The organism is Paractinoplanes rishiriensis, assembly GCF_016862375.1.
GTDB lineage: Bacteria > Actinomycetota > Actinomycetes > Mycobacteriales > Micromonosporaceae > Actinoplanes > Actinoplanes rishiriensis.
The window spans coordinates 55,530-111,303 of the sequence record NZ_BOMV01000048.1; the positions used below are offsets into that span (position 1 = coordinate 55,530).

The following is a 55,774-nucleotide window of genomic DNA, read 5'->3' on the forward strand; positions in this document are numbered from 1 at the left end:
CGAGCGGCACGGTCCACGCGGCCGGCTGCGCGATGAAGTCGGCCATCCACCCGTCCAGCGGCGCCCCCAACACGGTGACCAGGACCGCCACCATCGAGGCCCCGCCGCCGATCAGGATGCCGGCCGCCGCGCCCCAGTCGGTCAGCCCGCGCCACCAGATGCCGAGCACCAGCAGGGGACAGAAACTTGAGGCCGCGACCGCAAACGCCAAGCCGACGACCCGAGAAACGTCCATATTAGAGACATAAAGCGACAAGAGTACGGGTACGCCTGCCGCCAGCACCGTGGCCAGCCGGAAGTCCCGCACCGAGCCGCTCCGGTGGTCGGCGTGCAGCACGTCGGTGAACACCACCCCGGCCACGCTGGTGAGCAGCCCCGACGACGTGGACAGGAAGGCCGCCAGCGCACCCGCCGTGACCAGGGCGCCGAGCAGCCGGCCGAGATGTCCGCCGCCGAGCGCCGCCTCGGGCAGCATGAGAACCACGGCGTCGGTGCGCCCGGTCATCAGCAACTGCGGCGTATAGATTCGCCCCAGCACACCGTACAAAGTAGGAAATAAATAGAAAAGTCCAACGAGAGCCAACACGACCAGCGTGGTGCGCCGAGCCGATGCCCCGTCGGGATTGGTGTAAAAGCGCACCAGCACATGCGGCAACCCCATGGTGCCCAGGAACGTCGCCAGGATCAGTGAATAGGTGGCGAACAGGCTGAAGTCTCCCCCGGGCAGCAGCCAGTCGGCCCCGAACTGGGCGTCAACCGTGCTCACCACCGGCACCGGATCGCCGGCCTCGAACCGCAACTCCTGCCCCGGCTGCACGGTGACCCCGCCGACCACCGCCTCCTTCTCGATCACCACCGTGGTGGCGGCCGGGAACACCGCACCCGCCGGCGGGTTCACGGCCGGCCGACCGTCGTGCTGCCACTGCAGGGCCAGGAAGATCACCGGAACGGCCAGCGCGGTCAGCTTCAGCCAGTACTGGAAGGCCTGCACGAATGTGATCGCGCGCATCCCGCCGAGCGCCACGTTCGCGGTCACCACCACGCCGACCAGCAACGCGCCCCAGACGTACGAGCCACCACTGACCGTGGTGAAGGTGAGCCCGGCGCCCTGGAGTTGCGGCAGGAGGTAGAGCCAGCCGATGAAGACGACGAAGATGCTGGCCAGCTGCCGCAGCCGGCGCGAACGCAGGCGCAGCTGGCAGAAGTCGGGCAGGGTGAACGCGCCCGATCGCCGCAGCGGTGCCGCCACGAACAGCAACAGCGCCAGGTAGCCGGCCGCGAACCCGACTGGATACCAGAGCACGTCCACGCCGTACCGCAAAATGAGGCCGGCCACCCCCAGAAAGGAGGCGGCCGACAGGTATTCGCCGCTGATCGCGGCGGCGTTCCAGGACGGGCTCACCGAGCGTGAGGCAACCAGAAAATCCGAGGTGGTACGCGCGAAGCGCAGGCCGTAGGCGCCGATGCCGACGGTCACCAGGATGACCAGGATCAGGCCCGGGACGAGGTACGGGTTCACTGCTCGGGCCTGCGGATCACGGCGATGAAGTCCTGCTCGTTGCGTTCGGCCCAGCGCACGTACGCCCAACCCACGCCGACCAGGAACGGAAACGACAGCACGCCGAGCAGTACCCAGGGCAGGTTCATCCCGAGCACCTTGACCGACCCGACCGCGGGTGCCGCCGCGAACAGCAGCGGCAACGCGCCCAGACTGGTCACCACCACCAGGGCGAGGCGCAGGGCGAGCGCGAGCTGGGCGCGGACCAGACCTTTGACCAGCGCCTCACCCAGCGGGGTCTGTTCCGCGAGGTCCGCGCGGGTGCTGTCGGTGGGACGGCGCCGGGCCGCGACCTCACCGAGCACCACCCGGGTACGCGGGGGCGGTTCCTCGCCGGTCAACCCCGGTTCCTCACCGGTCAACCCCGGAGTCTCGCCGCTCATCACCGGAGTCTCGCCGCCGCGCGCCGGATGTCAAGAGCACCGCCAGTTCGGCGTGTAAAGATCGTTGGCGATGATCGTGCGGGCCCGGTCCCGGCCGAGGTTCCAGCCGCGCCAGTCGTCCGGATATTCGTCGAGCCGCAGGCCGACCCGGGTGTAGAGGCAGTCGCGCCGCTCCGGGTCCAGCGCGTCGAAGGCCGGCACCGCGTCCGGCGACAGGTTGCCGAGGTAGATCAGGTCGACCGCGCGGTCCTGCCGGATGTTGTGCTCGGCAATCATCCGGTCCGGGTTGGCGGCGGACAATCCGAGCAGGGCCAGCACGCCGGCCGCGATAGCCACCCGCGGCAGCCAGGGCGCCCGCAGCTGGATGCCCGCACCGAGCACGAGCAGCAATACCAGGCCGAACCAGCCCTCGCACAGCGCCACCAGGAGACGCAGCCGGGTCAGCCCGTACGTGTCGGCGTACAGATCCATTCTTTGCAGTGCCGAGCCGACGATCACCAGGGTCAGTGCGGCCAGCGCGCCGAGCAGCACCCGGATCAGCACCCGGTCGGCCGGCCGGTCGCGCGGCGCCCATCGAGCCGCACCGGCCAGCACCACGAGCGTGAGCCCGGTCGCGAAGGAGAGCTGCCAGAACCCGCCGCGCGCATAGTCCGCGTAGGTGAGCCCGTCGGTCTCCAGCACATGCCGGTTCCCGCCGAACAAAACGGTCAACTGCACAGTCACAAAAGCCGCGAAGAGCAAAACCAAAAGGCTCAGCGGTACGGCCCATTCGTAGCGGTTGACCCGGCGCCCCGCCGCAGCGTCCAAACCCGACAGGTCGGGCGGAGCGGCCCGGAGGAACGCGGCCCCACCCAGCGCCAGGACTGTCACCGTGCCGACGAACACCCACCGAACCGCGGTCCCGACGTTGACGTCCGGCACAATCCGCGACAGCGCATCCGCAAACGCCGCATCCGCCGAGGCGAACAGCCCGCCGAACACCGTGAGCAACGCCACCGACGTCGCGATGGTGGCCACCACCCGAACATTCGCCACCGACCCGGCCCGCCCTCGAACCCGCTGTGCCCCGCGCGACAGCCAGGGCATGGCCCGGAATGCAGCAAGTGGCGGCATCGTGTACCCGGCCGCGATGCCGCGCAGCGACCGCCCACCCGCCAGCGCGAGCGAGGCGGTGAGGGTAGCGGTGAGCAGGCAGAGCACAAACAGCCATTCCGCCGCCCGAACGGTCCCCACCCCGAGCAGCACCACAGTGGCAGCGGCCCACCCGAACCGGTCCGCGCTGCCCCCGGCAGCTCCCCGAACCACGAGTGGTGCCGGAACGCCGGCCGCGGTCCCGGTGTCGAGGGCCTTGGCAACGACCAGCGCAACGGTCCCCGCAACGGCGGTGACCAGCCACCCCACACCGGCCCGGTCCAACGGCAGGCTGACCGCCGCTACGGCCGCGGCCACTCCGATCGCCACCAGGGTGACCCGGCCGGGCACGCGCGTGGCACCGGGCCAGCGTTTCCCCCACAGCGCGGTAGACGGCCAGGGCCCATGCAGCGGCGGCAGAGGCGAGGCCTGCGCCCCCACCGCCCCGACCGGCCGCACTGGCGACGTCACCACCGCCGTACCCACCCCACCGACCCGATCCGCAGCCGTCACGTTGGTGGCCGAGGCGGCCGATTTCGCCGCAGCACCGTCCCCCCAGCCCGCCACTCCCGCCGACGCGGCGGACATCCGCGGTCCCGGAACCCCCACCGCTCCACCCGCAGTGCCCGCGCTGGCCATATCCGACTTATCCGGCGCTGGCTGGGCCGAGGGCGGGGGAGAGGGTTGGTGTGACTGCGGGTCATTCGGCACTTCGGACACTTCGGCCTCCGTTTGTGGGCAGGTCTGAGCGGCCCGGGTGGGGGGAACCGGGCGGAAACGGGAAATAGGGTCAGGTGGTCTGGAGCGGTAGGGCTACCTGGATGTGGCAGCCGCCGCGGTCGCGGTCCGGGTCGACCACCGCGATGGTGCCTCGGTGCAGCTGGACCACCCAGCGCGCGATGGCCAGCCCCAAGCCGGTGCCGCCGCTGTCGGGGCGTTCGCCGCGGTTGAAGCGTTCGAAGACCCGGTCGCGTTCGGCCGCCGGAATGCCCTCGCCCTCGTCGGCGACCGCGACCACCAGGTGGTCGTCGCGGCGTTCGGCGCGGACCAGGACCGTGCCGCCCGGCGGGCTGTGCCGGGCCGCGTTGTCGAGCAGGTTGGCGAAGACCTGGTGCAGCCGCTCGCGGTCGCCGCGCAGCACCACGGCCGCCGCGGAGATCTCGAACTGCACGTCCCGTCCCGACCCGGCCGCATTGACCTGCGCTTCCCGGACCACCCCGTCCAGGAAATCAGGGACATTGATGGGCGTACGGGTGAGCGGCACCACCCCGGCATCCAGGCGGGACAGGTCGAGCAGCTCGGTGACCAGGCGGCCGAGCCGTTCGGTCTGGGTCAGCGCCGTCTGCATCGTTTCGGGTTCGGCGTGGGCCACCCCGTCGACGATGTTCTCCAGCAGACCCTGGAGCGCCGTGATCGGCGTACGCAACTCATGCGAGACATTGGCAATCAGCTCGCGCCGCTGCCGATCCGCGGCCGCGAGGTCGGCGGCCATCTGGTTGAACGCCTCGGCGAGCTGGCCCACCTCGTCGCGGGAGGTGGCGCGCACCCGGCGGGTGTAGTCGCCCTGCGCCATGGACCGGGCCGCGGTGGTCATCTCGCGCAGCGGGGAGGTCAGGCCGTGCGCCAGGAACTGGAGCGTGACGAGCGCGACGACGATGGCGGTGACCGAGGTCCAGAACGGGAACCAGCCCAGCCACAGCGAGAACCAGGTCATGCCGGCCGCACCGGCCCCGATCAGGATCATGCCGATCTTGATCTTGATGGACCGGACCGGGTCGAGGGGCCGGGGCAGGCGGATCACTTCTCCACCTCCAGTGCGTAGCCGACGCCATGCACCGTACGAATCAGATCGGAACCCAGCTTGCGCCGGAGTCCCTTGATGTGGCTATCCACCGTGCGGGTACCCGACGCGTCGGCCCATCCCCACACGTCGGCCAGCAGCCTCTCGCGCGGCAGCACCGTGCGCGGATGCGCCGCCAGATGCACCAGCAGGTCGAACTCGGTCGGTGTCAGGTGCGCCTCCACGCCGGCGCGCAGTACCCGGCGTTCGGCCTGATTGATCTCCAGGTCCCCGAACCGCAAGGTGGGCGGCCCCGCCGGCACCGGCGTGCTCTTGGCCGCGCGGCGCAGCAGCGCGTGCACCCGGGCCGCCAGTTCCCGCATCGAGAACGGCTTGACCATGTAGTCGTCCGCACCCACCGCGAGCCCCACCAACAGATCTGTCTCGTCGTCGCGCGCGGTCAGCATGAGGATCGGCACCGGCCGCTCCGCCTGGATCCGCCGGCACACCTCGAGCCCGTCGAACCCCGGCAGCATCACGTCGAGCACCATGGCGTCCGGCGGGTTGCTCCGGGCCGCCGCCACCGCCGCCGGCCCGTCCGCCGCCACCTGCACGGCAAACCCTTCGGCCCGCAGCCGCGCCGCCACCGCATCCGCAATGGTCCGCTCGTCCTCAACCACGAGAACCCGCCGCTGCGCTGCCTCCACCCGACACCTCCCCGCCGCATCTAACCGAGCGCCCGCAAGTCGCCGATGCGCCCCCGTGGCCCACCGACCCGGGCAGCAGCCTATTGATCACCGGTGCAGGCACGGCGCGCAGTTTGTGAACAACCTGTGGAGGATGACCCACCAAATCTTGCCCCCGACACCCCCGGCGCGGCTCCCGGCATGCGGTGGCGGTGTCCGGCGGCAGGACAAGAGACGCGCCGCTCGTGGAGCGCGCCCGCGGCGATCACCGCGCATAACCCACGCGAACGGACAATGGCCGTCTTGCCGGGTAGTTGGCATCGCGACGCCACCGCACCATGGAGAAGACTCGCTCGAACCCGAGCTCTTGGCGAGGGCGGTGGGGTCGGGGCCGGGAAGGGTTGCCTGTGGATAAGTCTGTGGAGAAGCGGGTTTGGCTGTGGATGAGCGTGTGGATTAGCGGGTCCAGTCGTTCTTGGCGGCCCTGATCAGCTTGTCTTTCAGCTCTCGGGTGTGGCGGCGGCTCACCGGGAGTTCGACGCCGTCGACGCCTACCACGTAACCCGAGTTGGTCAGGCGCAGCTCGGCTATCAGGCGCAACTGGACCAGGTAGGAGCGGTGGATGCGGACGAAACCGGCATCGGCCCAGCGCTCCGCGAGCGTCGCCAGCGAGACCCGCACCAGGTGTGAGGCGTCCGAGGTGTGCAGGCGGGCGTAGTCGCCCTGGGCCTCCACCCAGCGGACGGCCGACCGGGGCAGCATCCGGGTGGTGCCGGCCAGCTCGACCGGGATCGTCGGCTCCTCGGCGGGCACGGCAGGAGTGGCCACGGGGGCCAGACGCACCCCGGCGACCCGGCGCAGCGACTCGCCCAGGCGTTCGGCGCGCACCGGCTTGCGGACGTAGTCGGTCACGCCCAGGTCGAAAGCGTCCACGGCGCCGTCGTCGTACGCGGTGACGAAAACGATCGCCGGCGGTCGCGCGAAGCGGCGCAGGATGCGGGCCAGCTCCATGCCGTCCAGGCCGGGCATGCGGATGTCCAGGAAGACCGCGTCGACCTCGGTGTCGCGCAGCACGCGCAGCGCCTCGGTGGCGTCGCCGGCGCGGTGCACGTGTGCGACCCGCCCGTCCGCGTTCAGCAGATAGGCCAACTCGTCCAGGGCGGGCGGCTCGTCGTCGACGGCCAGGACCACCAGGCTCATGCCCGTACCCCGGGATGGAATTTCGGCACCCGCATGCTCACCTTCGTACCCGCGCCGGGCGCCGTCTCCACGACGAGCCCGAAATGGTCGCCGAAGACCGAACGCAACCGCTCATCCACATTTGTCAGGCCGACATGCTGGCCGTCGTCGGTCTCCGGAAGCCCGGGGGCGAAGACCGCCGGATCCATCCCGACGCCGTCGTCCTCGACCGTGATGTGACACTCCGCGCCCGCGTCACGGGCTTCGATGCTCACCATACCGACGCCCGGCTTACGGGACAGTCCGTGCCGCACCGCGTTCTCGACCAGGGGTTGCAGGCACAGGAACGGCAGGCCGACCGGCAGCACCTCGGGCGCGATCTGCAGCCGGACCTGGAGCCGGTCGCCGAAGCGGGCCCGCTCGATGGTCAGGTACCGGTCGATCGAGCGCAGTTCCTCGGCCAGCGTGGTGAAGTCGCCGTGCGCCCGGAACGAGTAGCGGGTGAACTCGGCGAACTCCAGGATGAGCTCGCGCGCCCGCTCCGGGTCGGTACGCACGAACGACGCGATCGCGGTCAGCGCGTTGTAGATGAAGTGCGGGCTGATCTGTGCCCGCAGCGCCCGCACCTCGGCCCGGGCCAGCCGCTCCCGGGACGAGTCCAGCTCGGCCAGCGCGATCTGTGAGCCCGCCCAGCGCGCCGCCTCGGCGGTCGCCTGCACCAGGCCGGGCGCCGGCTGGTCGTCGGCCACCGCCACCAGCGCCGCCGCGGCCCGGCCGTCGGGGCCGGACATCGGCGCCACCACGGCACCCCGGACCGCGCAGTCCACCCGGTCGCAGGGCAGGTCGGCGGGGGTCAGCACGACCGTCCGGTGGGTGCTGAGCGCGCGCTGGCAGGCGGCCGTGAACTGGTCGCCGTGGTGGCTGCCCCGGCCGTCGAAGGCCAGGCAGGTGTCCTCGTCGACGATCGTGAGGCCGACCGCGCCGACCAGCGCCCGCAGATGGCGTACGGCCTTGCCCGCACTGGCCTGGGTGAGCCCGGAGCGCAGCGGTTCGGCGGCCAGCGCGGCCGTGTGCAGCACGTCGTACGTGGCCCGCTGCATCGCCGTGGCGATGCCCCGCCGAGCCCGCAGCCGGAGCACCGCAACCACCGCGGCGGCGACGCCGGCGAGGACGGCGATCACCGCCAACACGCTTCCGACCTGACTCGCCACGCAGCAGATATTGGCGCGTGAGGCGGGTCGCGTCCAGTCGTCCATACCTTGTTGGCAGGTAGCCAATTGGTATTACCGCGCAGTAACAAGGTCATCAATAATTCATGAAGTTCAATTTTGTCCGCGCGGGCCTCACCCACCGTTGCGGACTCCGGTTCACACACCCACACCCCTGGGGAGTGCCCATGTCCGTTTCCACCACATTCCGGAGAGCCTTCGTCTCCCTGCTCGCCGTCGCCGCCCTCACCCTCGGGTCGGTCGCGTCGGCACCGGCGGCCCTCGCCGCGGCCAACCCGTACGAGCGCGGCCCCGCGCCCACCACCGCCAGCATCGAAGCGTCCCGCGGATCCTTCGCCATCGCCCAGGTCACCGTCGCCCGGTCCAGCGTGAGCGGATTCGGCGGCGGCACGATCTACTACCCCACCAGCACCGCCTACGGCACCTGGGGCGCGGTCGCCATCTCGCCCGGGTTCACCTCGTCGCAGTCCGCCGTCTCGTGGCTGGGCCCGCGCCTCGCCTCACAGGGCTTCGTCGTCATCACGATCGACACGAACAGTGTCTACGACCAGCCGGACAGCCGCGGCACCCAGCTGCTGGCCGCGCTCGACTACCTCACCGGGCAGAGCTCGGTCCGCACCCGGATCGACGGCACCCGGCTCGGGGTGATGGGTCACTCAATGGGCGGCGGCGGCAGCCTGTCCGCGGCCCGCACCCGTACGTCACTGCAGGCGGCCATCCCGCTGACGCCGTGGCACGGCACCAAAAGCTGGACCGGCGTGCGCACCCCGACCCTGATCATCGGGGCCGAGAACGACACCGTGGCCTCGGTCACCTCGCACTCCGAGCCGTTCTACACGAGCCTGCCGAGCACGCTGGACAAGGCGTACCTGGAACTCAACAACGCCAGTCACTCCGCGCCGACCTCCACCAACGTGACCGTCGCGAAGTACAGCATCTCGTGGCTCAAGCGGTTCATCGACAACGACACCCGCTACGAGCAGTTCCTCTGCCCGGCACCGACCGGGACGGCCATCCAGGAGTGGCGGCAGACCTGCCCGCACTCCTGATCTGAAAGGAGAAGGGCGGCCCCGTCGCCAGGGCCGCCCTTTCTCATAGCCGTGGATAGGAGTTTCGGGACGGGTCGTCGGCCGGCGGCCGGCCGTTGCCGTGCCGCGGCCCGATCGGGACGAAGAACGAGCCACCCGGCGGAGCCGCCGGAGTCACCGGTTCGCCGTCCAGGATCTCGGTCATCCGGCGCACCGTGGGATCGCCCTCGTCCGCCACGTAGTCGTGCTCGCGAGTGTGATCCCGGCCGTCGCGCACCCCCATCAGCCGGAACAGCGGAGTCACCAGCACGACCACCAGCAGGTTGACCGCCAGCGCCACGATGCCGACGTAGATGCTGGCCTCGCTTTCGATGCCCAGGTTGCTGAGCGGCCAGGCCGACCCGCCGAAGTGCTCCCGCACGACCTCGCGGCCGTCCACCCCGCCGTACTTGGGCACCTGCCAGAGCATCACGAGACCGGTCACCAGGCCGGCGCCGATGCCGACCGCCAGCGCCGACCGGTGGAACCAGTTGGTGTAGAGGCCGAGGGCCACGGCCGGCAGCGTCTGCATGATCACCACGCCGCCGATCAGCTGGAGGTCGATCGCGAACTGCGTGTTCAGCAGCAGGATGACCAGCAACGCGCCGAACTTGACGGTCAGCGACACGGTCTTGCTGACGTACGTCTCCTCCTTGCTGGTGGCGTCCGGCCGGATGTATTCGCGATAGATGTTGCGGGTGAACAGGTTCGCCGCGGCGATCGACATGATCGCGGCCGGCACCATGGCACCCACGCCGATCGCGGCGAACGCCAGCCCGGCGCACCAGTCCGGGGCGTTGTCGTTGAACCACTGCGGCACGACCGTGTTGCTGTTGCCGCCGACCGGGGCGGTCTTGCTGAACAGCGCCGCGAACCCGAGCAGCATGAGGATGCCGAGGGTGAGCGTGTAGAGCGGCAGTGCGGCCAGGTTGCGGCGCAGCACGCCACGGTTCCGGGCGGCCAGCACGCCGGTGAGCGTGTGCGGATAGAGAAACAGCGCCACCGCCGAACCGAGTGCCAGCGTCACGTAGTTGAGCTGGCTCGCCGACGAGAGCAGCAGCCCGTCGTCGGTGCGCGGGGTGGCGGCGTACCGGTCGGCGGCCAGCCGGAACACCGGCTCCCAGCCGCCCGGGATCATCGCGACGATCAGCACCACGGCGAGCACCGCCCAGAGCACCAGCGCGTCCTTGATGATCGACACCAGTGCCGGGCCGCGCAGGCCCGAGTTGAACGTGTAGAGAGCCAGCACGATGAACGCCACGGTCAGCGGCCAGCCCTTGGGCAGGCCCATCACCTCGAAGACGGCCTCGATGCCGATCAGCTGGAGGGCGATGTAGGGCATGGTGGCGACGATGCCGAGCACCGCCACCAGGGTGCCGAGGCCGCGCGAGCCGAACCGGGAGCGGACGAACTCGGCCGGCGTCACGAAGCCGTGCACGTGGCACACCGACCAGAACCGGGCCAGCACCACGAACAGCATCGGATAGACGATGACCAGGAACGGCACCGGGAAGAACCCGGCGGCGCCGACGCCGTACACCAGGGTGGGCACGGCCACGAACGTGTAGGCCGTGTAGACGTCGCCGCTGAGCAGGAAGAACGTCACCCAGTTGCCGAACGCCCGGCCGCCCAGGCCCCACTCCTCGAGGCTGTGGATAGAGTCCGGCTTGCGCCACCGGGCCGCGGCGAACCCCATGATCGTGACGGTGCCGAAGACGAGGACGAAGACCGTCAGCTGCACCGACATGTCACTTCACCCGCCGGTGCACGAACGTCATGATCACGCTGGCCAGGAACGCGAAGCCCAGCTGTGCCCAGTAGAAGAACGGGATGCCGATGAACGTCGGCTCGATGCGGTTGTAGAGCGCCGGCACCAGCGGCAGCACGATCGGGATCCACAGCAGCCAGTGCCAGCGGCTGGCGTCCTCGCGTTTACGGGACCGCCGCAGCCCGTGTTCGGGTGGCGCGGGCGGTGGCGCCGGACGAGCGCCTGGAACGGTGCGCCACTCCCCGGTGGCGTGTCGTGGGCCCGGACGGTGGGTGCGGCCCACCTGCTCCTGGGTCGGTACTGAGAGCGGCCACTGGGGCGGCCCGGATCGCAAATTCGACATGCCGGCCTCCGGAGGGTGCTGTACTGCCCACCGCGCGACATGCTTTCAGTGACTTGGATCACTCGTCACCAGGTGCACCGATCATGTTGACCGAAGCGTTATCTTCCGTGACTCAGCGCGAACATATTTAGATGGATGTCTGCGCAAAGTGACCGTTCAGTAAGCACCCTTGCGCTTGAGAACGACCCAAATTGTCCGCCAGAGGATGCCCAGGTCGTACGTCAGCGACCAGTTGTCGACGTAGTACAGGTCGAGCCGGACCGCCTCGTCCCAGGACAGGTCGGAGCGCCCGGAGACCTGCCAGAGCCCGGTCATCCCGGGGCGCACCAGCAGCCGGCGCCGCACGTCGCCCAGGTAATCGCCGTCGTCGGCCGGCAGCGGCCGCGGACCGACCAGCGACATCTCACCCTTCAGCACGTTGATCAGCTGCGGCAGCTCGTCCATCGAGGTGGCCCGGAGCTTGGAGCCGAAGGAGAAGATCCGCGGATCCTCCTTCATCTTGAACATCATGCCGTCGGACTCGTTGAGCTCCTCCAGCGTGCGTTTGCGCTCCTCGGCGTCCACATACATGGTGCGGAACTTCCACACCCGGAAGGTGCGGCCCTCGTGGCCGACCCGGGGCTGCCGGAAGAACACCGGGCCCGGATCGGAGATCCGGATGCCGATCGCGATGGCCAGCAGGAACGGCGTGAGCACCAGCAGCCCGAGCCCGGCGGCCACCCGGTCCAGCAGGTTTTTCACCAGCCAGCCGGGGCCGGACAGGGTCGGCTCCTCGACGTGCAGCAGCGGCAGGCCCTCGATCGGCCGGATGTGCACCCGGGGGCCGGCGATGTCGGTGAGCTGCGGCGCCACCACCAGGTCCACGCCGGTGCCCTCGAGCTGCCAGGCGAGCCGCCGCAACTCTCCGGGTTCGGCGCTGGCGGAACCACACACAGCGATGGTGTCCGCGCCTACTTCCCGTACCAGCGCGAGCACGTCGCGTCCCGCGTAAACGGGCACCGGGGTCTCGATGCCGCGGGCCGCCGCATAGCCGTCGGTGAGGTGGATTGCCACCGGGATGAGGCCGGCCGCCGGGCTGCGGGTGACCGCGGTGTAGACCTCGAGCGCCTCGGGCAGCGTGCCGACCAGGACCATCCGGTGCGCGCCGTGGCCGGTGCGGCGGCGCGCGAGGTGCAGCACCTGGCGGGCGATCACGCGATCGAAGAGCAGGAAGATCAGGGCGCTGATCGAGACCAGGGCCACGGTGCCACGGGACAGCTGGGTCTTGGTGGCGAAGGCGAGCAGCGACACGCAGGCCACCACGGTGACCGAGGTGCGCACGATGCGCTTGAACTCCTCGCTGCCCAGGCCCAGGTAGCGGCGGTCGTACGTGCCGTTGGCCCAGAGCAGGGCCAGCCAACCCAGCGGCAGGACGATGTAGGCGAAGACGTAGAACAGTTCGGCGTCGTGCAGGAATAACAGGTCACGGTTCTGGAAGCCGGATTTTGCCTTCTCCAGGAAGGTCTCGGCGAGATAACTGGCCAGCAGGACCGAAACAAGATCAAGCAAAATCAGGATCGTCGTGTACGGGCGATGCCAGCGTGACAGACGCTTGTGCTGACGGTTCCACGCGGATCGGGGTACCCCGTTGCTCGGCGGCGGGTCCTGCTGCCACTCGAAGCTGTCGTACGGCACGGGTTTGCTCCGGCTGCTGTCGGTAACCGGGCGATGCAGGCTTGTCGTCACGTCGCCTACGTCCTCCCGCATCCGGAAAAGATTACGCACCGCCACGAGCTTTCGGGTCGGGCCCGGGTCGGCCGCCACCCTTCCGCGCCGCGCTGGTCGCCTGGGACCGAGCCACTATACCGATGGAACGCGCGTAAGGGAGCGTACGTCGGTCGCGCTATACCGCCCCGAGTGGGTCGTTTACGGACGGTTAGCGAATCAGCTTCGAGAGGCGGCGATCGGCCAGCGGCTTTCCGCCGGTCTGGCATTTAGCGCAATATTGCAGGCTCTTGTCGGCGAAGGAGACCTCACGCACCGTGTCGCCGCAGACCGGGCAGGGCAGGCCGGTGCGGGCGTGCACCCGCATGCCGGCCCGCTTCTCGCCCTTGAGCTCGGCGGCCTTCTGGCCCACCGACCGGGCGACCGCGTCGGTCTCGATCACGCGCATCGCCTCGTACAGCGTATGGAGTTGTTCGTCGGTCAGTTTGCCGGTGAGCGCGAAGGGCGACATCTTGGCCGCGTGCAGGATCTCGTCCGAGTACGCGTTACCGATGCCGGCGAGCACCTCCTGGTCGGTCAGCACGCCCTTGATCTGACCGTTCCGGGACCGGATCCGGGCGGCGAACTCGTCGGCCGTGACGGCCAGCGCGTCCGGGCCGAGCCGGGACACGCCGGGCACCTCGGCCGGGTCGCGCACCAGGTAGGCCGCCAGCGACTTCTGGGTGCCGGCCTCGGTGAGGTCGAACCCGGAGCCGTCGTCCAGCCGCATCCGGAGCGCGATGGGGCCGCTGCCCGGCTTGAGCGGGGCCGGCGACTTGAAGGTGTCGCGGTAGTGCAGCCAGCCGGCCCGGGCCAGGTGCACGATGAGGTGCAGGTCGTCCGCTGGACCCTCCCGCGGCGGAAAACCCGATGCAACCCCAGTCGAAAACCCGATGTCGAGGAACTTGCCATGTCGGCCGGCCGCGGTCAGCGGCCGGCCGGCCACGGCCGAGGCGGGCGGATCGTACGTCTTGAGCGCGCTGAACGAGGACACCTCGAGGCGCTCCACGGTGTGGCCGACCGCCCGCTCGCGCAGATAGGCCGCGAGCGCCTCGACCTCGGGAAGTTCCGGCACGCGGTCAACGGTAGCGTTCCTCGCGTGAACCGGCTGAAGGTCGTCGTTGCGCACAACCGGTACCGGGAGGCGATCCCGTCCGGCGAGAACGTCATCGTGGACACCGAGATCGCCCAGTTGCGGGCGGCCGGCGTCGAGGTGCTGCCGTTCCAGCGCAGTTCGGATTCGATCGGCGACCTGCCGGCGGCCCAGAAGGCGCTGCTGCCGCTCGCCCCGATCTACGGCCGCGAGGCGCAACGCGACCTGGCCCGGCTGCTCACCACGGAGCGGCCGGACGTGCTGCACCTGCACAACCCGTACCCGCTCCTGTCGCCCTGGGTCATTCGCACTGCCCACGCTCATCAGGTGCCGGTGGTGCAGACCGTGCACAACTATCGCCAGGTGTGCGCCTCGGGGCTGTACTTCCGGGACGGGCACAACTGCCAGGACTGCAAGGGCCGGCTGGTGGGCTGGCCGGCCGTCAAGCACCGCTGCTACCGCGGCTCGGCGGCGCAGAGCGCGCTGATGGCCACCACGCTCGCGGTGCACCGGCCGACCTGGCGCTCGGTGGACCGCTTCATCGCGCTGACCGACCGGATCGCGGCGCACCTGCGCGACTACGGCATCCCGGACGAGCGCATCGTGATCAAACCCAACGGCCTGCCCGATCCCGGCGAACCGGATCCGCTGGGCGAGGGTTTCCTGTACGCCGCCCGCCTGTCCCCGGAGAAGGGCCTCGACCTGCTGCTGGACGCCTGGCGCCGGCACCCGGACGGCGCGCTGGGCCCGCTCCGGATCGCCGGCGACGGAGATCTGCGGCCGCTGGCCGAACAGGCGGCCGCCGAACGCGCCGACGTCAGCTATCTAGGGGTGCTGGACCAGGACGGGATGAGATCCGCCCGGCGCGCGGCGGCCGTCGTGATCGCCGTGCCGACCTGGAACGACGTGCTCCCCACGGTGATCCTGGAGGCGATGGCGAGCGGTCGCCCGGTGCTCGGGACGGCGGTGGGCGGCATCCCGTATCTGCTCGGAACCGATGCCGCGGGGTGGGTGGTGGCGCCGGAGGCGGCGGCGTTGGCTGCCGCGCTGCCGGTGGCGCGGACCGAGGCGGGGCGGCGCGGCAAGGCGGCCCGGGACCGTTACCTCCAGCACTTCCACCCCGACGTGCTGACCGCCCGATTGATCGACATCTATAGCGAGATCACAGCAAACTCCAATCATTCGCCCAGTTAGATTTCGCGGCCGATCGGGAAGGCTGGGCGGGTGACGGAATCTCCCCGGGTCTCCCGCAGGAATCTGCTCCTCGGCGTGGGTGGCGCCGCTCTCGTCGGCGTGGCCGGCGGCGGCATCGGCTACGCCTTGGGCAACAAACCCGCCAAAACTGACCAGTCAGAAACGGCCGAGGGCGCCACCACGGCCGCCGACGCCGGACCACCCAAATACCGATCGCGCCCCGACCTGCGCACCCTCCCCGACGTTACGATCACCACGCAGGCGAACGGGACGGTTCCCGGCCTCATCTTCCTCACCCCCGCCTCCGGCGCCGGTCTGTGGGGACCGCTGGTGGTGGACGAGAAGGGCTCGCCGGTCTGGTTCAAGAAGGTGCCCGACCCGGCCACCGTGGCGATCGACTTCAAGGTGCAGCAGTACCGCAACCGGCCGGTACTGACCTGGTGGGAAGGCACCATCGGAGGCACCGGCGGCCAGGGCGTCGGCCAGGGCGAGTTCGTGATCGCCGACCAGTCATACCGGGAGATCGCCCGGGTCCGGGCGGCCGGCACCGAGCAGGCCGACCAGCACGACTTCGTCGTCACGCCGCGCGGCAGCGCCCTGTTCTGGGTGTACGACCCGGTGCCGTACGACCTCAGCAAGCTGGGCGGCCCGGCCGACGGCGTGCTGCACGACGGCGTGATCCAGGAGATCGACATCGCCACCGGCCGGAAGCTGTTCGAGTGGCGCGCGCGCGACCACGTCGGCCTGGACGAGTCGTACGCGCCGCTGCCGCAGGGCGAGTCGGCGCATCTCCCGTACGACTACTTCCACGCCAACTCGGTGGGGCTCGCCGCCGACGGCAACATCATCGTCTCGGCCCGGCACACCTGGGGCTGCTACAAGATCGACAGCCGGACCGGGAAGATCATCTGGCGGCTGGGCGGCAAGAAGACCGACTTCCCGCTGGACGAGCGGTCCACCTTCTCCTGGCAGCACGACATCCGGCAGCGGCGGGACGGCACGTACGCGATGTTCGACAACGGCGCCGGCATCACCAAGCAGCGCGAATACTCCCGCGGCCTGGTGCTGCGTCTCGACGAGAGCGCCCGCACCGCGACCTTCGTGGCCGAGTACGTGCACCCGGACAAGATCTCGGCGCCCACCCAGGGCAGCTTCCGGGAGCTGGCCGACGGCGGGTCGTTCGTCGGCTGGGGCCAGATGCCGCACTTCACCGAGCACAACACCGATGGGACCGTACGCCTGGCCGGTCATCTGCCACTGGACAACCAGTCCTACCGCGCCTACAAGGCGGAGTGGGCCGGCACCCCGCTCGACCAACCGGCACTCGGCCTGCGGGTCGAGGGCGGCAACGTGATCGTCAGTGCGAGCTGGAACGGCTCGACCCGGGTGAGCAAGTGGCGGGCCCGCTCCGGCACCCAGCCGCGCGCGCTCGCCGGCGCACCGGTGGAGGCCGACCGGACCGGTTTCGAAACCACGCTCACCGTCCAGGGCACGCCGGAGTACGTGGTGGTGGATGCGCTGGACGCGAACGGCAAGGTGCTCGGCACCTCGTCGGCCATCCCGGTCCGGGTCTAGTGCCCGCGCAGTGACTCGCGCGCCGAGAACATCGCGCTGGCCGCCAGGAAGGCGCCGTTCACCAGGGTGAACAGGCCGATGAACCAGATCGTCCACTGTGGCGAAACGGTGAGCACCAGGCCGGCCAGCGCGATCACCGCGCCGTAGTCGCGGACCAGCTTGACCAGCCGGACCGGCAGCGACCGGCTGCTCACCATGCTGGCCGCCTTGTCACCGGTCTGCATCACCGAGGTGACCAGGTTGACCATCCAGGTGCCGGCGAACGCGGCCAGCAGCCAGGCCGGAGTGTCCGGCACCTGGGCGGCGGCCACCGCGGCGACCGCCGAGACCAGGGAGATCTGCACGGCTACGTCGCACAGGATGTCGAGCCGGGCACCGGCCAGGCTGGTCTGCCCGGTGACTCGGGCGAGCTGACCGTCGGCGCAGTCGAACGCGTACGCCAACTGCCAACCGGCCAGCGCGAGCAGGCCGATCGGCCAGGCCCAGACCCGGCCGTCGGCCACCGGCCCGGCCGTGGCGATCACCACGAACGAGACCAGGCAGCCGAGACCGAGGTTGGCGACCGTGAGGACGGTCGGCGCGATCGACTTCTTGTGCGCCAGCACCGCGATCCGGGCGCCGACGTGCTGGCTCAGGCCCTCACTGAACAGCCCGCCACCACGGTTGACCGCGTAGTAGTCGGCGGCGGTGGGCGGTGTGCCGGGGGTCTGTCCGGTCGAGTAGACCGACCCGGTGCCGGGGTTGCGCCCCGACTCAGCGCTCGGCGACGGCGTGGACATACTCGGCCAGCTTTCGGCGGATCTCGTCGGGGGTCATCGCGAGATGCTCCAGGATCGTGTAGCGGTCGGGTCGGGTCCGCGGTGCGAAGGCCACCGCGTTGGCGAACTGGTCGGCGTCCAGGCCGACGTCCTCGGGCAGGCGGGGCAGCTGGTGCCGGCCCAGGCAGTCGGACATCTGGGCGAACCGCCGCTCGTCGCCGCGCAGGAACGTGCAGAACAGCGCGCCCAGACCGGCCAGCTCACCGTGCGAGCCGGTGCCGGGGTAGAGCGAGTCGATGGCGTGCATGATCTCGTGGCAGCCGCCGCTGGCCGGCCGGCTGCTGCCGCACACCGCCATGGCCAGCCCACTGGAGATCAGCGACTCGGCCAGCACCGTGACGAACGCGTCGTCGCTCATGTCGCCGGGCATGTTGAGGATCGCCTCGGCGCCCATCCGGGCCAACGAGGCGGCCAGGCCGTCGACCGGTTCGCCGCGCACCTCGCGGGCGAGCTCCCAGTCGGCCAGCGCGCTGATGTTGCTGATCACGTCGCCCACGCCGCCGCGGTTGACCCGGTCCGGGCCGTTCTCCACGAAGTCCAGGTCGACGATCACGCCGAACGGGATGTGCACCCCGTACGAGCCCTTGATGCCGTCGTTGATCAGGCTGGCCACCGGGGACGCGATGCCGTCGTTGGCCAGGCTGGTGGCCACCGAGATCATCGGCAGGCCCCAGCGGTTGGCGGCGTATTTCGCGGTGTCGACGGTGGTGCCGCCGCCGATGCCGACCACCGCGTCGTAGGACCGGGCGCGCAGTTTCGCGGCCAGTTCGAGCGCCGCGTCCAGGGTGCCGCCGGTGGTGGTGTAGACGTCCGCGGAGCCGAGCGTCGGCCGGATCAGCTCGGCCACCTGCTCGCCGAGGCCCGGACCGACCACCACGGCCACGTCCCCGCCGGCCGAGACCCGGCCGTCGGCGAGGATCCGGCCCAGGTCGGCCACCGCGCCCCGGCGCACGTCGATGTGCAGCGGGGTCTGGATGCTGCGGGCTAGTAACGGCATGCGATGTCCCGCGCCTTGGCCAGGTCGTCGTGGTTGTCGACCTCGACCCAGTCGACCTGGCCGATGGTGGCGGCGCGGACCTCGCCACCGCGGTTCGCGTACTCCTGGAAACCGTCCTCGTAGTACAGGTTCGGGTCGCGTTCCCAGGTGGTCTTGAGCGCGTCGGCCAGATCGGCCGCGGCGGACGCCTCGATGATGTTGGCGCCGATGTACTCGCCGAACGCGTCGGCCGGCTCCATCAGCTTCGTAATCTTGGTCAGCTGGCCATCTGCATTGAAGACGGTCTTCATCTCCTCGTCAGCCAGCTTCTTCAGATTGTCGATGGCCAGCAGAATGCTCGGACCACGACCGGCGAGGAGGGTCTGCTCGACGCTCACCGGGTGCACCGTGTCGCCGTTCACCATCAGCGCGCCCTGCGCGAAGTGGTCGCGGGCCAGCCAGAGCGAGTACGCGTTGTTCCACTCCTCGGCCTTGTCGTTGTGCACGAGGCTGATCCGGACGCCGTACTTCTCCTCGAAACCGGCCTGCCGCTTCTCGACGGCCTCGGCGCGGTAACCGACCACGATGGTGACGTCGGTGAGCCCGGCGGCGGCCAGGTTGCGGAGCGAGATATCCATGATCGTGGTGTCGCCGTCGACCGGGACGAGCGCCTTGGGCAGGGTGTCCGTGTAGGGACGCAGCCTGCGGCCGGCGCCGGCGGCGAGTACGAGTCCGATCATGGGGTGCTTCTCCTGTCGCTGGGGGTGCCCCGCGAGGATAACGGTCCGTGTCTCATTGGCCGGACCGCCCAAGGCACCGAAAAATTCTATAGAGGCTGCTCGTAAGCTGTTGCGCATGACCGCTGAGCAGCTGATCTCTTTCGCCCGTGGCGCTCCGTCGCTGGACATCATCGACGTCGAGGGCCTGAAGGCCGCCGCGGCGCGTGCCTTCGACGCCGACCCGGCCGGCATGACCGCTTACGGCACGTCCGTCGGCTATGTCCCACTGCGCGAGTGGATCGCGAACAAGCACGGCGTCTCGGCCGACCAGGTCATTGTGACGAACGGCTCGCTCCAGGCCGACGCCTTCCTGTTCAACCACCTGGTGCAGCCCGGCGACGACGTGGTGGTGGAAAAGCCCACCTACGACCGCACCCTGCTCGGCCTGCAAAATCTCGGCGCCAAGGTGCACCAGGTCACGCTCCAGTCAGACGGCATCGACGTCGACGAACTGCGCACGCTGCTCGAGTCGGGGGTCCGCCCCAAGCTGGCGCACGTCATCCCGAACTACCAGAACCCGGCCGGCCTCACGCTGTCCGAGGAGAAGCGCCGGCAACTGCTCGCCCTCGCGGTCGAGTTCGGCTTCACCATCTTCGAGGACGACCCGTACGTGGACATCCGGTTCCGCGGCGACGCGCTGCCCTCGATGCTCTCCATGGACAGTGACAACGCCGTGGTGCACGCCAGCAGCTTCACCAAGACGGTGTGCCCGGGCGTCCGCGTCGGTTACCTGGTCGGCCCGGCCGCGCTGATCGACGCGATCGCGAAGAAGGCCACCAACCTCTACATCTCGCCCGGCATGGTGTCCGAGGCGATCGTCCACCAGTTCTGCATCTCGGGCGACATCGAGCGGTCGGTCCGCACGGTCAGCGCCGCGCTCGGCGAGCGGGCCCAGGTGCTGGCGGAGTCGCTGCGCAAGCACATCCCGGGCGCGACCTTCACCGAGCCGGACGGCGGGTACTTCCTCTGGGTGGACCTGCCCGGCGACGTGGACGTCGACAAGCTCTTCCCGGCCGCCATGAAAAAGGGCGTGGCCATCGTGAAGGGCACCGACTTCCTGCTCGAGGGCGGGCGCAGCTCGGTGCGCCTGGCGTTCTCGGCGGTCACCGCCGACCAGATCGATGAGGGCGTACGCCGGCTGGCCGCCGCCATCGACGAGGTGCGCGGCTGATCTCCCCGGCGCCGGGCAAGCGGACAGCGCGCCCGGCGCCGAACGGGGCGAGGGTGAAGTAGCCTGCCCCGGGCCCGTCGGGCCGGTCGGTGTGTGGGAGGTAGTGGTGAGCGAGCGCGAATCCAGCAGCTGGAGCCGGAACAAGCCGCTGTCCAGGGCGTTCGCCGCTCCGGTGCGGGCCATGAACAGGATCCTCGGCAGCCCCGCCGACGGCTCCGGCGACGCCGGCTCGGCCGCCGGCGCCCACCCCGCGGTGGTCGACTGTGCCATCTACGTGGCCGGCAGCCGGCTGCCCGGCGAGTTCACTCCCGACGAGGCGCTCCGGGTCGCCTGCGCGCGCGATGACGCGTTCGTCTGGCTGGGCCTGCACGAGCCCTCGCTGGACGAGATGACCGCCCTCGCGCAGACCTACAACCTTCACGAACTCGCCGTGGAGGACGCGGTCAAGGCCGAGCAGCGGCCCAAGCTGGAGCAGTTCGGCACGGTCCACTTCTTGGTCATGCGCACGGCCCGCTACGTGCCGCACTCCGAGCTCACCGAGACGTCGCAGGTGGTCGAGACCGGCCAGATGATGATCTTCGTAGGCGAGCAGTTCGTGATCACGGTGCGGCACGGCGACGCGTCCGAACTCGGCTCGGTCCGGGCCGACCTCGAGGCCGAGCGCGCCGACCTGCTCGAGCAGGGCCCGTGGGCGGTGGCATACGCGGTCACCGACCGGGTGGTCGACCACTACCTGGCGGTCGCCGACCAGGTCGAGGCCGACCTCGACGTGATCGAGGAGAGCGTGTTCGCCCGCGACAAGGGCCGCCCGATCCAGGCGATTTACCAGATGAAGCGGGAATTGGTGGAGTTCCGCCGGGCCGTGGTCCCGTTCCAGCGTCCACTGGCGATGCTCGTCACGATCGTGCCCAAGCGGATCGGCAAGTACTTCCGGGATGTGCAGGACCACCTGACCCGTACGGTCGAGCAGGTGTCCTCGTACGACGATCTGTTGAATTCCATCCTGCAGGCCCGGCTGGCCCAGGTGACCGTCGACCAGAACAACGACATGCGCAAGATCGCGGCGTGGGCGGCCATCGCGACGATCTGGACGGCGTTCGCCGGCATCGAGGGCATGAACTTCGAATACATGCCGGAGCTGGACTGGAAGTACGGCTATCCCGGCGTGCTGACCGTCATGCTCGGCGTCTCGGTGCTGCTCTATCGGGCGTTCCGGCGCAACGGCTGGCTGTGAGGGTTGCCCCCTGCGCATCGACGTAGACCCCTAGAGTGACACCGTGCCGTCGCGTCAGGACCAGTTGCATTCATACCAGTACTCGCTCCAGCGGGTGGTGGCTGCGCTGGTCACACACGACCCCGACCCGTCCCGGTCGCCGCTGCGCCGGGCCGGCATGACGGCCATGGTCAGCTTGCTGATCGCGGCCCTCGCGGTCGGCGCCGCGGCGATCTACGGCCTGCTCACCGGACACACCAATGTGAACCCCACCGACCCGAACGTGGTGTTCCAGGAGAAGGGCTCCGGCGCGCGCTACGTCTACCTCGACTCGGACGACAAGCTGCACCCGGTGCTCAACTACACGTCCGGACTGCTGCTGGCCGGTTCCGAGGCACCGCAGCTCAAGAGCATCTCGGCGGACAAGCTGGCCGGTGTCCCGCTGGGCCCGCCCCTCGGCATCCCGGACGCGCCCGACTCGCTGCCGCGCAAGAACGCGCTGCTCACCGAGCGCTGGTCGGTCTGCACCGACAACCAGGCCGACGACGGCGCGCCGCGGGCCACCCTGCTGGTCGGCGAAAAGATCACCGACGGCACCGTGGCGGCCACCGCCGGCAAGGCGCTGCTGGTGCGCGAGCCGAGCGGGCAGACGTCGCTGGTCTTCAACAACCGGCGGTTCGTCATCCCGGCCGATCGCCTGGTCGCCTCGCTGCGGGCGCTGGGCTGGGCCGACCAGCAGCCCTGGGCGGTCTCGGTGGCCTGGGCCAACGCCGTGCCGCGCGGACCCGACCTGGCCGCGCCGGGCATTCCCGACCTCGGTGACGAGTCGGACGCGGCCGAGTTCGCGGTCGGGCAGCTGGTGGTCGACAACGGCGGCCAGTACTACGTGGTGCTGCGCGACGGCGTCGCGGCGCTGACCGACATGCAGGCCAAGCTGATGCAGGCCGCGGGTGCCGGCCGGGTCGAGGAGATCGGCGCCGAGTTCGTCCAGATCCCCGAGTCGAAGACCCGGGTGAGCGACGCGAACAGCGCGGACGGCCTGCCCGCCGACATCCCGGCGCTGACCGAGGGCACCCCGGCGCGGGTCTGCATGACGCTGCCGGTCGACCCCAAGACCGGCGACGGCATCCGGATCAATCCCACCGTGCCGGCCGGTGCCCTGGTGACCGCCGAGCGCGAGACTCCGAACAGCGTGCTGGCCGACTACGTGCACGTGGCCCGCGGCCGTGGCGTGCTCGCCGTCTCGGCGGCCTCGCCCAGTGCGCCGGTCAGCACCGGCACGGCCACCGTCGTGACCGACACCGGGCTCGGCTATCCGCTGGCCAACCGCACCCTCATCACCAAGCTGGGATACGGCGGGGTCAAGCCCCGGCAGATCCCGGCCGAGCTGATGACGCTGCTGCCCAAGGGCCCGTCCCTCGATCCGCAGCGAGCCCGCACCGCGCTCCAGTAAGCGCGCTGCGGGCCCGGCTGGGAACCGTGTTTACCGAGGGGCCTTCTGGTCCTTGTCGGCCACCGTGCCGTTCGGCGTGGTGTACGCCGAGGGCTCGGCCGGCTCGAACGCGGCGTCGTCCGCCCCGCCGACCGGGTCCGAGCTGATCGGGGCCGGGTCGTACTCGTCCCACTGCGCGGCCCGGCGGCGCTTGGCCACGTAGGCAGCGCCGACGCCCAGGGCGGTGCCGAGGAGCGCGTACCCGAGCAGCCGCGACCCGCGCCGCTTGCTCTTGTTACGGCCGATCGCGGCATTGGCCCGCTTCTGGAGCTTCTTCGCCTGCTTCTTGTTCTGCTTGGCCGTCTTCCTGGCCGACCGCTTGCTCACCTTGCCGGCCTGCCGGACGTTGTCGGTCGCGGCCGCGACCAGCGGCGTGAGCGTTGCCAGGGCGCTGTCCCAGCCGCTGGACGCGGCATCCTTCGCCTTCACGGCGGCCGGTTGCACCCGGTCGACCGCAGCGGCGAGCGTGGGCCCCACGGTCGCGCTGGTCTCCTGAGCCGCGAGCGAAGCCGCGCGCTTGAAGTGATCAACGGACTGGCCGAGCTCATTCTTCATCCGCCGGCTACGGCTCCTGCGGCGCATCGTTGCGAACACCAGTGCCCACCTCCCTGTGGTTCTCTCCCACCGTCATGTTGCCCTCTACCGGTACCCCCGCGCTGCCGGATCAGACACATGGGGGAGGATCCGAAATGCAAAAGGAACTGTCCCATCGCTCCCAAGAGGTAATTCGGGAGCGACCGCGACACCAGACAGGAGTACCCGTGGCCGAGACGCTTTACGCCACCCTGCACACCAACCATGGGCCGATCCGGGTCCAGCTGTTCCCGGATCACGCCCCGGAGACCGTGCGCAACTTCGTGGGGCTCGCCGAGGGCACGAAGGACTACGTCGACCCGCGGACCGGTCAGCCGGGCAACGGGCCGTACTACGACGGCACCATCTCGCACCGGGTGATCGCCGGCTTCATGGTCCAGATGGGCGACCCGACCGGCACCGGCCGGGGCGGCCCGGGCTTCCAGTTCGGCGACGAGTTCCACCCGGCGCTGGCGTTCGACCGTCCGTACCTGCTCGCCATGGCGAACGCGGGCCCGGGCACCAACGGCTCGCAGTTCTTCATCACGGTCGGCCCGACCCCGCACCTGAACCGCCGGCACACCATCTTCGGCCAGGTCGCCGACGAGGAGTCGGCCAAGGTCGTGGACTCGATCGCGACCACCAAGACCGGCCCGGGTGACCGGCCGATCGAGGACGTCGTCATCGAGCGCGTGCAGATCGACCGGGTGGCCGGCTGACGTACCTTTGATGCATGAGTGAGGCTCCCTCGACGGCTCCGGTCTGCTACCGCCATCCGTCGCGGGAGACCTACATCCGGTGCACCCGCTGCGAACGGCCGATCTGCCCCGACTGCATGCACGAGGCCTCGGTCGGTCACCAGTGCCCGGAATGCGTCGCCGAGGGCAAAAAGAGCCAGCGGCCGGCGCGGACAGCCTTCGGTGGCAGCCGCGCCGGCCGGGCCGGCTATGTGACCCGCACGCTGCTCGGCATCAACATCGCCGTGATGGTGCTGTCGGCGATCGTCGGCGGCTCGCGGGCGATGGCCGGCTCCGGCGGGTGGTTCGGTCTGATGGGCTCCGGCACCGAGGTCACCCGATGGGGTGAGGTACTGGGGTATGCACCGTACGTGCTCGGCGGCGAGGTGCACGGCATCGCGGCCGGCGAGTGGTGGCGGCTGTTCACCGCCATGTTCCTGCACTACGGCCTGCTGCACCTGCTGCTCAACTCGATGCTGCTCTGGCAGCTGGGCAACTACCTCGAGGAAAAGCTGGGCCCGCTCCGGTTCCTGGTCCTCTATCTGCTGGCCGGTCTCGGCGGCAACGTCGCGGCGTACGTCTTCACCGCCCCCAACCAGCCGGCGGCCGGCTCCTCCACCGCGATCTTCGGCCTGGTGATGGCCATGTTCGTGATCAACCGGCGCCTCAAGCTGGACATCAGCGCGCTGATCCCGCTGCTGGTGGTCAACCTGCTCTTCACCTTCACGATCCCGAACATCTCGGTGGCCGGGCACCTGGGCGGGCTGGTGGTGGGCGGCGTGGTCGCGCTGGTGCTGGCGTACGCCCCGGCCGGTCGCCGCACCATGGTGCAGGCCGTCGGGTGCTCCGCCGTCTTCGTCTTCCTGATCGTGGTGGCCGCCCTGCGTACCGCCGCCCTTCTCTAAGGCGAGCCCTTCTTCAAAGCGAGGTCAGCCGCAGGTCGGCGAGTTCGGCGGCGACATCCTCCGGCAGCGCCCCCAACTCGTGCGCGCTGAACAGATAGATCGAGTCGCCGGCGTCGAGTTCCAGCAGTTCGCTGCGCAGGCCGCGGTGGGTGCGGCGGTCCACGCGTACCCGCTCCACCTGAGGCCAGGGCAGATGCCGGCGCCGGGCGAACCCGGTGATCACGGTGACGCCGGTGCTGTCCGCCGCGAGGCGGACCGGCGCGATCAGGTCGCGCACCGCCCACACGATCAGCGCGACCGCGGCGACGGCGGCCAGGACCCAGCGCACCGGATCGCGCCCGCTGAAGGCCACGGCCAGGACGATCACGGCGACTGCACCCATCAGCTTGGTGACCGGAAGGACCGGCTTGATACGCCACTGCATGCGAAACATGATGGCATTTCGGGCTACCGTCGGAACATGCGCGATGCGGTGATCGTCGGCGCCGTCCGAACCCCGGTCGGCCGGCGTAAGGGTGGCCTGGCCGAGATCCATCCGGTGGCGCTCTCCGCGCACGTGCTGCGCGCACTCGCCGAGCGCAGCGGGTTCGAGCCGGCCGAGGTCGAGGACGTGATCTGGGGCTGCGTGTCGCAGGTCGGCGAGCAGTCCTGGAACGTGGCCCGCAACGCGGTGCTCGCGGCCGGCTGGCCCGAGACGGTGCCCGGCACCACGCTCGACCGGCAGTGCGGGTCCAGCCAGCAGGCGCTGCACTTCGCGGCCGCGACCGTGCTCGCCGGGCACGCCGACCTGGTGGTGGCCGGCGGCGTCGAGTCGATGACCCGGGTGCCGATGGGCTCCAGCGCGATCGGCCAGGACCCGTACGGCGCCGCGATCCGGGAACGCTACGGGGTGACCTCGTTCGACCAGGGCGTCGGCGCCGAGATGGTGGCCGAGCGGTGGCAGCTGTCCCGTGCCCGGCTCGACGACTATTCGCTGGCCAGTCACGCGGCGGCGGTCCGGGCGCAGGACGCCGGCGAGTTCGACGCCGAGATCGAGCCGATCGCCGGGGTCAAAATCGATGAGGGGGTACGCCGCGACACGTCCCGGGAAAAGCTGGCCGGCCTCAAGGCGCCGTTCAAGACGGGCGGCGTGGTCACCGCCGGGTCGGCGTCACAGATTTCGGACGGTGCCGCGGCGCTCGCGGTCACCACGTCCGAGCACGCGGCGGCGCGCGGCCTGCGTCCGCTGGCCCGGGTGCACACCGCGGTGGTGGCCGCCGACGACCCGGTGATCGTGCTGACCGCGCCCATCCCGGCCACTGCCAAGGCGTTACGCAAGGCGGGTCTCACCCTGAGCGACATTGGGGTGTACGAGGTGAACGAGGCGTTCGCGCCGGTGCCGCTGGCCTGGCTCGCGGAGACGGGTGCCGACCCGGCCCGGCTCAACCCGAGGGGCGGGGCGATCGCGCTGGGTCACCCGCTCGGCGCCTCGGGCGCGCGCATCATGACCACGATGGTGCACCACATGCGACAGACCGGCACCAGGTACGGGCTGCAGACCATGTGCGAAGGCGCCGGAATGGCCAACGCAACAATTGTCGAGCTTCTGTAATTTGACATTCATCGCCCGGTGGCCGATGCTTCCCCGCCCGGCCACCGTTAAACGCCACATGGACGTGTTCTCCCGTACGTTCCTCCCCGCCGCCGCCGAAGCCGGTGTGGCCATCCCCACCGTGAGCCGGCACATGCCGATCTTCCGCCGCTGCGTCGAGCCGGACGACACCACCGTGCTGGTGAGCCGCTGTTACCGCCCGGACGCCCCGCTTTCCGGCGAGTTCATCCTCCTGCTGACCCGGCGCCGGCTGGTGGTCACCCAGGAGACCAAGGTGTTCCACCGGCTCCGGCTGCATCTGAACGCCAACCTGCGGCACCTCAGCAACGTCACCTGGAACCCGGACGCCACCCGCTCGGCAGTCGAGGTCACGGCGACCGCGGTGGACGGGGTGCGCGAGCGGTTCCGGCTGCGGCTGGCCGAGCCGGAGGCCGTCTGGCGCTTCGACTCGCTGCTCCAGCACGTGTTCCGGTCGCCGCGCGCCGCCGTCGCCTAAAGGAACGCGTCGATCGACGCCCGCAGGCCGGCCGGATCCAGGCCGTGCGCCCGCGCGTGGTCCCGCCAGGTGCCGTAGCGGCGAATCTCGGCCCGGCCGACGCCCAGGTGCAGTGCCCGGTGCGGCCGGCCGGCGAGCGCGTCGGAAACCTGCCGGGCCGACGTGCCGGCCAGGTACGGCTCGACCACGACGATCTCGCTCTCGGTGATCTGGCGCAGGCCCTCGGCGTCCAGCGGCCGCGGGGTGTTCGTGTAGGCGACCGTGACGTCCAGGCCGCGGGTGGCCTCCAGCACGGGGTCGAGCATCGGGCCGACCGCCAGCACGAGCGGTCCGCCCCGGCGCAGCACCCGCAGGCGGCCGCTGTCCGGATAGGCCCGGTCGTTCTCCTGCACGCTGAGGCGTACATAGACCCGGTCGTCATGCCGGGCCGCCGCGCGCAGCAGGGGCGGTACCTCGTCGTGGTGGCCGGGCACGTGCACGGTCCAGTGGTCGAGGGTGTCCAGCAGAGCCACGTCGCCCGGCGACTGGTGGGTGTAGCCCGCGGACGCGCCGTCGTACGAGGCCCCGATGCTGACCAGCACCGCACCCGCGTCCTGGTGGCCGAGGTCCAGCTTGATCTGCTCGTAGGCCCGGTCGACCACGAACGGCGCATAGGAGTGCACGTACGGGCGCAGCCCGGTGAGCGCCAGCCCGCCGGCCACCCCGGTCATCAGCTGCTCGCGGATGCCGACGTTGAGCACCCGGTCGGGATGCCGCCGCATGGCCGGCACGAACGCGTCGGCCGAGATGTCGGCCAGCACCAGCGCGGTCCGCGGGTCCTCGGCCAGCAGTTCGGTGGTGGCGGCCACGAATGTCTCGCGCATCATGCCGGTCAGCTCCACTTCGGTTCGACGGTGGCCACGACCAGGTTGGGCCGGTCGTGGTGGCGCCTGGCCAGCGCCCGTTCGATCTGATCGCGGTCGCGTCCGTCCACCACGGACACCACCCAGTCCGGGAAGCGGGCCGGGATGCCACCCGGCCAGCCGTGCGTCGCCGACTGGTTGTCGATCACGATGGCGGTCAGCGGCAGCCGGATCGCCGCCGCGTACGCGATCGCCTCGTGGTTGCTGCCCTCGTCCAGTTCCGCGTCGCCGAGCAGGACGAACGTGCGGGTGCCGAGGAGGCCCTGGGCGCGCAGGCCGAGCGCCACACCGACCCCGATGCCGAGACCGTGCCCCAGCGAGCCGGTGCCGATCTCGACGCCCGGGATGCGGATCCGGTCCGGGTGGTGGCCGAGCGGGCTGTCCCAGCCGCCCAGGTCGTCGAGCCACTCCACCGGGATGAAGCCCTTGGCGGCCAGCACCGCGTAGTAGGCGGCCGGCCCGTGGCCCTTGGAGAGCAGGAAGCGGTCACGGTCCGGTGCGTCGACGCTCTCCGGGCTGATCCGCAGTATTCGGTCGTAGAGCACCCACAGCACGTCGAGCGTCGAGTTGGCGCTGGGCAGGTGCTTTTCGTCACCGGTCAGCCGCCGGAGCAGCGGTTCAAGCCGGTCGGTCCGGTTCGCGGTAAGAGTCATGCGGATAGGCTGCAAGTTAAAGTTCACTTCAGCTCAAGGGTGCGGATGGAGACTCTCGCCATAGGCGACTTCGCGGCGCGCAGCGGTGTCGCCCCCTCGGCCCTGCGCTTCTACGAGCGCGAGGGCCTGATCAGATCCACCCGGACCGGCGGAAACCAGCGGCGGTACGAGCGGTCCGAACTGCGCCGGGTGGCCTTCATCAAGATCGCCCAGCAGGTCGGGGTGTCGCTCGACGAGATCCGGTCGGCGCTGGCCCAACTGCCCGAGAACCGCACCCCGACCAAGGCCGACTGGGCCCGGCTCTCCGCACACTGGCGCCGCAACCTGGACGACCGGATCGCGCTGCTGGAACGGCTGCGCGACCAGCTCACCGGCTGCATCGGCTGCGGCTGCCTGTCGCTCCAGCGCTGCCACCTGATCAACCCGTCCGACCAGCTAGCCGAGCTGGGCGCCGGCCCACAGGCGTTCCTCAACCCGTGACCTGACGGTGATCCACGGGGCTGCCGTGCAGTGACTCCACTCGATAAGGTGTCGCGGCTGTCAACCACGGGGAGTTCTCGTCATGAAGTTGTTGATGCGCGCGGCGGCCGCCGCAGCGTCCGTCGTCGCATTCGCGGTTCCGGCCCCGGCGCAGGCCGCACCTACATCCGTGACCTTGGCGGCGGTGACTGAACTCAACGCCGCCGGCAAGCCGGTCGCCTACCCGGTCAAGCCGGGCGAAACCGGCAAGGCTGTGCTGGGCGTCGTCAACCTCGCCGACGAGCCGCTAGCCGGCGTCGTGGTGGAAGTGCGCGTGCTCAACGACATGGACCTTCCGCGGGTCTACACCAACTGCCAGTACTACGTGGACGCCAACGTCGAGGGCGCCTGGTGCGAGTTCGACCGCGAACTGGTCAAGGGCGAAACGGTCGCGACCGACTTCGCGGTGGCCGCCGCGCCGTCCGCCGATCCGGCCAACTGGTCCCGGGTCATCACCCGCTGGTTCCCGAAGTCCTACGCGGACGAGCGCGGCGGCATCGCCAAGCTGGCCGAGCTGGACAACGTCGGCGCCTCGAAGCCCGGTCCCGGCACGGGCGGCGGAGCCGTGACGCTGGCACCGAGACCGCTGCCGATCCCGGCCGCGCCCAGTGGAGTCGGCTTCACCGACCTCAAGCTGATGGTCACCAGGCTGGCCGCCCTGAACGCCCGCGACGCCGCCGGCAAGCCGCTCGTCTACCCGATCAGCCGGGGCGAGACGATCGGCCTCAACCTGGGCGTGGCCAACCTCGGCACCGCACCCGCGGAGGGCGTGGTGCTCCGCGTCCGGGCCTACGACGACCTGGACCTACCCAGGCTGTTCACCAACTGCCAGTACTACGTGGACGCCAACCTGGAGGGCGCGTGGTGCGAGTTCCCCCAGACCGTCCCGGCCGACCGCAGCACGTACGCCCTGACGCAGTTCAAGGTGGCCGCCACCGCTGACGCCGAGGCCAAGACCACCAAGACCACGCAGGTCGAGTGGTTCCCCAAGGAGTGGTCCGACAGGCAGGGCGGCATAGCCGAGATCGCCAAGAAGCACAGCGGCCAGGGCACCACTCCCGCCGCGGGCACCGAGTCGGCCCTGACCCTGACCCCCGCCGAGATGACCATCCCGGCCGAGACGAGCCACGCCATCTTCGTCCACACCAACCTGGTGACCACGCCGTCGTCACCCACCCCGGCGCCGTCGTCCTCCGGCCCGGCAATTGCGGCCCCCGGCACGCCCGAGGAACTCGTCATCACCGGCAGCGCAACCACCGCGGTGGTCGCCGTCGGCGGCGCGCTGGTGCTGGCCGGCGTCCTCGGCCTGGTGGTGGCCCGTCGGCGCCGCACAAGCTTCACCGCCTGACGCCCGACCTCAGCGCGCTGATCACCTCAGCGCGCTGAGCGCGGCGGCATTCTCAACCGTCGCCGCCGAGGAACCGAAGGCAACGATGCGCCGAGCCGAGCCGGACGGCGCGGCTGGGGATCGCCGCCGCGCTCAGCAGGGGAGAGCACGGGGGGAGTAAGCCGAGCTTTGCCGCGTATTTGCCGCAGCGAGCGAGATCGAGTGGTCCGCCGCGAGATCGAATGACACTGACGGCTTAGCGAAGGCAACCCCCGCTGATCTGCGTTCGCGCAGGTCGGCGGGGGTTTCTGCGATTCGTCGGGGAGCGGAGGGCGTGGGATTCGAACCCACGATGAGTTTCCCCATACCGGTTTTCAAGACCGGCGCCATCGGCCACTAGGCGAGCCCTCCCGTGCTGCGGTCCCAGTTTGCCAGACCGCCTCCAGGCGTCGGCACGGCGTCTGCAACAAAACTTGAATTAAGCGCGTTAAAAGGTGGCTGGCCTGCGCAAACATGGCTGCAACGAGGGCGGACGGTGGTTGACAGCCGATCGACCTCGGTGTTTATTGTTCACTGTCTTACCAGTCCCGCCTATGGCCCCCACCTACGGCAAGGGAGTCCCCAACCATGAAGAAGGCGCTCCTGGGCGTTGTCATCGTCGTCGCCAGTGTTGCGGTCGCTGCTCCCCGGGCGTTCGCGGCCGGTGAGACGGTCGACGTCTATCTCACCACCACCAGCGACAGCGGCGGCCGCACGGTCACGCGTGGGCTGCAGCAACAATCCCCGATCGCGTTCGCGAGCAGCAGCGGAGCCGGCAACCAGACGATCACCGTCAACGAGCAGACCACCTACCAGCCGTTCGAAGGCGCCGGTGCGTCCATGACGGACACCGCGGCGTTCAATATTCGCACCCTCGCCGCCGGCACCCAGAACGACGTGCTGACCAAGTTGTTCAGTCCTAGCGCGGGCATCGGGGTCAGCGCACTGCGCAACGTCATCGGGTCGTCCGATCTGGCGCAGAACAGTTACTCGTACGACGTCACCTGCTGTGACCTCAACGACTTCTCGCTCAGCCGGGACGCCGACATCATGGCGCTCACCAAGCAGGCGCTCGGGCTCAACCCGTCGATGTTCGTGATGGCCTCGCCCTGGTCGGCGCCGCCGTGGATGAAGGACAACAACGCGTACAGCCAAGGATGGTTGCAGTCGCAGTACTACGGCACGTACGCCCAGTACTTCGTGAAGTACATCCAGGGTTACCAGGCTCAGGGCGTACCCATCCGATATGTCACCGAGCAGAACGAGCCGACCTGCTGTGCCGGTTACCCGTCGATGCAGTGGAACACCGCCGGCCTGCAGTACTTCGCCAAGACCAACCTGCTGCCAGCGTTGCAGGGTGCCGGGCTGAACACCAAGGTGCTGGTCGGTGACTGGAACTTCGACACGTACCAGACCTGGGTTTTGCCTTTGCTTTCCGACACCGCGATCCGCAACCATCCGAACTTCGGCGGCGTCGGGTGGCACGACTACGGCGGCAGCCCGTCGACGATGACCACTGTGCACAACGAGTTCCCGGGCGTGAACCAGTACTTCACCGAGCACTCCGGCGGCACCTGGGTCAGCAACCAGCAGACCGAGGACATGCTCGACCTGATCGAGTACTTCCGGAACTGGGGTCGCAGCTGGACGAAGTGGTCGCTCGCGGTGGACGAGGCGCGGGGGCCGCACAACGGCGGATGTGGCACCTGTACGGGGCTGATCACCGTGCACCGCAACGACAGCCGGCGCGGGCAGGTCGACTACACGATCGAGTACTACACGATGGGCCACCTGACCAAGTTCGTCCGGCCGGGCGCGGTGCGGATCGACTCGACGGCCAACGGCACGGTGCCCAACGTCGCGTTCCGGAACCCCGACGGGTCCAAGGTGCTGATCGCCTACAACACCGGCAGCAGTACGCAGAACGTCAAGGTCAACTGGGGTGGGCAGTCGTTCACGTACAGCCTCCCCACGAAAACCTCGGCCACCTTCACCTGGGCAGGCGGACAGACCGGAGCCGGAACGAGCATCACCGGACTCGGCGGTAAGTGCCTGGACGTCACCGACGGCTCCACCGCCAACGGCAACCAGCCGCAGCTCTGGGACTGCACCGCCGGCAACACCAACCAGCAGTGGACCGCCGGCGGCGACGGCACGATCCGCGGCCTCGGCAAGTGCCTCGACGTGGCGAACAACTCCACGGCCGACGGCGCGACCGTGCACCTCTGGGACTGTCTGCCCGCGGTGGCCTCGCAGAGGTGGACGGCCACCGGCGGCACGCTGGTCAACGCGGCGTCCGGCAAGTGCCTGGACGTCCGGGACAACAATGCCGCGAACGGGGCGAAGCTCCAGATCTGGTCCTGTACGGGAGCCGCAAACCAGCGGTGGACGGTACCGGGGTAATCCAGCTGGCAAGCTGAACCCATGCAGGCGATCACGATCGAAGACAGGCAGCTGGTTCCGCGCGAGGTGGCCGATCCGGTGCCCGGCGAGGGCGAGGTGCTGGTCGACGTCACCGCGGCCGGGGTCAACCGGGCCGACGTGTCGCAGCGGCAGGGCCACTATCCGCCGCCGCCGGGTGCCTCGGAGCTGCCGGGGCTGGAGTGCGCCGGCGTAATCGGCGCGGTCGGACCGGGCGTGACCGAGCACCATGTCGGCGAACGGGTGGCGGCCCTGCTGTCCGGCGGCGGCTACGCGGAGCGGGTCGCGGTGCCGGTGGGCCAGTTGCTGCCGGTGCCGGCCGGTCTGTCCGTGCAGGAGTCGGCCGCGCTGCCCGAGGTCGCCTGCACGGTCTGGTCGAACGTGGTGGACCGCGACCGGCTGCGTAAGGGCCAGACCCTGCTGGTGCACGGCGGCGGCAGCGGCATCGGCACGTTCGCGATCCAGCTCGGCAAGGCGCTGGGCGCGACCGTGGTGGCGACCGCCCGGGCCGGCAAGCACGACCGGCTGCGCGCGCTCGGCGCCGACCTCGTCATCGACTACACCGAGACCGACTTCGTGACCGCCACCAAGGACTTCACCGGTGGTGCCGGGGCCAACGTGGTGCTCGACATCGTCGGCGCGAAGTATCTGGCCCGCAACATCGACGTGCTGGCGCCGAACGGGCGGATCACGGTGATCGGCTTCCAGGGTGGCCGCACCGCCGAGCTCGATCTGGTCGCTCTGATGGCCAAGCGCGGTTCGGTCTCGTCGACGTCCCTGCGGGCCCGGCCTCCGGCCGACAAAGCCAGGATCGTTTCGGGCGTACGCCGTGACGTGTGGCCGCTGGTCGAGGCCGGCGCGGTGAAGCCGGTCATTCACACCACCATGCCGCTGGCCGCAGCCGCCGACGCGCACCGCCTCATGGAGTCCAGCGACCACCTCGGCAAGATCCTGTTGCTCCCCTGACCGCCGTAACGTACCACTTTCGAGTGTTTTAAGGCGGAGTTTACGCACTGATTAGCCCGATTTGCGGCGCGTCGCACCGCCGTCGCACCCGGAGTGCGCCGAGCATGGTGGCCGCGTTCGGGCTCGGGGAGCCGGGAGCCCGTCCGCCGCAGTCGCCGACCCGGTTCGGGAGCCACCGTGCCCGCCCTGCCGCCACACCACACGCCATCCGCGGAACCAGCGCGCCGCCCGCGGCGGCCTCGCTGGCCCTGGGCCTTGGCCGGTGCACTTGCGGTGATCGCGATCGGCTCCGGCGCGTACGCCATGCGCGGAGTGAGCGACACACCCACCGCAACCCCGGCGGGAATGCCGTCGGCGGCGGCGAGCGGGGGCGGCGCCGGTGAGCTCGAGTCCGGCACCGACCTGGCGACGCTGGACCGGACCGGGGCCGAGGGCGTCTTCATGGTCACCGTGACCGGCGTGCGCTGCGGCGTCGAGGAGGTCGGCCCGGCCGATCTGCGGCAGCCGGCCAAGGGCGAATTCTGCCTGGTGGAGGTCTCCGCCGAGAACGCCGGTGGGGAGGCGCACCTGCTCGACGGCGGCGCGCAGCGGGCCGTCGACACCCAGGGCCGAGCGTACCCGGTCGATGATCGGGCCGCGGCCTTCGTGAACGATCGGAACCCGACCCTGCTCGAGGAGATCGCCCCGGGAGCGACCGTCACCGGCGTGTTGCCGTTCGACGTGCCGGCCGGGACCAGGCTGGCCACGCTCGTGGTGCACGAGTCGCCCGGCAGCCGCGGGACCAGGGTTTCCCTGTCCTGATCACGGGACGATCACAGGAAAATCTCGGAAATAGAAATGCGGCGATCGACACCTCAAAGCTCATTCTTTTCGAAAATATCCGGGGTTGATTGTGTGAAACATCCCCCAAAGCATTCCGGATCTGTGTTGGCATGGTCGACGGAAATGACGAGTAGTCCGGGTTCCCAATGCCGTCCAATGACGGTCGGCACCGGCGCGGCAGCAGTAATGGCCAACCCGGACGGGATTCGCGCGAGTGCCCCGGGCCGATTTCGGAGGCAACGCTGCACCGTCCGTCCGCGAGCCGGGCACTGACCGCCGGCGCCATCGCGCTGGCTGTCGTCACGCCGGCCCTTGAACCCGTCGAGCAGGCCACCGCGACCGTTCCGGTGCACACCGAGTCGGTCACCGAACCGGCCCGTTCCGAGGTCGCCACGCTCGATCCCGACTCCGCATTCTCGGCGCGGGCGATAGCCGCCCAACGCGCCTCGCGTGCCGTCATCCGGCGCGCTACCGGGGTCCGCCCGGTCACACCGACGGCACCCCGCCGTCCCGCCGCGGCTCCCGCCCGGCCCGCGCGTAATGCCGCCACCGCGGCCGTGACCAGGCGTAGCGAGCCGGTCCGGAATGCGGCGGCACGGCGTACGGCCGACGAGGCCCGCGCCGGCGCCACGCACCGCACGGTCCGGGTCCGCAAGGCCCGCACCGTCAAGCGCACGGTTGTCCGAGCCCGTACGGTGACCCGGCCCGCCGCCAAGCCACGCACCCAGAAGGTGATGCGGCTGGGCAACATGACCGCGGTGATCGCGTACGCCCGCTCCCAGGTCGGCGCGCGCTACGTCAGCGGCGGGGAGGGCCGGGGCGGCTTCGACTGCTCCGGGTTCACCAAGCGCGCGTACGCCCAAGCCGGTATTCGCCTGCCGCATTCGTCCGGCGGTCAGGCGGCCCGCGCCAAGCGCATCGCGCGCGGCAAGGCACGGCCCGGAGATCTCGTGGTCGGCCGCGGGCACGTGGGTATCTACATGGGCAACGGGATGATGATCGACGCGGGTAACCGCCGCACCGGAGTGGTGTATCGAAAGCTCTATTCCGGGCTCAGCGTGGGGCGCCTCTAGGAACAGCCGGGGAAATTACGGCGATTCGATAAATAGTGCGGGATGCCGGCTTCGCATCGAGCGAGGCCGGCATCAGCGACGCGGCAGGGTGAGCCGTACGGTGGTGCCGACTCCCGGCTTGCTGTCGAGATGCACGCTGCCGTGGTGCGCGTCGATGATCGACTTCACGATGGCCAGCCCGAGCCCCGGGCCCTGCACCGCCATCACTTCGGCCGACGGGCAGCGGTAGAACCGGTCGAACACGTGCGGCAGGTCGTCCGACGGGATGCCCACGCCGGTGTCCGTGATGATCAGCTGCGGCTCGCCGTCCGTGGTCGCGTCGATGGTGATCTCGCCGCCCGCCCCGGTGAACTTGATCGCGTTCACCACCAGGTGGTTGAGCGCCTGGGCGAGCCGTTTCCCGTCGCCCCGGGCCGGCACCGGCCCCCCGCTGCGGTCGTGCAGCCCGACCTCCTTGTGCTCGGCGAGCGGCCGGCACGCGGCGATCACCTGGTGGACGAGCTCGGCCAGGTCGAGCTCGGCCGGCTCCAGCTCGATGCTCTCCTCGGTGAGCCGGGCGACCAGCAGCAGCTCGTCGATGAGCCGGAGCAGGCGGTCCGAGTTGCGCTGCATCACCGACAGGAACCGCCGCGAGGTCTCCTGGTCGAAGTCGCTCTCCAGCAGCATCTCCAGGTAGCCGCGGATGGTGGACAGCGGCGTGCGCAGCTCGTGGCTCACGGTGGCCAGGAACGAGTCCTTCATCCGGTCGAGCTGACGCAGCCGGTCCGCGACGTCCCCGGCATGGCGAGCAAAACGACGCAATTCAAGCTGTACGGCCGCATGCCGGGCCAGGCTGCGCAGCGCGCGCCGCTGTGCGTCGCTGAGCTCACGCGGCACCCGGTCGACCACACAGACCGTGCCCACGGCGTGCGTGCCGTCCAGCACCACCGGTGCCCCCGCGTAGAACCGGATACCCTCCTCCGCCTGGACGTACGGATTGTCGGCGAAGCGCCGGTCGACCGTCGCGTCCGGCACCTCGAGCAACTCGTGTCCGTGGATCGCGTACGCGCAGAACGACAGCTCGCGCCGGGTCTCGTCGAGATCGACACCGACCTTGGCCTTGAACCACTGCCGGTTCTCGTCGACCAGGCTCACCAGCCCCATCGGGGTTCCGCAGATCTCCGAGGCGAGCAGCGCGATGTCGTCGAAGTCCTCCTCCGGCGCGGTGTCGAGCACGTTGGCCTCGTGCAGCGCTGCCAGCCGGGCGTGCTCGTCAGCGGGCAGCGGCGCTTTCACTCCCAAATGCTCCCACCGCGGGCTTGACCGATGGCCGCATTCCCTCAGACAGCAGTCGGCACCCGCCCGATGGGAACGAGTGCCGACTTGCTGGCCGTAGCGACCTATCGCCACCGGGCACGGGGATCTCTGCCACACGCACCCGGTCGGATGTCAGACAGAAGCATCGCCCGGCCCCTCAGAACCCGTGCGCACCATCTGTGCGTTTCCCCGATCGGGTGACCGGCTGCCTGCCCGGCGGCGAACCTACCGACCGGTTACTCTCGGCGTTGGTTTCCGAATGCAGAGAAGATCTTCTCCACCTCGCCGGAGGACTTCGCCATGAGTCTCGACCGCCCACTCGCCCCCGATCCGTACGATCTGCTGCCGCCGGTCCCGTCGTTCACCGTGACCAGCGCGGACGTCACGGACGGACAGCCGCTCGACGAGGTGTTCGCGCACCCCAGCGCCGGCGGCAAGAACCTGTCACCCCAGCTCTCCTGGTCGGGTTTCCCCGACGAGACCCGCGGCTTCGTGGTCACCTGCTTCGACCCGGACGCGCCCACCGGCAGCGGCTTCTGGCACTGGGTGCTGGTAAATCTGCCGGCCACCGTGACCGAACTGGCCCGCGGCGCCGACCCGCTGCCCGGTGACGCGTTCTGCGTCCGCAACGATTACGGCGAGCGCAACTACGGTGGTTCCGCGCCGCCGCCCGGCGACCGCCCGCACCGGTACGTGTTCGCGGTGCACGCGATCGACGTCGACAAGCTCGAGGTCGGCCCGGACGCCTCGCCGGCGTACGTGGGCTTCAACCTGGCCTTCCACACCGTGGCCCGGGCAACGATCCGCCCCACCTTTCAGGTGGGTGGCTGAGCCGTCACGCAGAGGCCGCCGGGCAGGTGCCCGGCGGCCTCTGACATTTCTGGTACGGGATCAGCCGGTACGCGATCAGCCGGGCGTCCGCGCCACGACGAAGACGGACTGGCCGAACGGCGGCTTCACGATGCTCTCGGCCGCCTTGGTCAGCGGCAGCACCAGCGAGTCGTACACCTTGACCATCGGACCCTCCTTGGGCGCCAGCTTGAAGATGCTGGTGGCGCCGTAGTAGCCGATGAGGCCGAGGGCGTTGGCGTAGTGCAGTTTCTCGATCTGCAGGCCGGCCTCTTCCATGGCGGCCCGCATGGTCTTCTTGGTGTACCGCCGGATGTGCCCGGTCGCGATGTCGACCTGGCTCATGGCGAACATGAACGCCGGCACGATCAGGATGACCCGCCCGCCGGGGCGGACCAGGTCGGCCATGCTGCGCAGCGCCCCGACGTGGTCCTCGATGTGCTCGAGGACGTTGTACGAGACGGCGGCGCTGTACTCCCCGTTGGCGTCCGGCGAAGGCAGCAGCATCTGCCGGACGTCGATGTTCGGGTGGTCGGCCATGCGCTCCTTGAGCTGCACCAGCCGGTCTGGATCGGCTTCCGTCGCCGTGAACCGCGGAAGGTGCTCCGCCCACTCGAGCGCGTAGAGACCCAGACCACTCCCGATCTCGATCGGGTTGTCCCCGAGGTACGGGAGTGCGAGCTCGACGAACCACCGGCGGTGGTTCACGGCCGTGGCAAGGCCTTCGAGCACTTCGGACTGGATCCGCTGGTCTCCAGTGATGTCTGCCATAAGTAAGGTTCCCTCGTCTTGCCGATCGCTGACAGCGGGACCGAACGAGTTAACCATCCGGCACGCGTAACCGAAAGTTGAGCGGCCCCTAGCCGCCCATTATTTGCCTGATTGAGACATAGGCGGTCGGGGTACTCGGTGAGCTTCTGTCCATGTCCGTGACGCTGCCGATGCCCGGAATACAACGTTCATATCGGCTCGATCACGCCTTGGCTCCTCGACACAACAACGTTACCAACCTCGGTTAGGCTCGCCGATGCTATGACGATTACGGGTATTGACTCGACAGGCCAGTCGGCCGGCGGCAACGTTCTGCCGCCCCGTCAAGTGACCGAGACCGACGACCTGGACGCCGAGCTTCGGAGCCTGAGGGACGACGTCGCGACGACCGCTCCGGTCTCGCCCGTCCCCGCCGTCGAGGTCGCCCCTGAGCAGCACACGGAGCCACCAACGCAACGCCGAGCGTGGCGTTCGCTCACTTGGCGGGACGCGGTTGCGATAGCGACGTTCATCGCTGTATCGCTCTACCTCACGTGGCCGCTGTGGTCCAACCTTGGTCACGGGATGGCCGACGATCCGCAGGATCAGGCTTTCTTTGAGTGGATGTTGGCGCACGGCGCTCGGGTCGTCACGGATGGCGCCTATCCGTTCTTCTCGGATCGCATGAATTACCCCGACGGGGTGAACATGATGGCCAACACCTCGGTGCTGGCCGTTTCCATCCCGATGACACCGGTGACTCTGCTCTTCGGTCCGCATGTGGCGTTCAACGTATTTCTTACTCTTGCGTTGGCACTCACCGGCATCTCGTGGTATTTCGTGCTCTCGCGTCAGTTCGTCGGCTCGCGACTTGCCGCTTGGCTCGGTGCGATGTTCTGCACGTTCGCACCCAGCATGGTGTCGCACGCCGGCGGCCACCCGAATATCGTCTCGCAGTTCCTGGTCCCGCTGATCATCTGGCGTACGCTGCGGCTGCGCGCCCCCGGACGGTCCCTGCGCAACGGGTTGATCCTCGCCGCGCTGCTGATCTGGCAGGCGTTCATCAACCTGGAAATCCTGTTCATGACCGCGGTCGGACTCGGCTTCTTCTGCGCGTTCATGGCACTGGCCCGGCGTAAGCGGCACCGGGGTGAGATCCGCGCATTCCTCCGTGCTCTTCTGGTGGCCGGCACGGTCACCGTCGCGGTGCTGGCGTATCCGCTCTCGGTGCAGTTCTTCGGCCCGCAGGCCTACCACGGACTTCCGGAGTTCGTTCGCAACTTCGGTGCCGACCTCGCGTCGTTCACCGCTTATGCGACCCGGTCCATCGCGGGTGACGCGGTGCTCGCCGAGCGGCTCGCCCAGAACCCCCAGGAGGAGAACGCATTCTTCGGGTGGGGTCTGGTCATTCTGTTCTTCGGCCTGATCGTCTGGATGCGCCGCACGCCCGCGGTCCTCGCGGTCGGCCTGGTGACCCTGATCTTCGCCGCGATGTCGCTCGGCCCGCGCGTGATGATGGACGGCATCAACACCGGGGTGACCGGCCCGTGGGCGCTGCTGCACAGCGTCCCGGTGCTCAACTCGGCGGTGCCCACCCGCTGGGCGATGGCGATCGCGCCGGCGGTCGGCATCCTGCTGGCGCTCGGCGTCCAGCGCGCCGTCGACCTGGTCAAGTCGCAGCCGGCGGCCCGCGGCCCGGTCCGGGTGGCGATGGTCACCGCGGTGGCGATGGCGCTGGTCCCGCTGGTGCCGACCCCGCTGCCCACGCTGCCGCAGGTGCAGGCGCCCGAGTTCATCGCCTCCGGCGAGTGGCGCCGGTACGTCGACGACAACCACACGGTCGTCACGCTGCCGCTGCCCGACTCCAGCTACCCCGACCCGCTGCGCTGGAGCGCCGCCACCGGCCAGGACATGCGGATCGCCGGCGCCTACGCCCTGCTGCCCAACCAGAACCCGCTGAACCCCGCGGACCGCACCGCCCTGTTCTCGCCGCCGTGGCGCCCCACCAGCGGCCTGATGGCCTCGATCCGCCAGGGCAACCCGATCCCCGAGATCACCGACACCCGCCGCGAGATGACCCTGGCCGACCTCCGCTACTGGAAGGCCGGCGCCATCATGCTCACCCCCCAGCCCCGCGACACGGAGATGCTGCGCGCCATGACCGGCCTGCTGGGCGTCGAGCCGACCTGGATCGGCGGCGCCTGGGTCTGGGACGTCCGCCAGCTTGTCGACGACCCGGCCGCGGTCCTGACCGGCCCCGACATCAGCTGAGGAGGGCGGTCCCCGGACCGCCCTCCGACCTTTTCGGTGGTGTGCGTGCCACGATCCGGTTGTGGGCCGGGGGCGGGCGGCTGCTGGTGGGTCGGGCACAGCCCGGTGGCTGCGCGCGGAGCCGGCGATGCAGCTAGCCGGGCGAGAGACCGTCCGGCCCGGCTTTACCCGTACCTTCTAAGGCTTGATGCAGCAGCCCTTGCAAACCTTGGGCTGCGGGAGCGTGAAAGCCAAACAGCACGTCTTGCGCTGCACATCCAGCTTGCCGCTGCGGTCCGGGACCAGTTCGATCAGGTCGGCCACGCCCAGGGCCTCGAGCAGGCGGTCGATGGTCTCGGCGGACGGGCCGGGCAGGGCGTCGGCGGAGCGGAGGACGCCGTAGGCGACGCCCGACGACAGGGAACCCAGCAGCGTGCGCGTGCCCAGCCGGACCCGGGTGTGGATGGCGTTCAGCAGCGGCGTCAGGTGTTCGTCGAGCAGGGTGCGGCGGAACTCGGCCAGCAAGGTCTGCTCGTCCGGGACCACGCGCACCTGCGGCAGGCCGCTCAGCGCCAGGGGGTCGGTGGGCAGGACGGCCACCGGGATGTCGGCGCGCAGGCCCAGGGTGACCAGCGGGCGGGGGTCGTTGAAGTGCATCAGGACGTCGGCGCCGGTCATCAGGGGAACCCGGCGGGCCGAGGCGAAACCCAAAACCGCGGGCAGGGCCAACCAATAGGTGTACGCCTTCCAGGCCAGCGCCGCGGCGGCGTGGGGCTGGGCGTTCCAGCGGCGGCCGGCTCCGGAGAGCAGGAGATCGAGGTGGTCCTCGGCGAGCCGGGCGGCGGGCTGCCAACCGGTGGGGTCGTGCACCAGGAGGTCGGGAGCCAGGCCCGGTAGCTCGGTGCTGGTGCCGAACATGGCGCGCAGGGTGGCGGTCACCGGTGCCAGGAGCTGGGGGGCGGTGGGACGAGTCAGGGGGACGAGGGCGGTGGTCACTGACGGCTACCACTCCGCGGTGACTCTGTGTTCCAGATCACCGCTCTCACCTCGCCATACCTTCGTCCGGGACCACTGTGTCCCGAGCCGCCAACGACGACTCACCGTACACCTCTAAGGCTAGCCTAACCAACCCAGGAAGCCTGAACTTTCGGGCGAATACCCTCGGCCAGGGTTACCTAACCGTGAGTTGAGCCGTTGCCGGATTCGTCAAGGTATCTGTCGGCAACGCGCTACTAGCACCTTGCGGACATCGGGCGGCGGTGACACTGAAGTTCTCGTCGCGAAGGGGACATCGATGATGACCACCTCACCCGTCGAGCGGGCCGCTGACCAATTTGTTACGGCGCTGGCGCACTGGCGGGTCGAGCGCGGAATGAGCAAGAAGCAGCTTGCCGCGCGTATGGGTTTTGACCCCTCCTATGTCAGCCACGTGGAAGGGCGGCGGCACAAGCCTACCGAGGACTTCGCCCGCCGGGCCGAGGCGGTCCTGGGCGCCGGCGGGCTGATCTGGCAACGCTTCCAGGAGTACGACGAACTGCGCCACGCGCGCGGCTCGACGCTGCACCGCGACCCGCCGGTGCCGGTCCAGTGGCTGCCGCCGGGCACCGGGCTGATCGTCGAGCAGGAGGTCGCCGAGCTGGCCTACGCGGACGGCGGCTACCGCTGCCGGGTGCGGCGCTCGCTCTACAACGCCGGCGCCGAGCCGGTCACCCGCTACCTCGTGAAGATCTCGGTGGACCGCTACCCGCACGACCCGGCCGGCTCCAACCGGCACCACCGGGAGCACCCGCTGACCTTCGAGGAGATGGCCCTGGAGGCGTTCGCCGGCGAGGGCGGCGCCGTCGAGCCGATGCACTCCCGGATCAAGCTCGACCGGGACGCGGCCAAGGAGGTGTGGCTGCTGTTCGCGAACGAGCGGGGGCAGTTCCCGCTCTATCCGGGGCAGCGCACGGTCATCGAGTACGCGTACACGGTCGGCGTGGAGAAGTGGGGCCAGTGGTTCCAGCGCGCCGTGCGCCTGCCCACGCGGAGGCTGACCGTCCGGCTCGACTTCCCGGAGAGCTTCGACCCGCAGGTGTGGGGCGTGGAGACGTCGCTGGCGGCCGAGGTGCCGGTGCGCTCGCCGCTGGAACGGCACCGCGAGAACGACCGGGCCATCTTCGAGTGGTCGACCGACGCGCCGCTGCTGAACGCCCGGTACCGGCTGGAGTGGCGGTTCCGCGGAGTGGGGGCGCCGTCGTACGCCGAGGTGGCGCCCGCGTCGCCGAACCTGCGCCGGGCCTCGCACCGGATGCGCGGGATCGGCATCGTGCAGCGCGGCTCCGACCTGCTGCGGCAACGCGCCCGGCACTTCCAGCTGCCACGCGAGGACGCCGCGGCCCGCGAGGCGGTCACCGCGCTGCTCACCTCGCTGACCCGGCTCGAGGAACTGCACGACTTCAGCAAGGGCGTGGGCCTGGCGGCGCCGCAGATCGGCCGGTCGGTGGCCGCCGCGGTGGTGCGTCCGCCGGACCGGAACGCCGACCCGGTGGTGCTGCTCAACCCGCGGGTGGTGGGTGAGTCGGCCGACCGGGACGAGCAGTACGAGGGGTGCCTGTCCTTCTTCGACTACCGGGGGCTGGTGCGCCGGCCGCTGCGGATCGAGGTGGAGCACGCCCGGTACGACGGGACCCGGGTGATCACGACGTTCGACCGGGCGATGGCGCGGCTGGTGGCCCACGAGATCGACCACCTGGAGGGCCGGCTGTACGTGGACCGGATGACCGCCGAGTCCAACCTGGTGCCGGTCGCGAACTACCACCAGTCCGGGCGGCCCTGGGATTACTAGCCCATCTCCGAGAAGCTGTCGTACCGGATCCGGATCGACGGCACCTGGAGTTCGGCGAGCGTCTTGAGGGTCGCCTTGACCATCGGGCCGGACCCCGAGACGAAGAAGTCGTGGTCGTTCCACGGTCCGTACCGCGCCACGACCTCGGAGATGTTGCCCTGCTCGCCCGGGAAGGTCGGGTCGTCGCTGCACGCGGTCACCACCGAGAGCCAGGGGTAGCGCGCCGCGAGCCGGTTCAGGTCGGCCAGGTCGTACAGGTCCTCCCGGTTGCGCGCCCCGAAGAAGACGTGCACCCAGCGGGTCCTGTTGTACCGGGTCAGCTCCTCCAGCAGCGACTTGATCGGGGCCAGCCCGGTGCCGCCGGCGATGAACACCGCGTCCCGGGTGGAGCGCCGGTCCAGGTTCATGGTGCCCATCGGAGCGGCCAGCTTGACCATGTCGCCGACCTGCAACCGGCGGACCAGGGAGCTGGACACCCAGCCGGCGCCCAGCGCGCGTACGTGGAACTCCAGGGTGTTGTCCCGGCGCGGGGCGTTGGCCACCGAGTAGGTGCGCCACAGCCGGGGCTGAAACTTGGGGCACTCCAGGCTGAGATACTGCCCGGCGCGGAACTCGAGTTGCTGCATCGGCTGCACCGTGAAGACCGCGATGTCCTTGGCCCGGCGCTCGTGCGACACCACCTCTGCGTACCAGTAGGGCGGGTTGGTGTCGGCCTCGGCGCCGGCCATCATGCGTGCGGCGATGACCGCGTACGCGTCGGCCCACGCCTGGTCGTACTCGACGCCCCACTGCTCGCCCGCGTACGCCCGCATCGCTTCGATCAAGGCTCCACCCACCACCTCGTAGTGATCTGGTTCCACGTGGAACTTGCGGTGATCCCGGCCCAGGCCCCTGAGGTAGTCGTCGAACTTCTCCGGGTCTTCCAGGGTCTGCACGGCGGTCACGATCGCGCTGAGCAGCCGGGAGCGCTGCACATCCATGTGGACCGGGAACAGATCGCGAAGGTCGGGGCGGGACAGGAACATCCGCGCGTAGAAATATCCGGCTACCTTGTCCTGATGCTCCTCGACGAGACTCCAGCTCTCTTTGAGCAAGCGTGCGAGGTCTCCCATGCATTCAGGGTGGTCACAACAGTCAGAAGCACGACGCACGAAAAGTGCGACTCGTCTCAGTCTGCGGCGCGTCGCTTGCCCTGATAGGTCCGTTTATGCTTAGCCGGCCGTCCCCGTTCGGGTGATCACCCCTACAGTTGTCGCGTGACTGCTGCCGTCAGCCGCCGGTTCCTCTCGGCCGAGATCGTCATCGTTCTGCTGCTCTCGCTCGGGCAGTCCGCGTTCTATGCGGTGGTGTCGCTGATCGCCAAGCTCACCGCCGACAAGCCGCTGAGCCAGCAGTCCGCGGTGCTCAACGCGTCCCAGTCGTCCCGGCCGTACCTGGACCTCACGTACCAGCTGCTCGGGATCTTCTTCTCCCTGGTGCCGGTGGCGCTGGCAATTCACCTGCTGATGCGCGACCGCATCAACCCGTGGCGCACCCTCGGCCTCACGGCCGATCGACCGGGCTTCGACGCGGGCTGGGGCACGTTGCTGGCCGCCGGCATCGGGATTCCCGGGCTGCTTCTGGTGTACGCGGCGTCCGCGCTGGGCGTCAACGCGCAGATCGTCCCGGCCGCGCTAGAGCAGGTGTGGTGGGCGATCCCGGTCCTCATCCTGGCCGCCGTCGAGAACGCGGTGCTGGAAGAGGTGATCGTCGTCGGCTACCTGATGACCCGTTTGCGCGAGATGACCGTGCCGATCGGCTGGATCATCGTCTGCTCGGCCGTGCTGCGCGGCTCGTACCACCTCTACCAGGGCTTCGGCGCGTTCGTCGGCAACGCGGTGATGGGCGTGGTGTTCGCCCTCTTCTTCCTGAAGTACAAGCGCGTGATGCCGCTGATCGTCGCCCACACGATCCTCGACGTGGCGGCGTTCGTCGGCTACACCCTCCTGCCGAAGTCCTGGCTCACCTGGCTGTGACTTTGTAATGGGCGTGGGCTCTCGCCGCAACGGCTTGGGCCGAGGCGTTACCGCTGAGGGCGGCCGCCAGCAGACTCGTGCCCGGGAAGTAGTGATTAGCCACCCGAACCACCGTCCACGCACCGGTCTGAACCGCCAGCAGACGCCCGAACCGCCACACTGCGCCGGATACGCCACTTTCGTCCTCGTAGGGCGGCCGGCTGGCAGCGGCGAGGGCCGCCTCGGCATCCGCCAGAGTCGGATGGACCCGCGTGATGACCAGCAGGTCGGCCGCTCGCTGCGGGTGGGTGGGGTCTTGCCCGTACGCCGCAGCGAGGTGCAGAACAAGTTCCGCGTGGGTGAGAGCCGCCGTCCCCACCAGGGCGGCCGGCGCAACGGACCCGGCCACCGCGCCGAGCACGCGGGTGAGCCTGCCGAACCGGGTGAACTGCTCCGTGGCCAGGCGGGCCAAGGCTTGGGGGGTGGCGGTGGGGTAGGAGTGCCTGGTCTTGGCGGCCCAGGTTTGGGCTCGGGGGCCGAGGACCTGGACCGCGGCGAGGGCCAGGAGTTCGGGGGCGTGCCCGGGGTCGGCGAGGAGCTTGGTCCAGGGGTCGTCGGGGGTTTCCACGGTCTCCTGCACCGTTGCCGGCCTCGTCGCTGCGACCTCCGGCTGGGCGGTGTCTTCCGCGACGGCGTCCGGCCTGGCGGCGCTTTCCTCGACCGTTTCCGGCTGGACGGCACCCTCTACGGCCGCCTCGGGCTGGGTCGGGATCTTTGCGGCCGAGTCGGGACGTGTCGGGCTTTCCCGTCTTTCGGCGGGGGTGGGTTCTCCCACTGGGGCAGGGGCTGGCCCGACGGCGGCTGCGGCTACCGGGGTAGGCGCCGGCGGCGTCGCGTCGGTCGGGACTGCCTTCCGCGGGGTGCGCTTCGCGGGCGTCGCCTTCTTGGCCTTACTTATAGGGGCGCTGCCCGCCTCGGTGGCGGCTGCCTTCTTCCTAGCCCGGCTGGGTGCGGCGGCCTTGATCGGTTCCGCGGACAATTTCGCCGGCTCTGTCCCAGTCGCGTCGCCGGTTCGCGGCGTTGCGGAGTTCTCCACGGCGGGTTTGGACGCCGGGGCGGGCGGCTGTGCGCCGGCCGCCGGCCGCGCGGCGGGTTCGGCCGGCGGGGCGGGCGACTGCGCGGGGGGTTCGGCCGGCGGGGTGGGCGACTGCGCGGGGGGTTCGGACGCTGGGGCGGGCGGCTGCGTGGCGGAGTGATCAGCGGTCGGCGGCTGCGTCTTGGCAGGTTTCGGTGCCGGGGCGGGCGGCTGCTTGGCGGCGGGCTCGGGTGCCGGGGCCGGCGGCTTGGGGCTGCGGCGGGCGGGTTGAGCCGGAATGTCCCGAGGCGGCGCGGCGGCGTCCGTGCCGGAAGCCGGGGCCTGCTCCCGGGGCTTCCGGGGGTTGACCTTGGGGTCGGCCGCGCGGGCGGGTTCCGGCGCTCGGCGCGGACGGGATGGTGCCGTCCCCCGATCGGGGTGATCCTCGGCACTCGGCGGTTGAAAAGTCACCGCCGGCGCCGCCTTGGTGGCGCGGCGTGGCGCACGCTGGGCCGGCTTCTCCTCCGGCTCGGACTGCTCGGGAGCGCTGAACGCGGGCCGTGCAGAACGAGCGCGCGGCGTGCCACGGCGCTCCGAGGGCGGCTTCTCCTCCATGCCGTGGCAGCCTAGCCGTTTCGACCGCGTTTCACCTGTTGGAGGCGCTCCCCAAACCCGGCGACGCGCGGACCCCTAACCTCTTTGTGCGGCCCGCAACGGGTCCGGTATCCTCAAGCGTCGGTGGTCCCAGGGCCACCGGGGAGACTTCGCCTAGTCTGGTCTATGGCGCCGCACTGCTAATGCGGTTGGGGTTTTAAAGCCCCTCCCGGGTTCGAATCCCGGAGTCTCCGCGTGTTCGGCCGGTGTGTATGCTGGCGGAGCACTGAGCGCCCGTAGCTCAATGGATAGAGCATCTGACTACGGATCAGAAGGTTAGGGGTTCGAGTCCCTTCGGGCGCGCTTGATTGTTTGGGGCCTGAACTGCGGAAACGTGGTTCGGGCCTTTCGCGTTGTCCGGCCTGTGTGGAGGTTGGGTGGCGTGTGGGTGGCAAATGGGTGTCGTCACCTTACGTGACGGTACGAGTGGCAGCGGCTTCGTGACCTGCGGCTTCGCTTCTTGCCGGTGGGTCGTTTCTCCGAGGGTGTTTCTTTTCGCCACGTCCTGCGGGCCGGTTCTTGGCGGCTTTCTCCTTGATGCGTTTGCGTGTGCCGGGCTGCGGCCAGCACCAGCGCGGCGGTGGCGTCCGCGCAGCGGCGCTGCGAATCGGGCAGCACGCTGGTAGGTGTCGGCGGTGACCACGATGCTGGAGTGCCCGAGTAGATCTTGCAGGGTAGAAGATCAAAGACCTGAAGTCGGCGACGACGTCTAGTACATCGACCCCGAAACCGGCGAAGAGGGCCCTCCGCAAGATCACCCACGTCTGGGTCCACAACGACGCCCTCTACACCCTCACCATCGGCGGCCGGCGCTCGACCACAACGGAGGACCATCCTTTCTGGAACGCGCCGACGCCCTCGACAAGGGTGACGCTCTCCTGACGCCGGACGGTGCCCACGCCAGGTCGTCGGCTTCATCCTCGCAACTCAGTGGTCGTGTTCATGCCGGCGCCGCTCGACGGCGCTGAGCGCCACACCCAGGCGTGGACCAGCCGCGATTGCGTCGCGCACGCGGTCGAGGCGGGTCGAGGCGGTCGCTCTACCATAGGGCCGCCAGCTCGTCGCATTAGCGAACGGCGGCCCGCAACGTGCCCGGCTGCCGCACGATCGTGCGCAGACACCACATGTGCGTGGTTTCCAGCGCATCGGTGACGCCACAATCGTCCTGCCCGCCGGCGTTAGTTGTCGCCGTCGGTCGGCCTGGTCGCGGCGGCATCCTCGTCGACGTCGGGAAAGGCTAGGAACCGCAGTAGCACCTGCCGGGCCCCGTCTGCAGGCTCCCGCGTCTCGTCGGCGTAGCGCTGGAAAAGCGCCATGTAGTCGTTCCAAAACCGCAGCAGTTCCTCGGGCGTGAGCCGTAGCGCGCCGCGGGCGAAGAGGAGCGCGTCGCCCCACTCGCCCAGTGTGTCGCGCCGCTGCTGGAAGTGGGTGAACGCCTCGACGTCGGCGGCCACCTCCAGCCGTCCCAGCTCGGCGAACGCGTCGCGGGCGGCTGCGCTCATGTGACTGCGCCGCCCGAAGCGGATGTCCTGCCTCGGCGCCTCCCACCAACGCTCCCGCCCGTTGCCCCGCTCCGGCAGCTCCTGCACGAAACCGTGCTCGGCCAGGCGTCGCAGGTGGTAGCTGGTGGTGCCGGTGCTCTCGGCGAGCGCCCGCGCCAGGGAGGTCGACGTCGCCGGCCCGTCGCGCCGCAGCCGCCTGAGGATCTGCTGCCGGATCGGGTGCCCGAGCGCCTTCAGGGCGGCGGGATCGGTGAGTTCTCGGGGTTCTCCCTGATCCGCCATCGCGCTCACGATAGCAGAATCATATTTGCAAAGAAGTCTCTGCAAATATTCCTCTGTGGAAGGACGGCCATGTTGCCCATCGGAGTGGCACTCGCGGCATTGACGCTGGCGCTGGCGCCCGCCGTGCCCGCCCGTTCGCCGGATGCACCAGGCGTCGCGGAGGTCGCGCTGAGCGTCCCGACCAGCGACGGGCTCACGCTCGCGGCGACGCTGTACGTCCCCGAGCAGGCCGCGTCGGGCAGGCCCGGCCTGGTCCTCGTGCACGGCGCCGGGCCCGGCCCGCGCGAGAAGTACCGGGCGGAGGCCGTCGCGTTTGCGCGGGCGGGCATCGCGACGCTCGCCTACGACAAACGCACCGCCGGCTACTCGCTCATGCAGCGCTCTTACAAACAGCTCGCAGATGACGCCGCCGCAGCGGCCGCGGTGCTGCGCGGACGGCCCGAGGTGGCCCCGTCCGCCGTCGGGATCTGGGGGTTCAGCGAAGGCGGCTGGGTTGCCCCGCTCGCCGCCTCCCGGGCACCCGAAACCGCGTTCGTCGTGGTCGTCGGCGCCAACGCGGTGGCACCGCTGCGCCAGCAGACCTGGGCCGACGTGGCCAAGATGCACCACGCCGGCGTCGAGGGCTCGCTCGTCGACGCGAGCACACGCACGTTCTACCGGATGATCTCCGGCCTCGGGATGTTCCCCGAGCCGTACCACGACCCGGCGCCGCCGATGCGGGCGCTGACCGTGCCCCTGCTCGGCGTCTGGGGTGCGAAAGACCGGCTGACGCCGCCGGTCGAGAGCGTCGCCGGCTTCCGGGCTGCGCTCGATGCCGGCGGGAACCGGCATTACACCCTGCGCACCTTCGCCGACGCCGAACATTCTGTGCGGACGACGGCCACCGGGTTCGACAAGGGCACCGATTTCGCGCCGGGCTATATCGAACTCGTGACGTCCTGGGTCGTGGCCGTCGCGGCGGGCGCCGCCCCGCCGAGTTCCGTGGCGGGCACCGGAGACCAGCCGAGCCCGACCACCGAGGTGCCGCCGCTGGCCTGGTACGAGTCGGCGTGGGTGCAGATGGGCATGCTCGTCGTGATGCTTGCCGGGTTCGGCGGGTTCTGGCTGGTCACCGGATGGCGTGCGGTGCGCCGCCGGGGATCGGCGGCCCCGCGCTCGGCCAAGCTGCTTGCTGGCGCGGGCCTCATCGCGATGCTCGGCGGCCTCTCCTACCTCGGCTTCGTGCAGGCGACGCGCGGCCGCACCTTCGACCCGGGCCCGATGCTGGCCGGCCGCCCGGTCTCATGGCTGATGCTGCAGGCGGTGGCCGTCGTCGCCGTCCTCGCGACGCTCGTGCTCGGTGTCCACTACTGGCGCGACCGGCGCGACGGCGTTCTCCTGCTCCCGCTAACGGCTGGAGTGCTCTTCGTCCCGTGGGCCGTGTACTGGGGGCTGCTCCTGCCCTAGGTCAATTCAAGCGGTCTGCGTGCTGATGCGCCGTCAGCCAACGCGTCCGACGCGGCTGTGCTATGTTGGTCGCGTTGCAGTTTTGATTTCCGTAGACGTTTTCGGCGCCTGATGGGTTATCACTACCCGTACAGGCGCTTTTCGTTTTTCGTGTCGGTTCCGACGCGGGTGATCAACGCGGCGGCGAAAGAGTCCGTACGGTGCGGACTCTGACAGCCTGCGAAGGAGCAGACATGGCTACCGGTACCGTGAAGTGGTTCAACGGCGACAAGGGCTTCGGCTTCATCAGCCAGGATGGCGGCGGCGCCGACGTTTTCGCCCATTTCTCGGCGATTTCCGCGAGCGGCTTCCGCAGCCTCGAGGAAAACCAGCGCGTGGAGTTCGACATCGCCCAGGGCCAGAAGGGCCTGCAGGCGGAAAACATCCGCGTGATCTGATTCACTTTCTGCCGAACGGCGACCCGACTGGTTCAGCGGGCCGCCGTTTCGGCATTTCCGGCGAGCTGTTGGAGATCTGCAGCGGCCGACGGTCACATCAGCGTCGCCGGTCAACACCTCGTCCAGGCGCAGCGCGAAACACGGTGGCCGCGGGTCGCCGCGCCGCGTCTCGATCCGGGGCCGGCGCATCGGCTGGTTCTGACTCAGGTTCGTGCACGCGCTGATGCAGCCCGTCAGCCTTTTCCCGCAGCTGCCGCAGGGTGACCTCGTCGCGCTCGCCGACCAGTTCCACCTCGATGCGGCAAAACTGATCACAAGGGTATTCGACGACGAACGTCGCCTGCGGGCCGACGGTCATCGCACGCCCCGGTCGCTGCCACCCGAAAAGCATGCACCGTGGCGTTCGAGAGAGCTTCGCATAGCGCCATCGTAGTAGCGGACGGGACCGGACTAGCTGCGGTGGGACGGGTTGCGAGGTAATTCGACACGGATGGTCGTACCGGGACGACCGTCCGCCGGGCTGATCGTGATGGTGCCGTGGTGGCGTTCGGCGATCAGTTTCGCGATGGCCAGTCCCAGGCCCGCGCCGGGAATGGCCAGGTCGGTGGCCACGGCGCCGCGGTAGAAGCGGTCGAACACGTGCGGGCGTTCGTGCTCCGGTATTCCCAGCCCGGTGTCGGTGACGTCGACAACGGCGGTCGTGTCATTCCCGGAGACGGTCACGCTGACGGCACCGCCCCGCGGGGTGTAGGTGATCGCGTTGTCCAGAAGCTCGGTCGTCAGCTGGGTGAGCCGGCGCGCGTCACCCTGCATGGGCATGCGAGCCGGGGTGGTCTGGGTGAGCCTGATGTCTTTGGCCCGGGCGTGTTCCTCGGCGGCACAGCTGGCGCTGGTGACGACGGTGATCAGGTCGATGTCGGCGACCGTGAGCTCGGTGCGGCCGGCGTCGAGGGCGGACAGGTCCAGTAGGGCCTCGACCAGGCGTCGCAGCCGTTCGCTGCCGCGCCGGGCCGCGTCGATCATCGGGAACAGGTCGGCGGCGGGGGCGTCAGGTTCGGTGGCGCTCATCAGCTCGAGGTAGGAGGCGATGATCGTTACCGGGGTGCGGAGTTCGTGGCCGACCAGGTTGAGATATTCGTCCTTGGCGCGGCTGAGCATCTGCTGGAGGTGTTCGGCGTGGCGGGCCTCGGTGATGTCGTGGAAGACCGCGACGGCGCCGAGGCGTCCGCCCTGCCGGTCGGTGATCGGGTGGGCGTTGACTCGCACCAGGCGGCGGCCGTCACGGGTGTGCAGCGCGAACTCGGTACGGCGAACGTCGGTGCCGTACAGCGCTCGCCGGAGAGGCATTTGAGCTCGGTCGACCGGGTTGCCGTCCGGGGTGGTGATCGGTAGCCACGCGGCCCATTTCTCGAGGTCGGTCACCTCCGCGGGCAGGTTGAGGCGCTCGCGCAGGGAGCGGTTGACCAGCACGAGCCGCTCGTCGGCGGCGCAGGCGGCGACGCCGGTGTCGAGGCTGTCCAGCATCGTGTCCAGGTAGCGGCGCTGCTGGTGTTCGGCTTCGTGGGCGCGTTGTTCGGCGACGAACGCGGCACACGCCTGGGCGCCGTTGTCCACGGCGGTCAGTTCGTCGGGTTGCCAGTGCCGGGTCTGGTAGTCCATGACGGCGCAGACGCCGACGATCTCTCCGGCCGGGTCGCGTACGGGAAACCCCGCGTAGGAGCGGATGCCCACGGCTCGCACCGGCGCGTCGGGCGGGACGCGGTCGTCGGCCTCCACGTCGCTGATCACCAAGGGGAAGCCGGTCCGCAGGAGCAGTCCCGCCAAGGTGGACGACATCGGCACCTGCTGCATCGGCTCGAAGCCCGGCGGCAGGTTGTGCCCACCGATCAGTCGCATGTTGCGGCCTTCAGCCAGGTGGATCATCGCGCACGCCGCTCGTGCCCCGCCCTCGGTCAACGCGGCCAGGCGGTCCGCAGCGACTCGCGACATGCCCCCAGGGGTCATCTCCATCACCGGCGCAGGGACCTCTGCCGACACTGGTTCGTCGATCAGGACGCCGCGCTCGGGTACTGGACGGAAGTCCATCTCCTCAGTGTCACCTCCGCTGCTGCGCTAGGAGCATGGAACATGCAAGTCGAAGAAATCGGGAGCTCGGCACCAGGCCGAGAAAATCTATGGCCAAGTCACTAGACTTTCTCGCCAGGACCGATTAATGTTCCTGGTGTTGACAACGAGATCGTGTGGAGACGCCGACGAGAGTGACCGAGCGTCAAGCAGGGCCCGGACCCATGTCGCGGGCTCGCTCGGCACGCTGAGAGGTTAAGACCCTGCCTGGCAGGGGGCCTGTCGCACGTGTTCGAGGCCATGAAGTTGCGTGGGGCTTCGACACCGACGGGCAGCACCGCAAGACCGCAGCACTGCAAGACCGCAGTACAAGAGCACGACAGCACGACAGATGTTGGAAGCAGAGGAAAGGGAGGGCTAGACACCGTTGGATCGCCCGCTTTCAGGACGCAGTTCCGGCCCTGGGCGGTCACCGCAGTTTCCATCGAACGAGAGGTGGTCTCCGGTCACGCTTAAGCGATCCTCGCACCGCATGCCGATCGCGGCTGGTGCGGATATGACAACCCGACGAACTTGTCGGTAGATGGTGTATTAACCCGTAGCCCTGGGCCCCGGCGCTTCTGCGCCGGGGCCCTCGTCATGGAGAGATGTGTATGGCGCAACCCGATGACATGTTTGGCGACGACGACTATCCGGCCTACACGATGGGCCGTGCCGCGGAAATCACCGGCGCCTCGCAGGATTTCCTGCGCCGGCTCGACGAGGCAAAACTGATCACCCCGTTCCGATCGGGCGGCGGGCACCGCCGCTACTCCCGTTACCAGCTGCGCCTCGCCGCGAGGGCCCGGGAGATGGTCGAGCGCGGCACCGCGCTGGAAGCCGCCTGCCGGATCATCATCCTCGAGGACCAACTGGAAGAAGCCCTCCGGCAGAACGAGGACTACCGACGCGGGCAGGAAAGCCGGCAAGAAAACGGCGCCTGATCAGCGCCGGCTGAGCTGCGGCGCCGGAAAGATCTCGCGCAGGTGGAACGCCTCCGGCGTGGGGCCGTCGGCCTCCAGGCGGCCCAGCCGGGAGATGGCCTGCCGCAGCGTCGGCAGCCTGCCGGCCGGGATCCACCACAGGACCAGCGACGCGTGGTGGCCGTGCGGGACGAACCATTCCCGCCGGCGCCGCAGGTAATCGAGGTGATCGGACTGGTAGGCGTACGCCCGCAGGTGTTCGGGGGATTCCCAGACCGACAGGGTGTAGATCCGGCTCGGGTCGGTGGGTGCGGCGATCGTGCCGTCGCCGTTTTCGTCGGTCAGGCGCCAGACGAAGCCCGGTGAGCGGTCGGCCAGGGCGTTCATCAGGGCGATGCCCTCGGCGAAATCGGTCATCGAGGGGTCTTCCAGCGGGGCTCGGAGGCGGGCGGTGTTCATCTGGGCCAGGTGGAAGTCGCTCATCGGCTCAGCTCACCAGCCCTCCGGTCTATTGTCAATGGGATTACTTTTTAGAGAGCGTCACGCAGCAGCGGCCCGACGCCGCCTCGATCCGGGCGGCCCAGGTGTCGTCCAGACCGGCGCCGTCCAGCAGGCCCGCGATCATGGCCAGGTTCATGCCGCAGATCAGAGGCGGGAACTGCTCCGCCAGCAGGTGGAACGGGCAGTTGCGCAGCTCGATCCGGTCGGGGCCGGCCGCCACCGGTGCGTAGCCCCGCCCGGCCAGCAACTCGGTCACCTCGGGGCAGGCCGGCGTGCGGCGGCCGTGCCGCCGCGCCACCTTGTAGAGGGTCTCCTCGGCGCCGGCCTGCTCGATCGCCTCGGCGAGCAATTCGGCGGCCGACCGATAGGCGCGCGGCGGCACGCTCACCGCGTGCTCCGCCGCGGCGACCTGGTAGAGCTTGGCGGGCCGGCCGGCGCCGGGGCCGGTCTTTCCGGACCTTCGGGCGTACGAGACCTCGAGCAGCCCCGCCGCCACCAGTTTGTCCAGGTGGAACGCGGCGAGCGTGCGTCCGACGCCGAGCGTCTCGGCTACCTGGTCGCGCCCGACCGGTCCGGCGCCGTCCGCGACCACCTGGTACGCCTGCCGTCGCACCCGGTCGGTGAGGCTGGCCAGGGCGTCGAGGTCGTCGAGGTTCTGCACTTCCCCATCGTATTGCCAACGA

Annotated in this window: 51 protein-coding genes and 3 tRNA genes (1 of these 54 running past the window's edge); 25 read left to right on the forward strand and 29 right to left on the reverse strand. The window is 69.7% G+C overall.

The features are described 5' to 3' along the window. The 7 genes from Ari01nite_RS19995 to Ari01nite_RS20025 all read right to left on the reverse strand — a co-directional run. Positions 1–1,519, reverse strand: the 5' portion of a protein-coding gene (locus Ari01nite_RS19995) for a sodium/solute symporter (protein WP_203782790.1). Its footprint begins 107 nt before the window's first position; 1,519 of the gene's 1,626 nt are visible here — the first part of the coding sequence; the start codon lies at positions 1,517–1,519; its stop codon lies off the left edge, out of view. Then, positions 1,516–1,941 carry a DUF485 domain-containing protein gene (locus Ari01nite_RS20000; protein WP_203782791.1) on the reverse strand — a complete coding sequence of 142 codons (426 nt, stop codon included), beginning with the start codon at positions 1,939–1,941 and terminating at the stop codon, positions 1,516–1,518. Before Ari01nite_RS20000 ends, Ari01nite_RS19995 begins: the two co-directional genes overlap by 4 nt. Before the next feature lie 30 nt (positions 1,942–1,971). After that, complete coding sequence (locus Ari01nite_RS20005) at positions 1,972–3,423, reverse strand: DUF4153 domain-containing protein (protein ID WP_239162863.1); 1,452 nt, start codon at positions 3,421–3,423, stop codon at positions 1,972–1,974. A 439-nt stretch (positions 3,424–3,862) separates the two neighbouring features. Continuing rightward, entirely contained in the window at positions 3,863–4,816 is a 954-nt protein-coding gene (locus Ari01nite_RS20010) for a HAMP domain-containing sensor histidine kinase (RefSeq protein WP_203782882.1), read from the reverse strand. A 53-nt stretch (positions 4,817–4,869) separates the two neighbouring features. Continuing rightward, positions 4,870–5,559 carry a response regulator transcription factor gene (locus tag Ari01nite_RS20015; RefSeq protein WP_203782793.1) on the reverse strand — a complete coding sequence of 230 codons (690 nt, stop codon included), beginning with the start codon at positions 5,557–5,559 and terminating at the stop codon, positions 4,870–4,872. Between the two features lie 435 nt (positions 5,560–5,994). Further along, the gene (locus tag Ari01nite_RS20020; protein WP_203782794.1) at positions 5,995–6,738 is read right to left on the reverse strand and encodes a LytR/AlgR family response regulator transcription factor; all 744 of its coding nucleotides are present in this window, start codon (positions 6,736–6,738) and stop codon (positions 5,995–5,997) included. Then, positions 6,735–7,928, reverse strand: a complete 1,194-nt coding sequence (locus Ari01nite_RS20025) for a sensor histidine kinase (RefSeq protein WP_203782795.1) — start codon at positions 7,926–7,928, stop codon at positions 6,735–6,737. Before Ari01nite_RS20025 ends, Ari01nite_RS20020 begins: the two co-directional genes overlap by 4 nt. Positions 7,929–8,113: 185 nt before the next feature. Here Ari01nite_RS20025 and Ari01nite_RS20030 point away from each other — a divergent pair, with 185 nt between their 5' ends. Further along, positions 8,114–8,995: a poly(ethylene terephthalate) hydrolase family protein gene (locus tag Ari01nite_RS20030; protein WP_203782796.1), complete on the forward strand. Its 882-nt coding sequence runs from the start codon at positions 8,114–8,116 to the stop codon at positions 8,993–8,995. Positions 8,996–9,038: 43 nt separating this feature from the next. On the opposite strand, the gene Ari01nite_RS20035 is transcribed toward Ari01nite_RS20030, so the two are convergent. The 4 genes from Ari01nite_RS20035 to Ari01nite_RS20050 form a co-directional block, all read right to left on the reverse strand. Continuing rightward, complete coding sequence (locus Ari01nite_RS20035) at positions 9,039–10,760, reverse strand: sodium:solute symporter family protein (RefSeq protein WP_203782797.1); 1,722 nt, start codon at positions 10,758–10,760, stop codon at positions 9,039–9,041. A gap of 1 nt (position 10,761) precedes the next feature. Further along, positions 10,762–11,124 (reverse strand): DUF3311 domain-containing protein, encoded by a 363-nt coding sequence (locus Ari01nite_RS20040; RefSeq protein ID WP_203782798.1) that lies wholly within the window; start codon positions 11,122–11,124, stop codon positions 10,762–10,764. Between the two features lie 156 nt (positions 11,125–11,280). Next, a complete protein-coding gene (locus Ari01nite_RS20045; protein ID WP_203782799.1) occupies positions 11,281–12,870 on the reverse strand; it encodes a sugar transferase in 1,590 nt (529 codons plus the stop codon). 169 nt (positions 12,871–13,039) lie between these two features. Next, entirely contained in the window at positions 13,040–13,942 is a 903-nt protein-coding gene (locus Ari01nite_RS20050) for an Fpg/Nei family DNA glycosylase (RefSeq protein ID WP_203782800.1), read from the reverse strand. Positions 13,943–13,975: 33 nt separating this feature from the next. Here Ari01nite_RS20050 and Ari01nite_RS20055 point away from each other — a divergent pair, with 33 nt between their 5' ends. After that, positions 13,976–15,154 (forward strand): glycosyltransferase family 4 protein, encoded by a 1,179-nt coding sequence (locus Ari01nite_RS20055; protein ID WP_203782883.1) that lies wholly within the window; start codon positions 13,976–13,978, stop codon positions 15,152–15,154. Positions 15,155–15,184: 30 nt separating this feature from the next. Then, positions 15,185–16,729: an arylsulfotransferase family protein gene (locus Ari01nite_RS20060; protein WP_239162865.1), complete on the forward strand. Its 1,545-nt coding sequence runs from the start codon at positions 15,185–15,187 to the stop codon at positions 16,727–16,729. On the opposite strand, the gene Ari01nite_RS20065 is transcribed toward Ari01nite_RS20060, so the two are convergent. Genes Ari01nite_RS20065 through Ari01nite_RS20075 form a run of 3 tightly spaced genes read right to left on the reverse strand, consistent with a single transcriptional unit; the run spans position 16,726 to position 19,263 of the window. Continuing rightward, on the reverse strand, positions 16,726–17,508 hold the full coding sequence (locus tag Ari01nite_RS20065) for a CDP-alcohol phosphatidyltransferase family protein (RefSeq protein ID WP_203782801.1): 783 nt from the start codon (positions 17,506–17,508) through the stop codon (positions 16,726–16,728). The two genes, Ari01nite_RS20060 and Ari01nite_RS20065, sit on opposite strands and share 4 nt — an antisense overlap. Continuing rightward, complete coding sequence (locus Ari01nite_RS20070) at positions 17,483–18,544, reverse strand: iron-containing alcohol dehydrogenase family protein (RefSeq protein WP_203782802.1); 1,062 nt, start codon at positions 18,542–18,544, stop codon at positions 17,483–17,485. The genes Ari01nite_RS20065 and Ari01nite_RS20070 overlap by 26 nt, the downstream gene beginning before the upstream one ends. Beyond that, on the reverse strand, positions 18,532–19,263 hold the full coding sequence (locus Ari01nite_RS20075; RefSeq protein ID WP_203782803.1) for a phosphocholine cytidylyltransferase family protein: 732 nt from the start codon (positions 19,261–19,263) through the stop codon (positions 18,532–18,534). The genes Ari01nite_RS20070 and Ari01nite_RS20075 overlap by 13 nt, the downstream gene beginning before the upstream one ends. 115 nt (positions 19,264–19,378) lie before the next feature. On the opposite strand from Ari01nite_RS20075, the gene Ari01nite_RS20080 reads away from it, so the two are divergent. The 3 genes from Ari01nite_RS20080 to eccB all read left to right on the forward strand — a co-directional run bounded on the left by Ari01nite_RS20080 (position 19,379) and on the right by eccB (position 23,139). Further along, entirely contained in the window at positions 19,379–20,473 is a 1,095-nt protein-coding gene (locus tag Ari01nite_RS20080; protein WP_203782804.1) for an aminotransferase-like domain-containing protein, read from the forward strand. Positions 20,474–20,579: 106 nt separating this feature from the next. Further along, the gene (locus Ari01nite_RS20085) at positions 20,580–21,707 is read left to right on the forward strand and encodes a magnesium and cobalt transport protein CorA (protein WP_239162866.1); all 1,128 of its coding nucleotides are present in this window, start codon (positions 20,580–20,582) and stop codon (positions 21,705–21,707) included. A 43-nt stretch (positions 21,708–21,750) separates the two neighbouring features. Continuing rightward, positions 21,751–23,139 (forward strand): type VII secretion protein EccB, encoded by a 1,389-nt coding sequence (gene eccB, locus Ari01nite_RS20090; protein WP_203782805.1) that lies wholly within the window; start codon positions 21,751–21,753, stop codon positions 23,137–23,139. A 30-nt stretch (positions 23,140–23,169) separates the two neighbouring features. Here eccB and Ari01nite_RS20095 read toward each other — a convergent pair whose 3' ends face one another. Beyond that, on the reverse strand, positions 23,170–23,733 hold the full coding sequence (locus Ari01nite_RS20095) for a hypothetical protein (protein ID WP_203782806.1): 564 nt from the start codon (positions 23,731–23,733) through the stop codon (positions 23,170–23,172). 206 nt (positions 23,734–23,939) lie between these two features. Between Ari01nite_RS20095 and Ari01nite_RS20100 the strand changes: the two genes are divergently transcribed. Both Ari01nite_RS20100 and Ari01nite_RS20105 read left to right on the forward strand, forming a co-directional pair. Then, positions 23,940–24,470, forward strand: a complete 531-nt coding sequence (locus Ari01nite_RS20100; protein WP_203782807.1) for a peptidylprolyl isomerase — start codon at positions 23,940–23,942, stop codon at positions 24,468–24,470. 14 nt (positions 24,471–24,484) lie between these two features. Next, the gene (locus tag Ari01nite_RS20105) at positions 24,485–25,393 is read left to right on the forward strand and encodes a rhomboid family intramembrane serine protease (protein ID WP_203782808.1); all 909 of its coding nucleotides are present in this window, start codon (positions 24,485–24,487) and stop codon (positions 25,391–25,393) included. Between the two features lie 13 nt (positions 25,394–25,406). Here the strand turns inward: Ari01nite_RS20105 and Ari01nite_RS20110 are convergent, their stop codons facing one another. Next, a complete protein-coding gene (locus tag Ari01nite_RS20110; RefSeq protein ID WP_203782809.1) occupies positions 25,407–25,817 on the reverse strand; it encodes a PH domain-containing protein in 411 nt (136 codons plus the stop codon). 36 nt (positions 25,818–25,853) lie between these two features. Here Ari01nite_RS20110 and Ari01nite_RS20115 point away from each other — a divergent pair, with 36 nt between their 5' ends. Both Ari01nite_RS20115 and Ari01nite_RS20120 read left to right on the forward strand, forming a co-directional pair. After that, entirely contained in the window at positions 25,854–26,984 is a 1,131-nt protein-coding gene (locus Ari01nite_RS20115; RefSeq protein WP_203782810.1) for an acetyl-CoA C-acyltransferase, read from the forward strand. Between the two features lie 58 nt (positions 26,985–27,042). Continuing rightward, positions 27,043–27,480, forward strand: coding sequence for a hypothetical protein (locus Ari01nite_RS20120; RefSeq protein WP_203782811.1), 438 nt, complete (start codon positions 27,043–27,045; stop codon positions 27,478–27,480). Here Ari01nite_RS20120 and Ari01nite_RS20125 read toward each other — a convergent pair. Both Ari01nite_RS20125 and Ari01nite_RS20130 read right to left on the reverse strand, forming a co-directional pair. Then, positions 27,477–28,343, reverse strand: a complete 867-nt coding sequence (locus tag Ari01nite_RS20125) for a transketolase family protein (protein WP_203782886.1) — start codon at positions 28,341–28,343, stop codon at positions 27,477–27,479. The two genes, Ari01nite_RS20120 and Ari01nite_RS20125, sit on opposite strands and share 4 nt — an antisense overlap. Positions 28,344–28,351: 8 nt before the next feature. Further along, positions 28,352–29,035: a thiamine pyrophosphate-binding protein gene (locus tag Ari01nite_RS20130; RefSeq protein ID WP_203782812.1), complete on the reverse strand. Its 684-nt coding sequence runs from the start codon at positions 29,033–29,035 to the stop codon at positions 28,352–28,354. Between the two features lie 45 nt (positions 29,036–29,080). On the opposite strand from Ari01nite_RS20130, the gene soxR reads away from it, so the two are divergent. After that, positions 29,081–29,515 carry a redox-sensitive transcriptional activator SoxR gene (gene soxR / locus Ari01nite_RS20135; protein WP_203782813.1) on the forward strand — a complete coding sequence of 145 codons (435 nt, stop codon included), beginning with the start codon at positions 29,081–29,083 and terminating at the stop codon, positions 29,513–29,515. Positions 29,516–29,597: 82 nt separating this feature from the next. Next, positions 29,598–30,902, forward strand: a complete 1,305-nt coding sequence (locus Ari01nite_RS20140) for a hypothetical protein (protein ID WP_203782814.1) — start codon at positions 29,598–29,600, stop codon at positions 30,900–30,902. Between the two features lie 305 nt (positions 30,903–31,207). On the opposite strand, the gene Ari01nite_RS20145 is transcribed toward Ari01nite_RS20140, so the two are convergent. Further along, positions 31,208–31,292: transfer RNA gene (locus tag Ari01nite_RS20145), tRNA-Ser, on the reverse strand. Between the two features lie 216 nt (positions 31,293–31,508). On the opposite strand from Ari01nite_RS20145, the gene Ari01nite_RS20150 reads away from it, so the two are divergent. The 4 genes from Ari01nite_RS20150 to Ari01nite_RS49930 all read left to right on the forward strand — a co-directional run bounded on the left by Ari01nite_RS20150 (position 31,509) and on the right by Ari01nite_RS49930 (position 36,202). After that, complete coding sequence (locus tag Ari01nite_RS20150; protein ID WP_203782815.1) at positions 31,509–33,323, forward strand: ricin-type beta-trefoil lectin domain protein; 1,815 nt, start codon at positions 31,509–31,511, stop codon at positions 33,321–33,323. A 21-nt stretch (positions 33,324–33,344) separates the two neighbouring features. Further along, a complete protein-coding gene (locus tag Ari01nite_RS20155; RefSeq protein WP_203782816.1) occupies positions 33,345–34,307 on the forward strand; it encodes an NAD(P)H-quinone oxidoreductase in 963 nt (320 codons plus the stop codon). 273 nt (positions 34,308–34,580) lie between these two features. Further along, complete coding sequence (locus Ari01nite_RS20160) at positions 34,581–35,108, forward strand: DUF4352 domain-containing protein (protein WP_239162867.1); 528 nt, start codon at positions 34,581–34,583, stop codon at positions 35,106–35,108. A 368-nt stretch (positions 35,109–35,476) separates the two neighbouring features. Further along, entirely contained in the window at positions 35,477–36,202 is a 726-nt protein-coding gene (locus Ari01nite_RS49930) for a C40 family peptidase (RefSeq protein WP_239162868.1), read from the forward strand. A gap of 72 nt (positions 36,203–36,274) precedes the next feature. Here Ari01nite_RS49930 and Ari01nite_RS20170 read toward each other — a convergent pair whose 3' ends face one another. Next, positions 36,275–37,477 carry a GAF domain-containing sensor histidine kinase gene (locus Ari01nite_RS20170; RefSeq protein WP_203782817.1) on the reverse strand — a complete coding sequence of 401 codons (1,203 nt, stop codon included), beginning with the start codon at positions 37,475–37,477 and terminating at the stop codon, positions 36,275–36,277. A 321-nt stretch (positions 37,478–37,798) separates the two neighbouring features. On the opposite strand from Ari01nite_RS20170, the gene Ari01nite_RS20175 reads away from it, so the two are divergent. After that, positions 37,799–38,329 (forward strand): YbhB/YbcL family Raf kinase inhibitor-like protein, encoded by a 531-nt coding sequence (locus Ari01nite_RS20175; RefSeq protein ID WP_203782818.1) that lies wholly within the window; start codon positions 37,799–37,801, stop codon positions 38,327–38,329. A 75-nt stretch (positions 38,330–38,404) separates the two neighbouring features. Here Ari01nite_RS20175 and Ari01nite_RS20180 read toward each other — a convergent pair whose 3' ends face one another. Beyond that, positions 38,405–39,118, reverse strand: coding sequence for a class I SAM-dependent methyltransferase (locus Ari01nite_RS20180; protein ID WP_203782819.1), 714 nt, complete (start codon positions 39,116–39,118; stop codon positions 38,405–38,407). Positions 39,119–39,379: 261 nt separating this feature from the next. Here Ari01nite_RS20180 and Ari01nite_RS20185 point away from each other — a divergent pair, with 261 nt between their 5' ends. Next, the gene (locus tag Ari01nite_RS20185) at positions 39,380–41,368 is read left to right on the forward strand and encodes a DUF6311 domain-containing protein (protein WP_203782820.1); all 1,989 of its coding nucleotides are present in this window, start codon (positions 39,380–39,382) and stop codon (positions 41,366–41,368) included. Between the two features lie 177 nt (positions 41,369–41,545). Here Ari01nite_RS20185 and Ari01nite_RS20190 read toward each other — a convergent pair whose 3' ends face one another. Continuing rightward, positions 41,546–42,265, reverse strand: a complete 720-nt coding sequence (locus tag Ari01nite_RS20190) for an IucA/IucC family C-terminal-domain containing protein (RefSeq protein WP_203782889.1) — start codon at positions 42,263–42,265, stop codon at positions 41,546–41,548. 379 nt (positions 42,266–42,644) lie between these two features. Here Ari01nite_RS20190 and Ari01nite_RS20195 point away from each other — a divergent pair, with 379 nt between their 5' ends. Next, positions 42,645–44,174, forward strand: a complete 1,530-nt coding sequence (locus tag Ari01nite_RS20195; RefSeq protein WP_203782821.1) for a peptide deformylase — start codon at positions 42,645–42,647, stop codon at positions 44,172–44,174. Here the strand turns inward: Ari01nite_RS20195 and Ari01nite_RS20200 are convergent. Then, positions 44,171–45,286 carry a globin domain-containing protein gene (locus Ari01nite_RS20200; RefSeq protein WP_203782822.1) on the reverse strand — a complete coding sequence of 372 codons (1,116 nt, stop codon included), beginning with the start codon at positions 45,284–45,286 and terminating at the stop codon, positions 44,171–44,173. The two genes, Ari01nite_RS20195 and Ari01nite_RS20200, sit on opposite strands and share 4 nt — an antisense overlap. A 144-nt stretch (positions 45,287–45,430) precedes the next feature. Here Ari01nite_RS20200 and Ari01nite_RS20205 point away from each other — a divergent pair, with 144 nt between their 5' ends. Beyond that, positions 45,431–46,189 (forward strand): CPBP family intramembrane glutamic endopeptidase, encoded by a 759-nt coding sequence (locus Ari01nite_RS20205; RefSeq protein ID WP_203782823.1) that lies wholly within the window; start codon positions 45,431–45,433, stop codon positions 46,187–46,189. Here the strand turns inward: Ari01nite_RS20205 and Ari01nite_RS20210 are convergent. Further along, a complete protein-coding gene (locus tag Ari01nite_RS20210) occupies positions 46,176–46,808 on the reverse strand; it encodes a hypothetical protein (RefSeq protein ID WP_203782824.1) in 633 nt (210 codons plus the stop codon). The two genes, Ari01nite_RS20205 and Ari01nite_RS20210, sit on opposite strands and share 14 nt — an antisense overlap. A gap of 1,192 nt (positions 46,809–48,000) precedes the next feature. Between Ari01nite_RS20210 and Ari01nite_RS20215 the strand changes: the two genes are divergently transcribed. Together Ari01nite_RS20215 and Ari01nite_RS20220 are read left to right on the forward strand one after the other, a co-directional pair. Next, positions 48,001–48,091: transfer RNA gene (locus tag Ari01nite_RS20215), tRNA-Ser, on the forward strand. A 36-nt stretch (positions 48,092–48,127) separates the two neighbouring features. Then, positions 48,128–48,200 (forward strand) — tRNA-Arg (locus Ari01nite_RS20220). Positions 48,201–49,075: 875 nt separating this feature from the next. Here the strand turns inward: Ari01nite_RS20220 and Ari01nite_RS20225 are convergent. After that, on the reverse strand, positions 49,076–49,681 hold the full coding sequence (locus tag Ari01nite_RS20225; protein WP_203782825.1) for a winged helix-turn-helix domain-containing protein: 606 nt from the start codon (positions 49,679–49,681) through the stop codon (positions 49,076–49,078). 69 nt (positions 49,682–49,750) lie between these two features. Between Ari01nite_RS20225 and Ari01nite_RS20230 the strand changes: the two genes are divergently transcribed. Together Ari01nite_RS20230 and Ari01nite_RS20235 are read left to right on the forward strand one after the other, a co-directional pair. Then, positions 49,751–51,127, forward strand: a complete 1,377-nt coding sequence (locus Ari01nite_RS20230; RefSeq protein ID WP_203782826.1) for an alpha/beta hydrolase family protein — start codon at positions 49,751–49,753, stop codon at positions 51,125–51,127. A 233-nt stretch (positions 51,128–51,360) separates the two neighbouring features. Beyond that, on the forward strand, positions 51,361–51,564 hold the full coding sequence (locus tag Ari01nite_RS20235; protein WP_203782827.1) for a cold-shock protein: 204 nt from the start codon (positions 51,361–51,363) through the stop codon (positions 51,562–51,564). A 97-nt stretch (positions 51,565–51,661) separates the two neighbouring features. On the opposite strand, the gene Ari01nite_RS20240 is transcribed toward Ari01nite_RS20235, so the two are convergent. Beyond that, entirely contained in the window at positions 51,662–51,922 is a 261-nt protein-coding gene (locus tag Ari01nite_RS20240; RefSeq protein ID WP_203782828.1) for a hypothetical protein, read from the reverse strand. Positions 51,923–52,014: 92 nt separating this feature from the next. Further along, the gene (locus tag Ari01nite_RS20245; RefSeq protein ID WP_203782829.1) at positions 52,015–53,553 is read right to left on the reverse strand and encodes an ATP-binding protein; all 1,539 of its coding nucleotides are present in this window, start codon (positions 53,551–53,553) and stop codon (positions 52,015–52,017) included. A 728-nt stretch (positions 53,554–54,281) separates the two neighbouring features. On the opposite strand from Ari01nite_RS20245, the gene Ari01nite_RS20250 reads away from it, so the two are divergent. Beyond that, entirely contained in the window at positions 54,282–54,611 is a 330-nt protein-coding gene (locus Ari01nite_RS20250; protein WP_203782830.1) for a MerR family transcriptional regulator, read from the forward strand. Here the strand turns inward: Ari01nite_RS20250 and Ari01nite_RS20255 are convergent, their stop codons facing one another. Beyond that, positions 54,612–55,073 carry a DUF3291 domain-containing protein gene (locus Ari01nite_RS20255; protein ID WP_203782831.1) on the reverse strand — a complete coding sequence of 154 codons (462 nt, stop codon included), beginning with the start codon at positions 55,071–55,073 and terminating at the stop codon, positions 54,612–54,614. 40 nt (positions 55,074–55,113) lie between these two features. Further along, positions 55,114–55,752: a helix-turn-helix transcriptional regulator gene (locus tag Ari01nite_RS20260; protein WP_203782832.1), complete on the reverse strand. Its 639-nt coding sequence runs from the start codon at positions 55,750–55,752 to the stop codon at positions 55,114–55,116. Positions 55,753–55,774 lie beyond the last annotated feature (22 nt).

Coding starts and splice junctions, on each gene's coding strand:
- Ari01nite_RS20225 (WP_203782825.1), bottom strand. CDS start 49,681: ATGGCGGATCAGGGAGAACCCCGAGAACTCACCGATCCCGCCGCCCTG.
- Ari01nite_RS20195 (WP_203782821.1), top strand. CDS start 42,645: ATGACCACCTCACCCGTCGAGCGGGCCGCTGACCAATTTGTTACGGCG.
- Ari01nite_RS20230 (WP_203782826.1), top strand. CDS start 49,751: ATGTTGCCCATCGGAGTGGCACTCGCGGCATTGACGCTGGCGCTGGCG.
- Ari01nite_RS20140 (WP_203782814.1), top strand. CDS start 29,598: ATGAAGTTGTTGATGCGCGCGGCGGCCGCCGCAGCGTCCGTCGTCGCA.
- Ari01nite_RS20095 (WP_203782806.1), bottom strand. CDS start 23,733: ATGAAGAATGAGCTCGGCCAGTCCGTTGATCACTTCAAGCGCGCGGCT.
- Ari01nite_RS20190 (WP_203782889.1), bottom strand. CDS start 42,265: ATGTTCGGCACCAGCACCGAGCTACCGGGCCTGGCTCCCGACCTCCTG.
- Ari01nite_RS20155 (WP_203782816.1), top strand. CDS start 33,345: ATGCAGGCGATCACGATCGAAGACAGGCAGCTGGTTCCGCGCGAGGTG.
- Ari01nite_RS20250 (WP_203782830.1), top strand. CDS start 54,282: ATGGCGCAACCCGATGACATGTTTGGCGACGACGACTATCCGGCCTAC.
- Ari01nite_RS20150 (WP_203782815.1), top strand. CDS start 31,509: ATGAAGAAGGCGCTCCTGGGCGTTGTCATCGTCGTCGCCAGTGTTGCG.
- Ari01nite_RS20020 (WP_203782794.1), bottom strand. CDS start 6,738: ATGAGCCTGGTGGTCCTGGCCGTCGACGACGAGCCGCCCGCCCTGGAC.
- Ari01nite_RS20010 (WP_203782882.1), bottom strand. CDS start 4,816: ATGATCCTGATCGGGGCCGGTGCGGCCGGCATGACCTGGTTCTCGCTG.
- Ari01nite_RS20185 (WP_203782820.1), top strand. CDS start 39,380: ATGACGATTACGGGTATTGACTCGACAGGCCAGTCGGCCGGCGGCAAC.
- Ari01nite_RS20120 (WP_203782811.1), top strand. CDS start 27,043: ATGGACGTGTTCTCCCGTACGTTCCTCCCCGCCGCCGCCGAAGCCGGT.
- Ari01nite_RS20070 (WP_203782802.1), bottom strand. CDS start 18,544: ATGCCGTTACTAGCCCGCAGCATCCAGACCCCGCTGCACATCGACGTG.
- Ari01nite_RS20045 (WP_203782799.1), bottom strand. CDS start 12,870: ATGCGGGAGGACGTAGGCGACGTGACGACAAGCCTGCATCGCCCGGTT.
- Ari01nite_RS20235 (WP_203782827.1), top strand. CDS start 51,361: ATGGCTACCGGTACCGTGAAGTGGTTCAACGGCGACAAGGGCTTCGGC.
- Ari01nite_RS20180 (WP_203782819.1), bottom strand. CDS start 39,118: ATGGCAGACATCACTGGAGACCAGCGGATCCAGTCCGAAGTGCTCGAA.
- Ari01nite_RS20130 (WP_203782812.1), bottom strand. CDS start 29,035: ATGACTCTTACCGCGAACCGGACCGACCGGCTTGAACCGCTGCTCCGG.
- soxR (WP_203782813.1), top strand. CDS start 29,081: ATGGAGACTCTCGCCATAGGCGACTTCGCGGCGCGCAGCGGTGTCGCC.
- Ari01nite_RS20255 (WP_203782831.1), bottom strand. CDS start 55,073: ATGAGCGACTTCCACCTGGCCCAGATGAACACCGCCCGCCTCCGAGCC.
- Ari01nite_RS20240 (WP_203782828.1), bottom strand. CDS start 51,922: ATGACCGTCGGCCCGCAGGCGACGTTCGTCGTCGAATACCCTTGTGAT.
- Ari01nite_RS20115 (WP_203782810.1), top strand. CDS start 25,854: ATGCGCGATGCGGTGATCGTCGGCGCCGTCCGAACCCCGGTCGGCCGG.
- Ari01nite_RS20000 (WP_203782791.1), bottom strand. CDS start 1,941: ATGAGCGGCGAGACTCCGGGGTTGACCGGTGAGGAACCGGGGTTGACC.
- Ari01nite_RS20080 (WP_203782804.1), top strand. CDS start 19,379: ATGACCGCTGAGCAGCTGATCTCTTTCGCCCGTGGCGCTCCGTCGCTG.
- Ari01nite_RS20200 (WP_203782822.1), bottom strand. CDS start 45,286: ATGGGAGACCTCGCACGCTTGCTCAAAGAGAGCTGGAGTCTCGTCGAG.
- Ari01nite_RS20105 (WP_203782808.1), top strand. CDS start 24,485: ATGAGTGAGGCTCCCTCGACGGCTCCGGTCTGCTACCGCCATCCGTCG.
- Ari01nite_RS20175 (WP_203782818.1), top strand. CDS start 37,799: ATGAGTCTCGACCGCCCACTCGCCCCCGATCCGTACGATCTGCTGCCG.
- Ari01nite_RS20035 (WP_203782797.1), bottom strand. CDS start 10,760: ATGTCGGTGCAGCTGACGGTCTTCGTCCTCGTCTTCGGCACCGTCACG.
- Ari01nite_RS20110 (WP_203782809.1), bottom strand. CDS start 25,817: ATGCAGTGGCGTATCAAGCCGGTCCTTCCGGTCACCAAGCTGATGGGT.
- Ari01nite_RS20245 (WP_203782829.1), bottom strand. CDS start 53,553: ATGTCGCGAGTCGCTGCGGACCGCCTGGCCGCGTTGACCGAGGGCGGG.
- Ari01nite_RS20125 (WP_203782886.1), bottom strand. CDS start 28,343: ATGCGCGAGACATTCGTGGCCGCCACCACCGAACTGCTGGCCGAGGAC.
- Ari01nite_RS20065 (WP_203782801.1), bottom strand. CDS start 17,508: ATGTCCACGCCGTCGCCGAGCGCTGAGTCGGGGCGCAACCCCGGCACC.
- Ari01nite_RS20040 (WP_203782798.1), bottom strand. CDS start 11,124: ATGTCGAATTTGCGATCCGGGCCGCCCCAGTGGCCGCTCTCAGTACCG.
- Ari01nite_RS20030 (WP_203782796.1), top strand. CDS start 8,114: ATGTCCGTTTCCACCACATTCCGGAGAGCCTTCGTCTCCCTGCTCGCC.
- Ari01nite_RS20075 (WP_203782803.1), bottom strand. CDS start 19,263: ATGATCGGACTCGTACTCGCCGCCGGCGCCGGCCGCAGGCTGCGTCCC.